The organism is Burkholderia sp. BCC0398, assembly GCF_902833245.1.
GTDB classification, from domain to species: Bacteria; Pseudomonadota; Gammaproteobacteria; order Burkholderiales; family Burkholderiaceae; genus Burkholderia; species Burkholderia sola.
Genome location: NZ_CADFEM010000001.1, coordinates 400161 through 457831, shown reverse-complemented (window position 1 = coordinate 457831; position 57671 = coordinate 400161). Strand labels below are relative to the sequence as shown.

Annotated in this window: 50 protein-coding genes, 1 tRNA gene and 1 pseudogene (2 of these 52 cut by a window edge); 41 read left to right on the top strand and 11 right to left on the bottom strand. The window is 63.8% G+C overall.

Annotation, left to right across the window (positions count from 1 at the left end):
- On the bottom strand, positions 1-984 hold the 5' portion of the coding sequence (locus HWX76_RS02025; RefSeq protein WP_124554022.1) for an acyltransferase. It extends 192 nt beyond the left edge of the window; the window shows 984 of its 1176 coding nt (coding positions 1-984); it begins with the start codon at positions 982-984; the stop codon falls past the left edge of the window.
- Between the two features lie 216 nt (positions 985-1200).
- On the opposite strand from HWX76_RS02025, the gene HWX76_RS02020 reads away from it, so the two are divergent.
- Both HWX76_RS02020 and galU read left to right on the top strand, forming a co-directional pair.
- Positions 1201-1344, top strand: a complete 144-nt coding sequence (locus HWX76_RS02020; RefSeq protein ID WP_006479318.1) for a hypothetical protein — start codon at positions 1201-1203, stop codon at positions 1342-1344.
- Positions 1345-1574: 230 nt separating this feature from the next.
- Complete coding sequence (gene galU, locus HWX76_RS02015) at positions 1575-2462, top strand: UTP--glucose-1-phosphate uridylyltransferase GalU (RefSeq protein ID WP_027782643.1); 888 nt, start codon at positions 1575-1577, stop codon at positions 2460-2462.
- Between the two features lie 365 nt (positions 2463-2827).
- Here the strand turns inward: galU and HWX76_RS02010 are convergent, their stop codons facing one another.
- On the bottom strand, positions 2828-3946 hold the full coding sequence (locus HWX76_RS02010; RefSeq protein WP_050011260.1) for an acyltransferase: 1119 nt from the start codon (positions 3944-3946) through the stop codon (positions 2828-2830).
- Between the two features lie 257 nt (positions 3947-4203).
- On the opposite strand from HWX76_RS02010, the gene HWX76_RS02005 reads away from it, so the two are divergent.
- The 3 genes and pseudogenes from HWX76_RS02005 to HWX76_RS01995 all read left to right on the top strand — a co-directional run bounded on the left by HWX76_RS02005 (position 4204) and on the right by HWX76_RS01995 (position 5803).
- Positions 4204-4653 carry an HU family DNA-binding protein gene (locus tag HWX76_RS02005; RefSeq protein WP_011548077.1) on the top strand — a complete coding sequence of 150 codons (450 nt, stop codon included), beginning with the start codon at positions 4204-4206 and terminating at the stop codon, positions 4651-4653.
- 220 nt (positions 4654-4873) lie between these two features.
- Positions 4874-4969: pseudogene (locus HWX76_RS02000) on the top strand (ATP-binding cassette domain-containing protein); the annotation flags it as partial.
- A 42-nt stretch (positions 4970-5011) separates the two neighbouring features.
- Positions 5012-5803, top strand: a complete 792-nt coding sequence (locus HWX76_RS01995) for an AadA family aminoglycoside 3''-O-nucleotidyltransferase (protein ID WP_176015417.1) — start codon at positions 5012-5014, stop codon at positions 5801-5803.
- Between the two features lie 202 nt (positions 5804-6005).
- On the opposite strand, the gene HWX76_RS01990 is transcribed toward HWX76_RS01995, so the two are convergent.
- The 3 genes from HWX76_RS01990 to HWX76_RS01980 form a co-directional block, all read right to left on the bottom strand.
- A complete protein-coding gene (locus HWX76_RS01990) occupies positions 6006-6479 on the bottom strand; it encodes a VOC family protein (protein ID WP_050011259.1) in 474 nt (157 codons plus the stop codon).
- A gap of 393 nt (positions 6480-6872) precedes the next feature.
- Positions 6873-8030 (bottom strand): porin, encoded by a 1158-nt coding sequence (locus tag HWX76_RS01985; protein WP_089489176.1) that lies wholly within the window; start codon positions 8028-8030, stop codon positions 6873-6875.
- A 419-nt stretch (positions 8031-8449) separates the two neighbouring features.
- Complete coding sequence (locus HWX76_RS01980; protein WP_176015416.1) at positions 8450-9394, bottom strand: YihY/virulence factor BrkB family protein; 945 nt, start codon at positions 9392-9394, stop codon at positions 8450-8452.
- Positions 9395-9548: 154 nt separating this feature from the next.
- Between HWX76_RS01980 and fdnG the strand changes: the two genes are divergently transcribed.
- The 8 genes from fdnG to HWX76_RS36615 all read left to right on the top strand — a co-directional run bounded on the left by fdnG (position 9549) and on the right by HWX76_RS36615 (position 19512).
- Positions 9549-12620, top strand: a complete 3072-nt coding sequence (gene fdnG, locus HWX76_RS01975) for a formate dehydrogenase-N subunit alpha (RefSeq protein ID WP_143328897.1) — start codon at positions 9549-9551, stop codon at positions 12618-12620.
- 10 nt (positions 12621-12630) lie between these two features.
- Positions 12631-13545 carry a formate dehydrogenase subunit beta gene (gene fdxH, locus HWX76_RS01970; protein ID WP_050011255.1) on the top strand — a complete coding sequence of 305 codons (915 nt, stop codon included), beginning with the start codon at positions 12631-12633 and terminating at the stop codon, positions 13543-13545.
- Positions 13542-14168: a formate dehydrogenase subunit gamma gene (locus HWX76_RS01965; protein WP_089489179.1), complete on the top strand. Its 627-nt coding sequence runs from the start codon at positions 13542-13544 to the stop codon at positions 14166-14168. Before fdxH ends, HWX76_RS01965 begins: the two co-directional genes overlap by 4 nt.
- Before the next feature lie 391 nt (positions 14169-14559).
- The gene (gene fdhE, locus HWX76_RS01960; RefSeq protein ID WP_176015415.1) at positions 14560-15495 is read left to right on the top strand and encodes a formate dehydrogenase accessory protein FdhE; all 936 of its coding nucleotides are present in this window, start codon (positions 14560-14562) and stop codon (positions 15493-15495) included.
- A gap of 72 nt (positions 15496-15567) precedes the next feature.
- Positions 15568-17007: an L-seryl-tRNA(Sec) selenium transferase gene (selA, locus tag HWX76_RS01955; RefSeq protein ID WP_050011252.1), complete on the top strand. Its 1440-nt coding sequence runs from the start codon at positions 15568-15570 to the stop codon at positions 17005-17007.
- Positions 17004-18929, top strand: a complete 1926-nt coding sequence (gene selB, locus HWX76_RS01950; RefSeq protein ID WP_176015414.1) for a selenocysteine-specific translation elongation factor — start codon at positions 17004-17006, stop codon at positions 18927-18929. The genes selA and selB overlap by 4 nt, the downstream gene beginning before the upstream one ends.
- 32 nt (positions 18930-18961) lie before the next feature.
- Positions 18962-19057 (top strand) — tRNA-Sec (locus HWX76_RS01945).
- Positions 19058-19263: 206 nt separating this feature from the next.
- Entirely contained in the window at positions 19264-19512 is a 249-nt protein-coding gene (locus HWX76_RS36615) for a hypothetical protein (RefSeq protein ID WP_235356133.1), read from the top strand.
- A 470-nt stretch (positions 19513-19982) separates the two neighbouring features.
- Here HWX76_RS36615 and HWX76_RS01935 read toward each other — a convergent pair whose 3' ends face one another.
- The 4 genes from HWX76_RS01935 to HWX76_RS01920 all read right to left on the bottom strand — a co-directional run bounded on the left by HWX76_RS01935 (position 19983) and on the right by HWX76_RS01920 (position 23877).
- A complete protein-coding gene (locus tag HWX76_RS01935) occupies positions 19983-21230 on the bottom strand; it encodes a citrate synthase family protein (protein WP_124630516.1) in 1248 nt (415 codons plus the stop codon).
- A gap of 59 nt (positions 21231-21289) precedes the next feature.
- Positions 21290-21682, bottom strand: a complete 393-nt coding sequence (locus HWX76_RS01930; protein WP_124630560.1) for a VOC family protein — start codon at positions 21680-21682, stop codon at positions 21290-21292.
- Positions 21683-21742: 60 nt separating this feature from the next.
- Positions 21743-23029: an MFS transporter gene (locus HWX76_RS01925; protein WP_124630559.1), complete on the bottom strand. Its 1287-nt coding sequence runs from the start codon at positions 23027-23029 to the stop codon at positions 21743-21745.
- An 89-nt stretch (positions 23030-23118) separates the two neighbouring features.
- The gene (locus HWX76_RS01920; RefSeq protein WP_050011248.1) at positions 23119-23877 is read right to left on the bottom strand and encodes an SDR family oxidoreductase; all 759 of its coding nucleotides are present in this window, start codon (positions 23875-23877) and stop codon (positions 23119-23121) included.
- A 313-nt stretch (positions 23878-24190) separates the two neighbouring features.
- On the opposite strand from HWX76_RS01920, the gene HWX76_RS01915 reads away from it, so the two are divergent.
- From HWX76_RS01915 to HWX76_RS01830, 17 genes are all read left to right on the top strand, one after another.
- Positions 24191-25153: a D-glycerate dehydrogenase gene (locus HWX76_RS01915; RefSeq protein ID WP_050011247.1), complete on the top strand. Its 963-nt coding sequence runs from the start codon at positions 24191-24193 to the stop codon at positions 25151-25153.
- Positions 25154-25700: 547 nt separating this feature from the next.
- Positions 25701-26846 carry a mandelate racemase/muconate lactonizing enzyme family protein gene (locus HWX76_RS01910; protein WP_050011397.1) on the top strand — a complete coding sequence of 382 codons (1146 nt, stop codon included), beginning with the start codon at positions 25701-25703 and terminating at the stop codon, positions 26844-26846.
- Between the two features lie 118 nt (positions 26847-26964).
- A complete protein-coding gene (locus HWX76_RS01905) occupies positions 26965-28251 on the top strand; it encodes an MFS transporter (protein WP_089489185.1) in 1287 nt (428 codons plus the stop codon).
- A gap of 543 nt (positions 28252-28794) precedes the next feature.
- Entirely contained in the window at positions 28795-29793 is a 999-nt protein-coding gene (locus HWX76_RS01900; protein ID WP_089489186.1) for an XdhC family protein, read from the top strand.
- Between the two features lie 57 nt (positions 29794-29850).
- Entirely contained in the window at positions 29851-30858 is a 1008-nt protein-coding gene (locus tag HWX76_RS37000) for a helix-turn-helix domain-containing protein (protein WP_089489187.1), read from the top strand.
- A gap of 590 nt (positions 30859-31448) precedes the next feature.
- A complete protein-coding gene (locus HWX76_RS01890) occupies positions 31449-32600 on the top strand; it encodes an iron-containing alcohol dehydrogenase (RefSeq protein WP_124638257.1) in 1152 nt (383 codons plus the stop codon).
- 11 nt (positions 32601-32611) lie between these two features.
- A complete protein-coding gene (locus tag HWX76_RS01885) occupies positions 32612-33034 on the top strand; it encodes a thioesterase family protein (RefSeq protein WP_050011242.1) in 423 nt (140 codons plus the stop codon).
- A 38-nt stretch (positions 33035-33072) separates the two neighbouring features.
- On the top strand, positions 33073-34614 hold the full coding sequence (locus tag HWX76_RS36520) for an enoyl-CoA hydratase-related protein (protein ID WP_208458924.1): 1542 nt from the start codon (positions 33073-33075) through the stop codon (positions 34612-34614).
- 11 nt (positions 34615-34625) lie between these two features.
- Entirely contained in the window at positions 34626-35504 is an 879-nt protein-coding gene (locus tag HWX76_RS01870) for a xanthine dehydrogenase family protein subunit M (protein WP_176015413.1), read from the top strand.
- Positions 35501-36034, top strand: a complete 534-nt coding sequence (locus tag HWX76_RS01865; RefSeq protein WP_050011240.1) for a (2Fe-2S)-binding protein — start codon at positions 35501-35503, stop codon at positions 36032-36034. Before HWX76_RS01870 ends, HWX76_RS01865 begins: the two co-directional genes overlap by 4 nt.
- Positions 36031-36792, top strand: coding sequence for an N-acyl homoserine lactonase family protein (locus HWX76_RS01860; RefSeq protein ID WP_050011239.1), 762 nt, complete (start codon positions 36031-36033; stop codon positions 36790-36792). The genes HWX76_RS01865 and HWX76_RS01860 overlap by 4 nt, the downstream gene beginning before the upstream one ends.
- Positions 36785-39229, top strand: coding sequence for a xanthine dehydrogenase family protein molybdopterin-binding subunit (locus HWX76_RS01855; protein ID WP_176015412.1), 2445 nt, complete (start codon positions 36785-36787; stop codon positions 39227-39229). The genes HWX76_RS01860 and HWX76_RS01855 overlap by 8 nt, the downstream gene beginning before the upstream one ends.
- Complete coding sequence (locus tag HWX76_RS01850) at positions 39213-39965, top strand: SDR family oxidoreductase (protein ID WP_089489190.1); 753 nt, start codon at positions 39213-39215, stop codon at positions 39963-39965. The genes HWX76_RS01855 and HWX76_RS01850 overlap by 17 nt, the downstream gene beginning before the upstream one ends.
- Positions 39966-40048: 83 nt before the next feature.
- Positions 40049-41614 (top strand): class I adenylate-forming enzyme family protein, encoded by a 1566-nt coding sequence (locus HWX76_RS01845; protein ID WP_089489191.1) that lies wholly within the window; start codon positions 40049-40051, stop codon positions 41612-41614.
- Positions 41615-41649: 35 nt separating this feature from the next.
- Positions 41650-43131, top strand: a complete 1482-nt coding sequence (gene gabD / locus HWX76_RS01840) for an NADP-dependent succinate-semialdehyde dehydrogenase (RefSeq protein WP_089489192.1) — start codon at positions 41650-41652, stop codon at positions 43129-43131.
- Between the two features lie 140 nt (positions 43132-43271).
- Positions 43272-44927, top strand: a complete 1656-nt coding sequence (locus tag HWX76_RS01835) for an MFS transporter (RefSeq protein WP_050011234.1) — start codon at positions 43272-43274, stop codon at positions 44925-44927.
- Between the two features lie 34 nt (positions 44928-44961).
- The gene (locus tag HWX76_RS01830; protein ID WP_050011233.1) at positions 44962-45501 is read left to right on the top strand and encodes a carnitine operon protein CaiE; all 540 of its coding nucleotides are present in this window, start codon (positions 44962-44964) and stop codon (positions 45499-45501) included.
- Between the two features lie 177 nt (positions 45502-45678).
- Here HWX76_RS01830 and HWX76_RS01825 read toward each other — a convergent pair whose 3' ends face one another.
- Together HWX76_RS01825 and HWX76_RS01820 are read right to left on the bottom strand one after the other, a co-directional pair.
- Positions 45679-46266 (bottom strand): hypothetical protein, encoded by a 588-nt coding sequence (locus HWX76_RS01825; RefSeq protein ID WP_124630514.1) that lies wholly within the window; start codon positions 46264-46266, stop codon positions 45679-45681.
- Positions 46267-46289: 23 nt separating this feature from the next.
- Complete coding sequence (locus tag HWX76_RS01820) at positions 46290-47135, bottom strand: hypothetical protein (RefSeq protein WP_124630513.1); 846 nt, start codon at positions 47133-47135, stop codon at positions 46290-46292.
- Positions 47136-47320: 185 nt separating this feature from the next.
- On the opposite strand from HWX76_RS01820, the gene HWX76_RS01815 reads away from it, so the two are divergent.
- From HWX76_RS01815 to ptsP, 11 genes are all read left to right on the top strand, one after another.
- Complete coding sequence (locus HWX76_RS01815; RefSeq protein WP_226238130.1) at positions 47321-48202, top strand: sugar-binding transcriptional regulator; 882 nt, start codon at positions 47321-47323, stop codon at positions 48200-48202.
- Positions 48203-48590: 388 nt separating this feature from the next.
- The gene (locus HWX76_RS01810; RefSeq protein ID WP_176015411.1) at positions 48591-49919 is read left to right on the top strand and encodes a homoserine dehydrogenase; all 1329 of its coding nucleotides are present in this window, start codon (positions 48591-48593) and stop codon (positions 49917-49919) included.
- Between the two features lie 10 nt (positions 49920-49929).
- A complete protein-coding gene (locus HWX76_RS01805) occupies positions 49930-50958 on the top strand; it encodes a thiamine pyrophosphate-dependent dehydrogenase E1 component subunit alpha (protein ID WP_235356132.1) in 1029 nt (342 codons plus the stop codon).
- On the top strand, positions 50951-51946 hold the full coding sequence (locus HWX76_RS01800; RefSeq protein ID WP_062886104.1) for an alpha-ketoacid dehydrogenase subunit beta: 996 nt from the start codon (positions 50951-50953) through the stop codon (positions 51944-51946). Before HWX76_RS01805 ends, HWX76_RS01800 begins: the two co-directional genes overlap by 8 nt.
- A 1-nt stretch (position 51947) precedes the next feature.
- Positions 51948-53258, top strand: a complete 1311-nt coding sequence (locus tag HWX76_RS01795) for an acetoin dehydrogenase dihydrolipoyllysine-residue acetyltransferase subunit (RefSeq protein WP_176015410.1) — start codon at positions 51948-51950, stop codon at positions 53256-53258.
- Between the two features lie 12 nt (positions 53259-53270).
- The gene (locus tag HWX76_RS01790; RefSeq protein WP_060733613.1) at positions 53271-54014 is read left to right on the top strand and encodes an SDR family NAD(P)-dependent oxidoreductase; all 744 of its coding nucleotides are present in this window, start codon (positions 53271-53273) and stop codon (positions 54012-54014) included.
- A 160-nt stretch (positions 54015-54174) separates the two neighbouring features.
- Complete coding sequence (locus HWX76_RS01785) at positions 54175-54591, top strand: transcriptional regulator GutM (protein WP_050011227.1); 417 nt, start codon at positions 54175-54177, stop codon at positions 54589-54591.
- Positions 54592-54674: 83 nt separating this feature from the next.
- Positions 54675-55229, top strand: a complete 555-nt coding sequence (locus HWX76_RS01780; RefSeq protein ID WP_062885851.1) for a PTS glucitol/sorbitol transporter subunit IIC — start codon at positions 54675-54677, stop codon at positions 55227-55229.
- 44 nt (positions 55230-55273) lie between these two features.
- Complete coding sequence (locus HWX76_RS01775) at positions 55274-56290, top strand: PTS glucitol/sorbitol transporter subunit IIB (RefSeq protein ID WP_050011226.1); 1017 nt, start codon at positions 55274-55276, stop codon at positions 56288-56290.
- A 19-nt stretch (positions 56291-56309) separates the two neighbouring features.
- Positions 56310-56687: a PTS glucitol/sorbitol transporter subunit IIA gene (locus HWX76_RS01770; RefSeq protein WP_089489194.1), complete on the top strand. Its 378-nt coding sequence runs from the start codon at positions 56310-56312 to the stop codon at positions 56685-56687.
- 48 nt (positions 56688-56735) lie between these two features.
- Positions 56736-57671: the 5' end (the start) of a phosphoenolpyruvate--protein phosphotransferase gene (gene ptsP, locus HWX76_RS01765; RefSeq protein ID WP_080334128.1), read on the top strand. Its footprint extends 1041 nt past the window's final position; only the first 936 of its 1977 coding nucleotides appear in the window; its start codon is at positions 56736-56738; the stop codon falls past the right edge of the window.

Genomic DNA, 57671 nt, shown 5'->3' with positions numbered 1-57671 from the left:
GCAGACGAACAGCGGCAGGTGGATCAGGTACAGCGAGTAGCTGAAGTCGCCGAACCAGCTCAGCACGCGCAGCGGCGGCGTCGTGCGCGGCGGCCGGGCGAGCGCGCGGTACAGGAAGCATGCGAAGCCGGCCGACCACAGCTGGAACGCGCCGTACTGGCCGAAATGGAATGCGCCGCAGCCGGCGGCCAGCAGCACGGCGGCCGCGACGTACCACGCGCGCGACGGCACGACGGCCGTGCCGCGCGACTGCTGCGCGCGCACGTCGGCGATCCATGCGCCGATCGTCCAGGACAGCCAGTACGACGTGAAGAACTGCAGGTCGTGCCGTTCGAGCAGCCACGCCGACGCGACGTTGACGAGCGCCACCGCGGCGACGACGGCCGGCATGCCGATGCGCCGGCGCAGCGCGAACAGCAGCGGGTAGATCGCGTAGAACTGCACTTCGAGCGACAGCGTCCACAGCGCGCCGTTCGACCCGTACGTGTAGCCGGCGACGCCCTGCAGCGAGAACAGGTTCACGAGGAACGCGACGAGGCCGACGTCGCGGATCTTGTGGCTGACGGGCTCGATCTGCAGACTGACCGCATCGAGCGCGAGCGTGAACAGCAGCGCGGCGAGCAGCACCGGGTAGATGCGCGCGAAGCGGCGCACCCAGAAGTTCGGCGCGTCGAGCCGGTACGCGGGATTGGCCGCGAGCTTGAGCGCCGCGTTGCGGTGGATGCAGTAGCCGCTGATCACGAAGAAGATCGGGACGCCGGCCGAGCCCCACGCGAACGGGAAGGTCAGGTAGCCGGCGATCGCGCCCGGGCTGAGCGCATGACCGTAAGCCTGATGGAAGCTCTGCATGCCGACCCAGACGACCTGGCGGCAGTGGAAATAGGCGACGAGCAGCGCCGCGAAGCCGCGCATCGCGTCGATCACGTGTTCCTTGTGGTCGGCGACGGGCGGCGCGGCCAGAGACGATCCGCTGAAAGCTTGCATGCGATTCGATTCCTTGCGACGGATGGACGGGAAGTTCATCCAATCGTAATGCGCAAGAATTCGGTCAATGAATAAAAAAATCTCGTCCGGAAATATCGGTATTCCGCATCATGGGTTTATCGCTGCCTGAAAGCGGTTCCGCGACGGGCACGAATTATTTGCCGATTTTTTTCTGATAGTTTGAAGCTCCAGTTGATTGATGCAAGGAGCGGCAAGATGGACATGCATTGGATCGCGAGCGCTGCAGTACTGCTGGTCATGGCCGTGCTGTCGGCGTACCGCGAGGCGCTGAAGAACGAACCGATCCGCCCGGGCCTCGAGCGGGGCGGCGTGCCCTATATCGAGGAATTCGAATCGTAAGAATTTGTATCCGGAAAATCGGTAATTTGTTTCTGCTCCGGCAATCGGTTCGGCAATATCGACCGGGTTGAAGCGATTATATTTTTTCCGGAATAATCGGGCAATCAGTTCATATCGAAAATGAGCGGAGCGGAATTGGCAGTACCGTCGATTCTCGATATGCCGTTCGGAACACAATCGCGCCGGGTCGCAGGTCGACGCGGCGCAGTCAACGCTATCAGGATGCGAACATGTTGAAAGTCACCAGGGCCGTGTTTCCCGTTGCCGGTCTCGGCACGCGGTTCCTCCCGGCAACGAAGGCGAGCCCGAAGGAAATGTTGCCCGTCGTCGACAAGCCGCTGATCCAGTACGCGGTCGAGGAAGCGATCAACGCCGGTATCACCGAGATGATCTTCGTCACCGGGCGCAGCAAGCGCGCGATCGAGGATCATTTCGACAAGTCGTACGAGATCGAGGCCGAGCTCGAGGCGCGCGGCAAGGAAAAGCTGCTCGAGCTCGTGCGCGGCATCAAGCCGAGTCACGTCAACTGCTTCTACGTGCGCCAGCCGGAAGCGCTCGGCCTCGGCCATGCGGTGCTGTGCGCGGAGAAGCTCGTGCACGGCGAGCCGTTCGCGGTGATCCTCGCCGACGACCTGCTGCACGGCGAACAGCCGGTGCTCAAGCAGCTCGTCGACGTGTTCGACCACTATCACAGCTCGGTGATCGGCGTGGAGACGATCCCGCGCGAAGACAGCCGCTCGTATGGCGTCGTCGAAGGCCGGGAGTGGGAAGAGGACATCATCAAGCTGTCGGGCATCATCGAGAAGCCGGCACCCGAGGATGCGCCGTCGAACCTCGGCGTGGTCGGCCGCTACGTGTTCATGCCGACGATCTTCGATCATCTGCGCAAGCTCAAGCCGGGTGCGGGCGGCGAACTGCAGCTCACCGACGCCGTCCAGTCGCTGCTCGCGAACGAACAGGTGCTCGCGTATCGCTACTACGGCACGCGTTTCGACTGCGGCAGCAAGATCGGTTATCTGAAGGCCACTGTCGAGCTCGCGCTCCAGCATCCGGAAGTGAGCCGCGAATTCGAGGCGTACCTGCGTACCTGCTTGCCCGCGCTGGCTGCCGTCGCTTAAGCGGCCGCGCGCTCCGTCGTTTCAGGTGGTGGTTGTTCCGTTGGCCCCGGCCGCTCGCGCGCCGGGGCTTTTTTGTTTTTGGCGGGCGCACGAGCGTGGTGCGTGACGTCTGGATGCCGCACCTCGGACGGGCGGAGGTTGGTGGCCCGCGACGCGAGGAGTAGGCCGATGAGGTGGGACGTCGCGCGTGAAACCGGTGCCGACGCATTCGTCGCGTGACCGGATCGGTGGATGGGTTGCGCGGGTTGCACGACGCGCGCTGGGGTGTCGCGCGATGACGCGGCATCGGCCGCCAAGCAGCTGGCCGCCGGCCGCCGGGCGTCACCGGTATCGACGCATTCCGATCCGTTGCCGCCGCCCACCGCTCAGCGCGGCGACGTGCTCGGTTGCGCGGCGAAGTGTCGGGCCAGCATCGCGGCGATCGGCTTCTTGAAGTCGAGCAGCCGTTTTTCGAGATAACGCCAGGACAGGTGCGCAAGCAGCACGGCGAGCGCGAATTGCAGCATTTCCGGCAGCGCGTCGCGGACGATTTCCGGCATCGGCACGTGCGCGAACGACGCGGGCAGCGCGCCGAAGCGCGCCGGAATCAGGTTGTGGAACAGGTAGAAGCCGTAGCTGATCGTGCCGAGATACGCGAGCGGCGCCCAGTCGAGCAGCGCGACGACGGGATGCTCGGGCGCGCTGACGATCCACAGCATCAGCGCGCCGAGCGACACCGACAGGCCGAGATCCGCGAGCCCCGCGACCGCATCGGGCAATGCCGTGCAGGCGGGCAGTACGAGGAAGAAGACGACGCCGGCCGCGCCGAGCCAGCCGGGCGGCACGCGGCGCGCGGCGGCCGCGCCGCGATCGGCGAGCGCCATCGCGCCGACGCCGCCGAGCGCGATCAACGCGAAATTCCACGGGGAAAACGCGTAGATCAGCACCGGCGACGCGTCGGACAGGTAGAGCGCGAGATGCGCGAGCGCGCACAGCGCGACGGCCGCGATGCCGAGCGCGACGTGTCGCGCGGCGGGCACCGCGAGCAGCGCGAGCGGGGCGATCAGATAGAACTGCTGTTCAACGGCGAGGCTCCAGAAGTGCGACGTGGAGCCCGGCCAGCCGTCCTTGACGACGCCGATCCAGTAATTCGACAGGAACACCGCGTGCCATGCGAGCCCGAGGTTGACGCCGCGCTGGTAGAACAGCGCGTGCGCGATCGCGAGCGCGGCGAGCAGCAGGTAGTAGACGGGGAAGATCCGCAGCGCGCGCTTCGCGAGGAACAGCGCGAGCGCGTGGCGACGCGTCATGGCGCCGCGCTCGACCGCCTGGCGGTTGCGATGCAGCTCGCCGACGATCAGGAATCCGCTGATGAGGAAAAACGTCCACACGCCAAGCTTGCCGACGTCGACGGCAAGGACATGGCCCTTGTGGGACAGGAAAACGAGGATGACGGCGAGGGCTCGCAGGCCGTCGAGTCCTTTGACGTATCTGACTTCGCGCATGGAGGCATCCGGGCATTGAGCACGCCCAGTATAGGTGCGCAAATATCGAACGTAATTCGCGTTCGGGCCCATACGTGAAGGTGTTTTTTCACGCTCGGGCGTCGATGAAGTCGGTCGCACGCAACAAAACCTGCGGGAAACCCCGCGAAAACGCATAAAAGTACTGCACGAAGCGTCAAGGCGCTTGTAGAATCCGGCGTTGAAGCGCGCGCGTTGCACGCTTCGTGTATCCAACGACCACACCTGGTAGGAGAAACATGGCGACTTCCGCAAAAAAGGTGGCCAAGAAGGCTGCCGCACCGGCCACCAAGAAAGTGGCTGCCAAAAAGGCTGCGCCCGCGAAGAAAGTAGTGGCCAAGAAGGCTGTCGCAAAGGCAGCACCGGCTGCTCCGACGCCGCTGAAGGACAAGTTCACGAAGGCATCGCTCGCAACGCACATCGCTGAGCGCGCAGCTGTCGAAGTGAAGGCGGTCAAGGCAGTGCTCGTCGCACTCGAGAACGTCGTGCTGGGCTCGGTTCACAAGAAGGGCGCGGGCGAGTTCACGCTGCCGGGCCTGCTGAAGATCACGGCACAAGTCGTGCCGGCGAAGAAGAAGCGCTTCGGCAAGGATCCGTTCACGGGCGAAGAGCGTTGGTTCCCGGCGAAGCCGGCCAGCGTGCGCGTGAAGGCACGTGCGCTGAAGAAGCTGAAGGACGCGGCAGCGTAATGCCGCGCAACGACTGCCGAATGCATGTCGGCAGCCGTTGCGATGTCCCGAGATCCCCGTACGCGAAAGCGTGCGGGGATTTTTATTGGGCCGCGCAACGCGCGCGGCGGCGAACAGGCGGCATGGCGATCACCGGTTGCCCGGCACATGACGCGCGGCGGATCGTATGTCGCGCATCTGCATCCCCATCGCCGAGCGGCGAGCTTCGTTCGCGCGACGCGTGTCGGTGTCGCTGCGGCAGGGAGAAACGCTCGGCATCGTCGGCGAATCGCGATCGGGGAAGTCGACGCTCGCAGTGGCGCTGCCCGGGTGTCGTTTCTTCGCGTTCCATTGAGCGCGCGTCGTCAGGTTTGCCGTCGTGACCGACTTCATTCCGCATGAGATCGCCGCACAGCTCGCCGCCGCACGCGTCGCGATCGAACGGCATCTCGGCGCGACGCTGCAAGCGATCCACCTGTTCGGATCGGCGCTCGACAGCGGCCTGAAACCGCGCAGCGACATCGATTTGCTGGTGACGGTAGCGGTACGCCCGGACGAAGCGCTGCGGCGCGCGCTGATGTCGGACCTGCTCGGCGCGTCGGCGCCGCCGGGTTGCAGCAGCGGCATGCGTGCGCTGGAGGTCACCGTCATCGCGCACGGCGACGTGGTGCCGTGGCGTCATCCCGCGCGACGCGAGTTGCAGTTCGGCGAGTGGCTGCGCGGCGATCTGGAAGCCGGCACCGTCGAGCCGCCGCTGATCGATCACGATCTGGCCATCCTGTTGACGAAGGCGCGACAGCACAGTGTCGCGCTGGTCGGGTCGCCCGCGAACGTATTGTTCGAGCCGGTGCCGGTGCGCGACTTCGTCGCCGCGCTGCTCGCGACCGTTGCGCAGTGGAAGGCCGAACCGGACTGGCATGGCGACGAGTGCAACATCGTGCTCGCGCTCGCGCGCATCTGGTACAGCGCCGCGACCGGCGGGATCGCACCGAAGGACGTCGCCGCGACGTGGGTGCTGGCGCGTTTGCCGGACGCGCACCGGCCCGTTGTTGCGGCTGCGCGTGCTGCCTATGTCGATGGCGAGGCGGGCGCGGCGATTCTGTCGGGCGAGCCGCTGGCCGAATTCATCGGCTACGCGCGGCGAGCGATCGAGTCGATGTTGTCGGCGTAGCGGCGTAGCGGCGTAGCGGCGTAGCGGCGTAGCGGCGTAGCGGCGTAGCGGCGGGCGCCGGCGAAGCACGTCAACGGCTTACGGCCCGCCTGCCACGGATAGCGAACCCGTTCGAGCCGGGTGCATGCGCGACCCGTCGAGCCGGGTGCGTGCAGACGGCGATCCGGCGCGGCATCGCGCATCCGCAGCCGGCCGCCTGTAGTCAGCCCGCGGTGCCCGCAAAGGCGGCCTTCAGCGCGGCGTCGTCGAACTTCGTCATCTGCATCATCGCGGCGGCCACGCGGCCCGCCTTGACCGTGTCGCGGTCGGCCATCATCGGGATGAGCGCTTCCGGAACGATCTGCCATGACACGCCGTAGCGATCCCTCAGCCAGCCGCAGCCGTCGGCCGTGCCGCCGTTGTCGAGCAGGGCGCTCCAGTAGCGGTCGAGTTCCGCCTGGTCCGCGCAGCTGACGAGCAGCGAGATTGCGTGGTTGAACGCCTCCGTGCGCGGGTGGCTCATCGCAAAGAATGGCTGCCCGAACAGCTCGAATTCGACCATCCGCGTGCCGTCGGTGCCGGGCACGGCCGTGACGCGCACGATGCGCGAATCCGGAAAGATGCCGGCATAGAAGGCCGCGGCTTCTTCGGCTTCCGTCGAATACCAGAGGAAAGGCGTGATCTTCTGAATCGTCATGACGAGTCTCCTGTCTGCATGGGTGCGGGGCAACCGTATGCCGCCATCGATACGACGGACGACGCCCGCCGAAATCGACACGCGGCGCAAACAAATCCTGCGTCGGTTAACCCGGTCGGCGCCGGCTGTGCGGATGATAGGCGCTCAACGGAGAAACGGCGACCTCTCCGGCCATCGGAAACGGGGTTGCGGGTGCATTGCAGCCGCCAGGCGCCGTTGCCGGCGCGCCGACCTGTGTCGGGTCCCGGCTCGGGGCGAGGCGGCCCTGCGGGCGATGTCGGCTCCGCCTGCCGGAGATGGACGAAAAAAAGCCAGCCGCGGCCGAAACCGGGGCTGGCTTTCCAGGTCGGCGGCAAGGCGTCGGAGACGCCATGCACGCCGGATACTTCGTTTTTAGAACTTGTGACGCAGGCCGAGTGCGACCATTTCCTGGGACTTCGTGCCGGCGTAGCCGTACGAGCCGATCGACGCTTGCGCAGCTTGCGTCGTATTCGCGTCGACGCGTTGCGTGCCGCTTGCGTGCTGGTATGCGCCGACCAGGTAGACGTCCGTGCGCTTCGACAGCGAGTAATCCGCGCCGAGCGAAACCTGATGGTACTTCGCGTCCGTGTCGCCGCTCGCCTTCGTGTACGAGTAACCCAGACCCAGCAGCAGCGGCGGCGTGACCTGGTACGTCACGAACGCGCGACCCGTATTGTACTTCTCGGTCGAACCGAAGCCCGACGATGCGTCCGGCTTGTACTGTGCGTTGCTGTAGCCGAGGCCGAGCGTGACCGGGCCGATTGCGTACTGGCCTGCGACTTGTGCGATGCCGATCGACTTCGCCGTCACGTAACCCGAGTTGATCGGGCCGTCGACGATGTTGTCGGCCGTCGTCGACGTCCAATTGGTGCGCGAGCCTGCTGCCGGCGTCGGGTTGTTTGCGTAGAAGTAGCCAGCTGCAACACCAATCGGGCCGTTGTTGTAAGCGGCTGCGACCGACCACGTCTGACCCGAACCCGGCTTGCCAGCGACGCCGCTGAGACCGTACAGGCCTTCGAACTGGAAGCCACCCCAAACCGGCGAAGCGTATTTGATCGCGTTGCTGACGCGCAGGCTGTTGTCGTTGTTGTCGACGTCGCCCGGCGTTGCGAAGAAGCTGCCGAAGTAGTTGTCAGCCGTGACTGCTTGGACCAGGTCAACCACCGGGTCGTACTGGCGGCCCAGCGTCAGCGTGCCGTACTGGTTGCTTTCCAGGCCGACGTAAGCCTGGCGGTTGAAAATCGTGTTCGATGCGCTCAGCTTGCCCGTGCCCGGGTTGAAGCCGTTTTCAATCTGGAAGATTGCCTTCAGGCCACCGCCCAGATCTTCCGCACCCTTCAGGCCCCAACGGCTGCCTTGCAGGTTGCCCGACAGCATCTGCCACATGTTGTTGCCCGTGCCGTCATTGCCGTGAACGTAGGCAATCGACGTGTCGATCACGCCGTACAGCGTCACGCTCGACTGAGCCTGAGCAGCACCAGCGGCGCCCAGCAGGGCGAGCGAGAGGGTCGAGAGAGCAAGTTTCTTCATCGTTGAGTTTCTCCACGCAAGTGATTCATCGTTATTTGTTGCGGATTGGAGAATAGCTCAGTGCCATACACGCAAGAAAGCTCAAAAAATAAAGTGTCTCGAAAAGGTAACAGCGCCAAAAAGTCCATATAGATCAAGCACATCAGCAACTGTTCCTGTTTATGAAACAGTTGACAATTGCTGCGCCGCGATTGTTTCAATAGTTGATGCTGATGGCCGCAGATCCCTTGTTTTAGCCCGTTGCAGTAACGAAACGAGGGTGTGCAAACGTTTGCAGTTGCAGCTGGATGCATGTCGGCGTGCAACGCATGCGTCGACGCCGCGCGCATGCGCGGCGGGACGACGGGGTTGCAAAGGGGAGAGGCGTGTGCCGGGCCCGCGCGAGACCGATGCGCGGCCGCTTGCAGAGGGCGGGTGAATCAGTCGTCGCGCGGGCGAACGTCGGCGTGACCGGGTTGAACTGCCTGAGCGGACGCGGCCGGCGCCGGATGCTCGGCCGGCCGATGCGCGTCGCCGCGGGCCGCCGCGAATTCCGCGCCGAGCAGCAGCACGATCGCGGAGAAGTACAGCCACATCAGCAGGACCGCGAACGATCCGGCCGCGCCGAACGCACTCGCGGTGCCCGCATGCGCGAGATACAGCGCGAACAGCTTCTTGCCGCCGGAGAACAGGATCGCGGACACGATGCCGCCGATCGCGGCGTCGCGCCACGCGACGCGCGCATCCGGCAGGAATTTCATCAGCGACGCGAACGCGGCCGCGAGCACCGCGATGCCGACGAAGAACTGGATGAGGTTCGTGACGACCACGTATGGCGAATCGCCGAGCAGCCAGGTGCCGACGAAGGTGATCGCGGTGTCGAGCACGAGCGACACGATCAGCAGGAATGCCACGCCCAGCACGAGCCCGAACGAAATCAGCCGCACGCGCACGAGGCCGAGCATGCTCGACCAGCGGCTTTCGGTGGCCGGCCAGATCACGCTGAGCGCGGCGCTGAGCGACGCGAACGTGGCCGACGCGCCGATCGCGAGCGCGGCGAACGAGATCAGCGTGGCGAGGCCGCCGCGTTGGCCCGCGCGGTGCGCGTTCTGCACGATCGTCTGGATGCTGGCCGCCGCGTCGTCGCCGATCAACTGGTGCGCCTGTTCGAACACCTGGCCGCGCGCGGCGTCGTCGCCGTAGAACCAGCCGGCCACCGCGATCACCATCACGAGGGTCGGCGCGAGCGAGAACGCGGAGAAAAACGCGATGCCCGCGGCCATCGCGGAGCAGCGGTCGGACGAAAAGCGCTTGAACGCGGTGAGGGCCCAGTTGGCCTGCTGCTGGGCGAGACGGGTGGCTTCGGAAGTGATCTGTCGTTTCATGACGGTTCGGTTGCGCGCGGAACGCGGATCATCGCGGGTTGGTCGCAGGTTGGTCGGACAAATCGGTATTGATCCGAGGATTCGATCAGAGTTGCCTGAACTGTCTATAATTCCTTTCAGTCGTACCCCACCCCACAATAACGCCGAGACCGCCATGCTACAAATGTCCCGGCGCCAGTTCCTGAAGGTGACCGCCACGTCGCTTGCCGGATCGAGTCTTGCCCTGATGGGCTTTTCTCCGTCCGAAGCGCTGGCCGAAGTCCGACAGTACAAACTGGCGCGCACCGTCGAAACGCGCAACACCTGTCCTTACTGTTCAGTAGGTTGCGGCATCCTGATGTACAGCCTCGGAGACGGCGCGAAGAACGCACAGCCGAGCATCATCCATATCGAAGGCGATCCCGACCACCCGGTCAATCGCGGCACGCTGTGCCCGAAGGGCGCGAGCCTGATCGACTTCATCCACAGCCCGAACCGCCTGACGCACCCCGAGTATCGTGCGCCCGGCTCGGACAAGTGGGAACCCATCTCGTGGAACGACGCGCTCGACCGCATCGCGAAGCTGATGAAGGCCGACCGCGACGCGAACTTCGTCGAGACGGCCGAAGACGGCGCGAAGGTCAACCGCTGGCTCACGACGGGCATGCTGGCCGCGTCGGCGGGCAGCAACGAGGTCGGCTACCTGACGCACAAGACCATCCGCAGTCTCGGGATGCTCGCATTCGACAATCAGGCGCGTGTCTGACATGGCCCGACGGTGGCAGGTCTTGCCCCGACGTTTGGCCGTGGAGCGATGACGAACCATTGGGTCGACATCAAGAACGCGGACGTGATTCTCGTGATGGGCGGCAATGCAGCCGAGGCCCATCCGTGCGGTTTCAAGTGGGTAACGGAGGCGAAGGCGCACCGCAAGGCGCGGCTGATCGTCGTCGACCCGCGCTTCACGCGTACGGCCTCGGTGGCCGACTACTACGCGCCGATCCGCACCGGCACCGACATCGTCTTCCTGGGCGGCGTCATCAACTATCTGCTGACGAACGACAAGATCCAGCATGAGTACGTGAAGAACTACACGGACTTCTCGTTCATCGTGCGCGAGGATTTCGCGTTCAACGACGGCATCTATTCCGGCTACGACGCCGAGAAGCACGCGTACCCGGACAAATCGAGCTGGGACTACGAGCGCGGCGACGACGGTTTCGTCAAGGTCGACCCGACGCTGCAGCATCCGCGCTGCGTCTACAACCTGCTGAAGCAGCACTACGCGCGCTATACGGCGGAGAGGGTCCAGCAGGTCTGCGGCACGCCGAAGGACAAATTCCTGAAGGTGTGCGAGATGCTCGCGACCACGGCCGTTCCCGGCCGCGCCGGCACGGTGCTGTACGCGCTCGGCTGGACGCACCACTCGATCGGCGCGCAGATCATCCGCACCGGCGCGATGGTGCAGCTGCTGCTCGGCAACATCGGCATCGCCGGCGGCGGGATGAACGCGCTGCGCGGTCACTCGAACATCCAGGGGCTGACCGACCTCGGGCTGATGTCGAACCTGCTGCCGGGCTACATGACGCTGCCGATGCAGGCCGAGCAGGACTTCGACGCGTACATCAAGAAGCGCGTGCAGGAACCGCTGCGGCCGAACCAGCTCAGCTACTGGAAGAACTACAAGGCATTCCACGTCAGCTTCATGAAGTCGTGGTGGGGCGATGCGGCCACCGCCGAGAACAACTGGGCGTACGACTACCTGCCGAAGCTGGACAAGCAGTACGACCTGCTGCAGGCGATCGAGCTGATGAATGCCGGCAAGATGAACGGCTACATCTGCCAGGGCTTCAATCCGCTCGCGGCGGCGCCGTCGAAGGTGAAGACGGCGGCGGGCCTCGCGAAGCTGAAGTGGCTCGTGATCATGGATCCGCTCGCGACCGAGACGTCCGAGTTCTGGAAGCATCACGGCGACTACAACGACGTCGATGCGTCGAAGATCCAGACCGAGGTGTTCCGCCTGCCGACCACCTGCTTCGCGGAGGAAAACGGCTCGCTCGTCAGTTCGAGCCGCGTGCTGCAGTGGCACTGGAAGGGCGCGGAGCCGCCGGGCGAAGCGAGGAGCGACCTCGAGATCATGTCGGGGCTGTTCCTGCGCATGCGCAAGCTGTACCAGAAGGACGGCGGCAAGTACCCGGACCCGATCGTGAACCTGACCTGGCCGTACGCGAACCCGGAAAGCCCGACGCCCGAAGAACTGGCGATGGAGTTCAACGGGAAGGCGCTCGCCGATCTGCCCGATCCGAAGGACCCGGCGAAGACGCTCGTGAAGAAGGGCGAGCAGCTCGCCGCGTTCGCGCAACTGAAGGACGACGGCACGACCGCGAGCGGCTGCTGGATCTTCTGCGGCGCGTGGACGCAGGCCGGCAACCAGATGGGGCGGCGCGACAACTCGGACCCGACCGGCATCGGCCAGACGCTGAACTGGGCGTGGGCATGGCCCGCGAACCGGCGGATCCTGTACAACCGCGCGTCGTGCGACGTCGCCGGCAAGCCGTTCGACCCGACCCGCAAGCTGATCGGCTGGAACGGCAGCGCGTGGAAGGGCGCCGACGTGCCGGACTTCAAGGCCGACGAACCGCCCGAAAACGGGATGGCGCCGTTCATCATGAACCCGGAAGGCGTCGCGCGCTTCTTCGCCCGCGCGGGGATGAACGAAGGTCCGTTCCCCGAGCACTACGAGCCGTTCGAGACGCCGCTCGCGGCGAACCCGCTGCACCCGAACAACCCGCTGGCGCTGAACAACCCGGCCGCCCGCGTGTTCCCGGACGATCGTGCGTCGTTCGGCAAGGTGGCGGACTTCCCGCACGTGGCGACCACGTACCGGCTGACCGAGCATTTCCACTACTGGACCAAGCATGCGCGGCTGAACTCGATCATCCAGCCCGAGCAATTCGTCGAGATTGGCGAAGACCTCGCGAAGGAAGTCGGCGTCGCGCATGGCGAGCGCGTGAAGGTGTCGTCCAAGCGCGGCTACATCATCGCGGTCGCCCTCGTCACGAAGCGGATCAAGCCGCTGACGGTCGACGGCAAGAAGGTCCAGACGGTCGGCGTCCCGTTGCACTGGGGCTTCAAGGGCCTGACGAAGCCCGGCTATCTCGCCAATACCCTGACTCCGTCCGTGGGCGACGGCAACTCCTATACACCGGAATTCAAGTCGTTCCTGGTGAAGGTCGAAAAGGCGTAAGGGGAAAGAGATGGCATTGCAATCGCTGGATATCAAGCGGGTCTCGGCCACCACGACGCCACCGCCCACGGTGCGCGAACCGGTGACCGGGAGCGTCGCGAAGCTGATCGACGTATCGAAGTGCATCGGCTGCAAGGCATGCCAGACGGCATGCATGGAGTGGAACGACCTGCGCGACGAGGTCGGCACCAACGTCGGCGTGTACGACAACCCGGCCGACCTGACCGAGCATTCGTGGACGGTCATGCGGTTCTCCGAATACGAGAACCCGGCGGGCGACCTCGAGTGGCTGATCCGCAAGGACGGCTGCATGCACTGCGAGGATCCGGGCTGCCTGAAGGCGTGTCCGTCGCCGGGCGCGATCGTGCAGTACAACAACGGGATCGTCGATTTCCACGAGGAGAACTGCATCGGTTGCGGCTACTGCGTGACCGGTTGCCCGTTCAACGTGCCGCGGATCTCGAAGAAGGATCATCGCGCATACAAGTGCACGCTCTGTTCCGACCGCGTCGCGGTCGGCCAGGAACCGGCCTGCGTGAAGACCTGCCCGACGGGCGCGATCGTGTTCGGCACCAAGGAGGACATGAAGCAGCACGCGGCCGAGCGGATCGAGGACCTGAAGGAGCGCGGCTTCGAGCATGCGGGGCTGTACGACCCGCAAGGCGTGGGCGGCACGCACGTGATGTACGTGCTGCACCATGCGGACAAACCGTCGCTGTATCACGGGCTGCCCGACAACCCGTCGATCAGCCCGATGGTGAAGCTGTGGAAGGGCATCGCGAAGCCGCTGGCGGTCGCCGGCCTCGCGCTGACCGCGCTGGCCGGCTTCTTCCACTACACGCGGGTCGGTCCGAACGAGGTCGCCGACGACGAGGAAGCCGCCGCTCGCGACGAAGCGCGACGCATCAAGGAGGACGCGAAATGAACCACGACGACCCCAACCTGATCGTCCGCTACACGCCGAACGAGCGCACGAACCACTGGATCACCGCGATCACGTTCGTGCTGCTCGCGTTGTCCGGGCTCGCGCTGTTCCATCCGTCGATGTTCTGGCTGACCGCGCTGTTCGGCGGCGGCCAGTGGACGCGGATCCTGCATCCGTTCGTCGGCCTCGTGATGTTCGTGTCGTTCGCGATTCTCGTGGTGCGCTTCTGGCACCACAATGCGCTCGACGCGGACGACCGGCAGTGGCTCAGGCAGATCGGCGACGTGCTGACCAACCAGGAAGACAAGCTGCCGCCGGTCGGGCGCTATAACGCCGGACAGAAGCTGCTATTCTTCACGCTGGTGGCCTGCCTGCTGCTGCTCCTGCTGTCGGGCATCGTGATCTGGCGGCGTTACTTCTCGTTCTACTTCCCGATCGGGGTGATCCGCGCGGCCGCTGTCGTGCATGCCGTGGCGGCCTTCGTGCTGATCGCGAGCATCATCGTGCACATTTACGCGGCGTTGTGGGTGAAGGGTTCGATCGGCGCGATGGTGCGCGGCACCGTCACGCTGGGCTGGGCCCGCAAGCATCACCCGAAGTGGTTCCGTGAAAGCGTGAAGTAACGCAGCGGAGCGGGGCGGTACGCCGATTGCGGCGTGCTGTTCCGCCAACCGTCGGAATCGCCTGAGAGCGCCGATTCGTCGGCGCTTAGTTTGGGGGCTGTTTGCGCATGGAACGCGCATGCGAATGCCCGAAATCGCTCGCAGGGCAAGGAGCGAGGAGCGCCGTTTGGCCGAGCCAGACAAGTGACGAGCGACGCCGCCCTGTGGGCGATTTCGGGCATTCCCCTAAAATGGATAATTAGACACGGGTTGCCACGAGAAGGGCCGCTCGCCACGTTGCGCTCCTTGCGAATACGCCAGTATTCGCTGCGTCGCGCGCCTCGCGAGCGGCCCTTCTCGTGGCAACGCATGCGCGTTCCATGCGCAAACAGCCCCCTTGGAAGAGATTTTCGTGACACAACGCATTCTGGAGCCGACCGAGATCTCGGCACTCGATCATTCGGCCATTCCGCGCTTTCGTCTGCCGGAGCGCGCGACGGCGTTCGCGGCGCGCGCCGCGCGGCTGCGCAAGCTTGCCGACCTGAACCCGATCAGCGGCTACCTGCGGCTGATGGCCACCGTCGCCGATGCGCAGCACGCGACGCTGCAGACGCTGGAGCTGCCGCTGCCGTCGAAGGAAGCGATCGCACGCGCGCAGGAACATTCGATGCCGCTCGTGCCGGCGCTCCACGGCGAGCGCGATTCGCGCTGGCGCGCCGTGCTGTATGAACTGCTCGACCGCGTCGAAAGCGCCGGGCTCGTCAATCCGCAGTTGGCGAAGCTGCTCGACCGGCTGCGGCTGATGGCGCCGGCCGAGCTCGACGCGCAGGCCGACGCGATCCTCGCGCTGCGCTTCGCCGAAGTCGATCCGGCCACCGCGCCGTTCCTGATGGCCGCGCTGCAGGTCGTGTGGACGGACCTCGCGAGCCGCGTGACGCCGACCGACGTTCCGTATCTCGACCAGCCGGGGCTGTGCCCGGTGTGCGGCACGCATCCGGTTGCGAGCGTCGTGCGGGTCGGCGGCCAGTATCAGGGCTACCGTTTCCTGCAGTGCGGGCTGTGCACGACCGAGTGGCACATGGTGCGCACCAAGTGCTCGCACTGCGATTCGACGAAGGGCATCGCGTATCACGGGATCGAAGGCGGCAGCGAAGCCGTCAAGGCTGAATCGTGCGACGAATGCAAGACCTATCGCAAGATCGGCTATCAGGAGAAGGACTACGAGTTCGAGCCGCTGGCGGACGATCTCGCGAGCCTCACGCTCGACCTGCTGATGAACGAGGCCGGCTACCAGCGCAGTTCGCCGAACCCGCTGCTGTGGCCGGACGTGTCGCGGGAAGCGGACTGAAGGCACGGGCCGGGGCGGTGCGCGAGCGTCGGCCCGGCCGACTGCGAAGCATGAGACTGGAGTGATAACGACGTGACCGAACCGGGTGTGAATGAATTGAATGCCGTGCTGGCGCGTGTGCCGTCGGTCGAGCGCGTGCTGTCGTCGGCGCCGCTGCAGCCGCTCGTCGCCGACTATGGCCGCACGCGCGTGCTGAATGCCGTGCGGGCCGAACTGGCACGCTGGCGCACGGCCGCGCAGCACGACCCCGCCGCGGCCGAGCCGCTCGACGAGCCGCGCATCGCCGCTGCCGTTGCGCATACGCTGGCCGCGCAGAGCGCGGGCGCGGTGCGGACCGTGTTCAATCTGACAGGCACCGTGCTGCACACGAACCTCGGGCGCGCGCTGCTGCCCGACGACGCGGTGCGCGCGGTGGTCGACGTGCTCACGCGGCCCGTCAACCTCGAATTCGATCTCGCCACCGGCCGCCGCGGCGATCGCGACGACCTGATCGACGCTCTGCTGTGCGAACTGACGGGCGCGGAAGCCGCGACCGTCGTCAACAACAACGCGGCGGCCGTGCTGCTGACGCTGTCGGCGCTCGCGACGAAGCGGGAAGTCGTCGTGTCGCGCGGCGAGCTGGTCGAGATCGGCGGGGCATTCCGCATTCCCGACATCATGAGCCGCGCCGGTGCGAAGCTGCGCGAAGTCGGCACGACCAATCGCACGCATCTGCGCGACTACGCGGACGCGATCGGCCCGCGCACGGCGCTGTTGATGAAGGTGCACTGCAGCAACTACGCAATCAGCGGCTTCACGAAGGAGGCGACGCTCGCCGAACTCGCGCCGCTCGCGCGCGAGCACGGCGTGCCGGTCGCCGTCGATCTCGGCAGCGGCACGCTGGCCGACCTGTCGCAATGGGGCCTGCCGCACGAGACGACCGTGCAGGAAACCGTCGCCGCCGGCGCAAACGTTGTCACGTTCAGCGGCGACAAGCTGCTCGGCGGCCCGCAGGCCGGCCTGATCGTCGGCGATCGCGCGCTCATCGCGAAGATCAAGAAGCATCCGCTCAAGCGTGCGCTGCGCGTCGGCAAGCTGACGCTCGCGGCGCTCGAACCGGTGCTGCGCCTGTATCAGTCGCCCGAATTCCTGCGCGACCGGCTCACGACGCTGCGCCTGCTGACGCGCCCGCAGTGCGAGATAGCCGACGCTGCCGAACGCGTGCGCCCCGCGTTGCAGGCTGCGTTCGGCAGCGGTTTCGACGTGACCGTCGAGCCGATGTTCAGCCAGATCGGCAGCGGCGCGCTGCCGGTCGACCAGTTGCCGAGCGCCGGGCTCGTGGTGCGCTCGGCGGACGGCAAGCGCAGCGGCCGCGCGCTCGCGCAGCTCGAGAAGCGGCTGCGCGAATGGCCGCGCCCGGTGATCGGCCGCATCGCCGACAATGCGCTGCGGCTCGACCTGCGCTGCCTCGAAGCGGCCGACGAAGCGGCGTTCGTCGCGCAATGCGTGCCGCTCGCGGGGCCCGCCGCATGATCGTCGGGACCGCGGGGCACATCGACCACGGCAAGACCACGCTCGTGCGTGCGCTGACGGGCGTCGACACCGATCGCCTGAAGGAAGAGAAGGCGCGCGGCATTTCGATCGAACTCGGCTACGCGTATACGCCGCTCGACAACGGCGACGTGCTTGGCCTGATCGACGTGCCGGGCCACGAGAAACTGATTCATACGATGGCGGCCGGCGCGTGCGGGATCGACTTCGCGCTGCTCGTGATTGCCGCCGACGACGGCGTGATGCCGCAGACGCGCGAGCATCTCGCGATCCTGCAACTGCTCGCCGTCACGCATGGCGCTGTCGCGCTGACGAAATGCGATCGCGTCGATGCCGCGCGCGTCGCCGAGGTGCGCGACGAGATCGCCGCGTGGCTGCACGACTCGACATTGGCCGGCGCGCCGATCTTCGAAACGCGTGCGACCGTGGCCGACGATCCGGGCGTCGCCGCGTTGAAGCAGCACCTCGCCGACGCGGCGATCGCGTGGCGCGCGCGTCGCGACGACGGGCTGTTCCGGCTCGCGGTCGATCGCGTGTTTACGCTTGCCGGGCAGGGCACCGTCGTGACGGGTACCGCGTTCGCGGGCCGCGTCGCGACGGGCGACACGCTCGCGATCGTGCGCACGGGCGGCGCGGCCCGCGTGCGCAGCATCCATGCGCAGAACCGGCCGGTCGAGGCCGGTCGGGCGGGCGAGCGTTGCGCGCTGAACCTGGCCGGCGTCGACAAGGCCGACGTCGAGCGTGGCGACACCGTCGCCGACGCGCGGTTCGTCGTGACGTCGCCGCGCCTGGACGTCGAGCTGACGCTGCTCGCGGACGCCGGGCTGACGCTGACCCACTGGGCGCCGCTGCATGTGCATCTCGGCACGCTGCATCGCGTGGCCCACGTCGCGCTGCTCGACGGCGACACGCTCGCGGCCGGCCAGCGGATGCGCGTGCAACTGGTGTTCGACGAGCCGGTGTTCGCGCTGCCGGGCGACCGCTTCATCGTCCGCAATCCGCAGGCGACGCGCACCGTCGGCGGCGGCCGGGTGCTCGATCCGTTCGGGCCGGCCCGCAAGCGCCGCACGCCTGCGCGTCGCGCGTGGCTCGATGCGCTCGCGGCGTGGCTCGACGAAGGGCGCGTCGATGCGCTGCTCGCGCAGGCGCCGCTCGGCATCGCGCGCGCGACGCTCACGCATCTGACGGGGTTCGCGCCGAATGTGCTGGCGTTGCCCGGCGATGCGCTGGCGATCGGGCAACGCGATGCCGCGCCGAACGAAGGCGCGGTGATTTCGCATGCGCACTGGCGTGCGTTGCAGACGCGGGCGGTCGAGACGCTGCGTGCGTACCACGAGCGCATGCCCGACGAGCAGGGGCTCGACGCCGCACGCCTGCGGCGGATGGCCGCGCCGCTCGCGAGCGATGCGCTGTGGCGCGCGCTCGTCGACGCCCTGGTGTCCGGCGGCGAAGTCGTGCGCAGCGGGCCGTGGCTGCATCTGCCGTCGCATTCGGTGAGCCTCGAGCCGCGCGAGGAAGCGCTGGCGCGGCAACTGCTGCCGCTGATTCACGCGGGGCGCTTCGATCCGCCGTGGGTGCGCGACCTGGCGCGCGACACGGGCGCGGCCGAGGACGCGGTGCGCGCGCTGTTGCGCAAGCTCGCACGCCGCGGCGACGTGCAGCAGGTCGTGCGCGACCTGTTCTATCATGCCGACGTCGCGCGCGAACTGGCGGAACTGGTCGCGCATCTCGCGCCGTCGCGCGGCGGCGGGCTCGATGCGGCGACGTTCCGCGATGCGACGGGGCTCGGTCGCAAGCGCGCGATCCAGATTCTCGAGTTCTTCGATCGGGTTGGGTATACTCGCTTCCACCGCGATCTTCACTACCTGCGGCCTGACAGCGGTTGGGTGGGTATTCAGGCGTAGGCGCTCGTCGTTCTTCGGTTTCTTTTTCCCACGGAAGGCATTCGTATCCGGTGGTACGGCTGGACTTCAAATCCAGTTGGGGGTGTCAGACACTCCTGGGTAGGTTCGACTCCTGCTGCCTTCCGCCATGCCGGGCTTCCGCGGCGTTCCTTGAGCTTCCTCTGAAAGTCCGCAAGCTGAGGGTTCGTACTGTGTCGAGCATGACCAGTCCAAGAACCTCCTGACTTACCATGACCTGATTCAGCAGTACATCAACCATGAGGAAGCCATCGAGTTCAGGCAGTCGGAGATCGCAAGTCTGAAGTTCCCGCTCAAACTCACGTCGGTGACGCAGGTGGACTCGAAGGTGAGCCCCGCGGTGCAGTTGGCAGACGTAATAATTGGAGCGACTATTGAGGCGGCCAACACGTTGAGAGGGCGTAAGGTAATCGGGCTGGATGCCGAGACGGTGATGGCGCTATATAGCGACGAGCAGATCATCCACCTATTGCCATCGCTGGACTTTGAAGAGCAAAAGCGTTTCAGGCAAGGCTCGCAAGGAGCTGAGCTGATCGATTGCATGGCGACTCATTTTCACCGATGATGGCGTCGACGGGGGTGTCAGGATTTCCGTGTTCAAGGCGGGTTGAGATTCACACGGATGGTCGAACGAATCGATCCTCGTAGAGGATCGCGAACTGGTTCATAGCCGTGTTCGAGTCACGTAGAGCAAATTAATTCTGTCACTCTAGAATCCATATGGTTCAAGGCGTCTGCCTCAAGCGAATCTGTCTTGTCGCGGGGGTTGTGCTGCCATTCGAAAAGCTTCATTGCAAGCGTCTGCAGATAACTTCTGTAATCTGCCTGTCTGTTTGCATTAAACGCCCCTGCGAAGGGCTCGGGTAAGCGGCCGCTGTGGAGCATGCCCGTTCAAACTCAGGTTTCGCACAACGCGTGATTGCCGCTGCCGGCGTCGCAGGGGAGTTGACACCGGTCTTCGCAGGCCGCGGCAAATGACAACTTTGCCTCGCAAACGGTGACACGTTCAATTTGGTGTGCGGCGCGTCACGCGGGTTACTCCACCACCTTGAACACGCGATTCTTATCGATCACGCCGGCTTTCGGTAATTTGCCATCGTCGTCAGCGGCGGGCCGCAGATGCCGATCGTCGAGCGCCGGCCCGGTATAACGGCTGCGCGGCCGGATCACCTTGCCGACGCGCAACTGCTCGATGCAGTGGGCGAGCAGCCCGACGCTGCGCGCGATCGAGAACAGCCCAAACGCCGCATCGCGGGGCAACCGAAGCTGCACCGACAACATCGCAAGCGCTACGTCGATGGTCGGCCGCAGGCCGGTGAGCGCCGTAACCTTGTCCACGAAGTGCGCGATCTCGGCCGGCGGGTCGAGTCGCGCAAGCAGCGCGGCCGCGCGCGGATCGCCGTCGGGGTACAGATGATGACCGAAGCCGGGAAGCGGGATCGCGGACCTCAGGTGATGATCGACGACGCGCTCGGCCCCCAATCGTTGCACGTCGTCGAACATCGCCCGCACGCGTCCCGACGCGTCGCCGTGCAGCGGGCCCGATAGCGTGGCGAGCCCTGTCAGCAGGCAGCCGGCCAGGGACGCACCGGTCGATGCCGTGATGCGCGCGGCGAATGCCGAACTCGTAATCTCGTGATCTGCGACCAGCACCATCGCGCAGCGCAGCAGGTCGGCGCCACGGCTGTCGAGCGCCCAGCCGGCCGCGAGCCGCTGATGGGTGCAGAGCGGGCCTGCGCTGGCATCGTCATGTGCGCCGAACGCGCGAGACACGATCGCGACGAGCTGCCCGGCCTCGGTGTGAAGCGCGCTGTCGAGGCGGCCGAGCGTCGAATGGCCGTTTGCGGCCAGCGTCGCGAGCATCGTGAACGCGCATTGCCGATCGGGCTCGCCGGGCGGCAGTGCGAGCGCCGGCGCATCGAACGACACGGGCGCGGTAGCCTGCCAAAGCAGCGCAGCCGTTTCCTCGAGCGTCGCGCTCTCGGCGAGTTGAATGCTGTCGCGGCCGCGATACCACGCGCGGCCCTTCGAGAACGTGGTGATGCCGCTATAGATGCACGGCTCGGCGCCGAAGATCGTGCCGGCCGCCAGCGCCGCCCGTTTGCGGCCGACTTGCTTCTTGCGGCACAGTGCGACCACGTCCTCGGCGCGATACAGGCTCCTGCGCGGATCGTCTGGATCCTGAATCACCGCGATGGTGCCGCGGCTCGCGTACGCATAGACGGTCTGCGCCCGCACACCGAGCCGCCGCGCCGCTTCTGTCAGGGTGATCCAGTTCTGCATGGGAGTCTTGATAAGGATGCGGCCGGTGCGTGGCCGCGTGCGCCGACTATAGACCGGGTTCAGTTGAATGTCATCTCGGCCGGACGCCGCTCGAGCACTTCGACGAGGATGTCGCCAGGCGCGCGCACGAAACAGCAGCGCACGCCGGCGCGGACCCGCGCGATGGGCTGGACGATCTCGGCGCCGTTGTCGACCAGGTGCGGGTAAGCCGCGTCGAGATCATCGACCAGCACGCCGAAGTGATCGATTCCCTGCACGCGCGCGCCGTCCGGCGTGATTGCCGAATGCGCGTGCGGCAGCGCCGTGGTGAACAGGTTGATGTCACCGATCCGCAGGTCGACGCGACCGGGGCGTCGCACGATTTCGGCGTTCAGGCAGCGCGCGAACCAGGCGGCGGTGGCTTCGGCATCGGCCGAGCAGAGTTGCAGGTGATCCCATTTGAATTCAATCATGATGGTGGAGGGTCGAGTTGGGGAGTCAGCGCAAGGGCAGGTGGGCGGCACGAGCGCGGGTCAGAGTTCGATACGCGACAGCTTGCCGAGCAGCACCGAATACGACAGTGTGCCGACGAGACAGATCGCGCCCATCAGGTTCAGCGCCCAGAAGAAGCTGCCGGTGTGCTGCGTCACATAGCCGATCATCAGCGGCGTGGTCACGGCGGCGATATTCGCGGCGAGGCTCGTGATGCTGCTGGTAAGCCCGACATAGCGTTTGGGCGCGATCTCGGACACCGCCGCCCAGGACATCGAGCCGATGCCCTGCGCAAAGAACGCGACGGTCAGGATCGCGATTACCAGCGTGTTCGAATGCACGAAGTTGACCAGCACGATCGATGCGCCGAGGAAAGTGCCGATGACGAGCGGCGCCTTGCGCGATGACGACATCGACACACCGCGCCGGATGCAAAGATCGGACAAATAGCCGGCGATAAGGATGCCCAGCGTCGCGCCGATAAACGGCATCGCCTGGAACACGCCGACCTTGATCATCGACATGTGTCGCTCCTCGACCAGATAGGTCATGAACCAGGTCGTGAAGAACACGAGCAGCGTGTTGTTGCAGAACTTGCCGAGACAGATCGCGAGGACCTGCCGATAGCCGAGCAGACGCAGCGCCATGCGCCAGTCGAATGGATCGCGCGCCGTCACCACCGGGCGACCTTCGGTGATGTAATCCAACTCGGCTGCATTGACGCCGCGATGGCGCGACGGGTCGCGATAAAGCCGATACCAGACGACGCTGAACAGGACGCCGAACGTGCCTGTCGCGAAGAACACGGCGCGCCAGCCAAATGCCGACGAGATCCACAGCAGCAGGCCGGTGAAAAGCGGCGTGCCGATGTACTGGCCCATCACGTACACGCTCGTTGCGAAGCCGCGCTCCTGGACCGGAAACCACATCGTCACCGCACGCGCGTTCGACGGGAATGCGGGTGCCTCGAGCGCACCCATCGCAAGCCGCGAGCCGAGCAACATGTGGTAGCCGTGCGCAAGCCCCTGCGTCAGCGTCGCCAGCGACCAGCCGACGAGCGACAGCGCGTAGGCCACGCGCGAGCCCAGCCAGTCGGTGAGCACGCCCGCCGGCAGTAGCGCGATGGAGTAGGCGAGGCCGAACACGGCGAACAGCTCGCCCATCTGCACGCGCGTGAGCGCGAGATCCTTCGACAGTGCGGGCGCGACGATGCCGAGCGCGGAGCGGTCGACGTAGTTGAGAATCGTTGCCACGAGCAACATCGACAGTACGCCGTAGCGTACCCTCGAGCGTCTTGCGGCGCCTGCATGTGTGTCGAGCCGGCGTATGGCCGAAACGTGCTCTTCTGCGGTTTTCAATGTCGTCTCCAATTTTTATGTGGGGTGCGCCGGCGCACTTGCCGTGTGCGCGCGTGCGGTCAGCCGCGTCCGACGAAGGGCATCGCGCTCGCCATGATCGTCATGTTCAGAATGTTGGCTTTGAGCGGCAGGTTGGCCATCTGCACGATCGCACTCGCGACATGCGCAACGTCGACCCGCGGCTCGGGCGCGATGCGGCCGTCGGCCTGCAGCACGCCGCTGTCCATGCGTTCGGTGAGCGAGGTCGCGGCGTTGCCGATATCGATCTGGCCGCACGCGATGTTGAATGGGCGGCCATCCAGGGCAAGCGAGCGCGTGATGCCGAGGACGGCGTGCTTCGTGGCCGTGTACGCGATCGTGTTCGGGCGCGGACTGTGGGCGGAGATCGAGCCGTTGTTGATGATGCGCCCGCCTTGCGGCGTCTGACGCTTCATCTGGCGCCACGCGGCGCGGGCGCACAGGAACACGCCGGTCAGGTTGGTCGCGACCACGTCGTTCCAGAATTGCAGCGTGTAATCGTCGATCGGCACGGCGCCGGCGTTGCGGCCCGCGTTGTTGAACAGCACGTCAAGGCGCCCGAACGTGTGTACGATCTGTGCGAAGCTCGCGTCGACCGATGCTTCGTCGGACACGTCGGTTGGAATTGCCGCTGCCACGCCCCCGGCCCGCTCGATGATCTCTTGCGTCCCGAGGAGCGGATCGATGCGCCGACCGAGCAGCGCGACGCTGAAACCTGCTTGCGCGAGCGCTACCGCAGCGGCCTGTCCGATGCCGGTGCCGGCGCCCGTCACCGCCGCGATCTTTTTTCCTGTCTGCATTTTCACGACCTCGTGTTCGGTTCGTTGAGCATGAGAAAAGGATTGCGCGGCGGCGACGCCGCAGCAATCTTGATTCGTTCAATCAACATCAACTGCCCCGTCCTGACGGGCGCAAATCAGGGTTTTCCTGAGTTCGTGGCGGTGACGCGCGCGCGCTGCCGCTGCCTCGCACGACGGGGAAATGCCCGGAGGCGTTCGGGCCATCCGGCGGCGCGCACGGCCGTGCGGACATGTTGATCGAATCAATCAAGATTGACCCGCGCCGACCGCGATTCGTAGGCTGTGCTCCGTTATCCGAACCAAGGACGAGACCATGCCTGACAACAATCGCACCCAGCTGCTGGTTGCGCGACGCGTTCCCGCTACGGTGGCCGCGCGCGCGGCAGCCGAATTCAACGCCTATGTGACGGACGCCGACATGGACGCGCCATCCGTCGTCGAGTTCTGCAACCGCTATCAGACGCCGGCGGTGCTGATCGGCAAGAAATCAGGACTGCAGGCCGAGCACATTGCGGCATTGCCGTCGAGCGTGAAGATCATCGCGAACGCGAGCGCCGGCTACGACCACATGGATGTCGCCGCCGCACGCGCACGCGGAATCGTGGTCAGCAACGCACCCGACGCGCTGACCGACTGCACGGCCGATTTCACGATGCTGCTCGTTCTGGCCGCGTGCCGGCGTGCATCGGAATACGAGCGCATCGTGCGCGCGGGGTGGGGCAAGTCGTTCGGCATGACCGACATGCTCGGCACGCGCGTGAACGGCAAGACGCTCGGGATCGTCGGTTTCGGCCGGATCGGCCGCGCGGTCGCCCAGCGCGCACGCGGGTTCGGGATGAAAATCGTCTATACCGATCGGCGGCCGGCACCGCTGGAGATCGAGGCCGGCGCGCGCTATTGCGCGGATCTCGACACGCTGCTGTCGCAGTGCGACATCCTCACGTTGCACGTGCCGGGCGGCGGCACGCCGTTGATGACGCGCCGCGAGTTCGGTTTGATGCGCGACGGTGCGGTGTTCGTCAACGCGGCGCGTGGAAGTCTCGTCGACGAGGATGCGCTTTACGACGCGTTGACCTCGCATCGGCTGTTCGCCGCGGGCCTTGATGTTTATTGGAACGAGCCCAACATCGATCCGCGCTTTGCCACACTCGACAATGTGTTTCTGTCGCCGCACATGGCGAGTGCGACCATCGAGACGCGCGACCAGATGGGGCTTACCGCGCTCGACAATGTCGCGGCCGTGCTTGACGGGAGGAGAGCACCGAACGCGCTGTGATGATGGCGGCCGCACGCTGGTCCATGCCGGGGTATCCGATCGCGGGACCACCGGCAGTCGGCGCGTCGTTACTTCAACAACCGCTGCGCCATCAGCACGTCGTACGCGGCCTTGAACGGGCGGACGCCCTGCGGAATGCCCGAATAAGCAGCCGGATGCACGAGCGTCGCTTTTGTCTCGTCAAGGGAGGAGGGACATCGGACGCCCTGATGTCGATGGTTGCAGTGTTTTCTCCTAGAACTCGCCTGATGCGACTACTCCACGCCTCCGCTTCTGGGTTCCATGAAACATTGAATTCCGCCTTCTCCGTTCGATTTGTGTCATAAGATGTCGCATAACACGTGGATGTGAGCCATCCTTGTAAACACGCGGAAAGTAGTTGGAGATAGGTTGCACAACGACGACACTCGTTATACGATGACTGACTAATTTGGCGGCCGACGGCATGCAGCCGAACGGTCTCGCACTGCTGCCGTCGTCCGTCACATCGCATTTTCCGCCGTCGGCCGCATCCATGCCCCCGACCCTCCGCACCGGGAATACGTTCGTGAAAATCGTCGCCATCGAAGTCATTCGCCTTTCGCTCGCATTCGATGCGGGCCGCCGTCCCGTCGCCGCAGTTGAACCGGCCGCCGCGGACTCGTATAACGCCGCAGACCGCTCGCTGCGCCGCATGGAGTCGCTGCTGGTCAGGCTAACCGATGACGCAGGGCGCGTCGGCTGGGGCGAAGCATTCGGTCATATGGTCAATCCCGTCACGTTCGCCGCGCTCGAAGGCCCGGTCGGCCGCTGGTTCAAGGGCGCCGAATTCGAGCCTACACGGCACGGGATCGCCGCATTGCGTGACGCGGCCGATCGCGCGTTGCATGCGTTCGGGCGCACCGGACCGGTGCTGTACGCGTTGTCCGCGATCGACACGGCGCTGCACGACCTCGCCGCGCAGGCGGCCGGCGTGCCGCTGTATCGCTGGCTCGGCGGCCATCGCAACGAGATCGATGTGTATGCGAGCCTGGTCAGCTACGACAACGACCCCGATGAAGTCGCGCGCCACGTGCGGCGGGCGTCGGACGAGGGGTTCCGGCGCATCAAGCTGCACGAGACGCAACGTGCGGCCATCGCTGCCGCGCGCGCGGCACTGCCGGCCGGCAGCGAACTGATGGTCGACGTGAACTGCCCGTGGGCGGCGAGCGACGCGCTGCGGCATGTGAGCGAGCTGGCCGACCTGCGGCTCGGCTGGATCGAGGAACCGGTGTGGCCTTGCGACGACGCGGGCGGCATCGCGCGCGTGCGCGGCGCCGGCGTGCCAGTCGCGGCGGGCGAGAACGCGTCGGGTGTCGCGGGCTTTCGCGACCTGTTCGAACACGGGGCGCTCGACGTCGCGCAGCCAAGCATCGCGAAGATCGGCGGACCGACCGGTATCGCGGAAGTGATCGCGCTTGCGGCGGAGCACGGCGTGCGCGTCGTGCCGCACTGTTTCTACTACGGAGCGGGGCTGCTGGCGACCGCGCACGTGGTCGCGGCGCTGCCCGACGATGTCGCGCTAGAAATTCCCTATCTCGACTGGCCCGAGCGGTTGCATGACGCGCAGCGGCCCGGGGCGCGGGTGCGCTTGCCCGATGTGCCCGGGCTTGGCTTCTTGCCAGACGAAGCGGTGCTGGAGCGCAACACGATTGCGCACGCGACCATCGGTTGAACGCAGGAGGCGTGCGCATGGCGCACGCATCTGAAGCCGTCGCCGATGTGGCGGCGCAATCGGAAACCATGAAGCCGGGCGGATGCGCAGGCACTTGCCCGGCTCGACAGGAGACAACATGAAAACGCGTTACCGCTGGTGGATCGGCGCGCTGCTGTTCGGCGCCGGTATGCTGAATTATCTCGATCGCGCGGCGCTGTCCGTCGTCGCGCCGATCATCAAGCGTGAACTCGGCATCGACGACGCGCAGATGGGCATCCTGTTCAGCAGCTTCTTCATCGGCTACTGTGTGTTCTGCTTTGTCGGCGGCTGGGCCGCGGACCGGTTTGGGCCCCGGCGCGTGTTCGCGTGCGCGGCCGGCGTGTGGTCGCTGTTCTGCGGCGCGACCGCGCTGGCCGGATCGTTCGCGCATCTACTCGTGGTGCGTGTCGCGTTCGGGATCGGCGAAGGGCCGATGGGGACGACCACCAACAAAGCGATCTCGAGCTGGTTTCCGCGCCGCGAGGCGGGACGCGCGGTCGGCTGGACCAATGCCGGGCAGCCGCTCGGCGCGGCGATCGCGGCGCCGATCGTCGGTCTCGTCGCGCTGCAGTTCGGCTGGCGCGTGTCGTTCGTCGTGATCGCCGCGCTCGGCTTCGTGTGGCTCGCCGCGTGGTGGGCGTTGTTCCGCGACGATCCGGCCAGCCATCCGCGCGTGTCGCCGGAAGAGGCGCGCGAGATCGCATCCGACCGGACGATCGACGTCGCACCCGATGCGCATGCGGACGATCGTGCCGTGCGTCCGCTACTGCGCGATCTGTTGTCGCGGCCGGTGCTCGGCGTCGCGCTCGCGTTCTTCAGTTTTAACTACGTGCTGTACTTCTTCCTGTCGTGGTTGCCGAGCTACCTGACCGACTACCAGCATCTGAATATCAAGCAGATGAGTGTCGTCGGAATCCTTCCGTGGCTCGGCGCGACCGTCGGGTTCGTGGCCGGCGGCACCGTGTCGGATCGCATCTACCGCCGCACCGGCGACGTGCTGTTCGCGCGCAAGATCGTGATCGTCGTTGGGCTCGCGGTCGCGGCGGCCTGCGTGCTGCTGGCGTCGCGCGTGAGCTCGCTCGGCGCGGCCGTCACGCTGATCGCGATCGCGAGCCTGTTCGCGTTCATGGCGCCGCAGGCTTGCTGGTCGCTGCTGCAGGAAATCGTGCCGCGCGAACGTGTCGGCTCGGCGGGCGGGTTCGTTCACCTGCTTGCAAATCTGGCGGGCATCCTGTCGCCAAGCGTGACCGGCTGGCTCGTTCAGTATGGCGGTGGGTATGCGAGCGCGTTCGTGCTCGCGGGTGCATCGGCGCTGGCCGGTGCGGTGATCCTGACGTTCACGGTGCGCGCGCGGGCCGTTGTGCAGATGCGCGGGGCTGCCTGACGATGTACTCCGTTGAACTAGCAACGCGGGAGTGGGTGAGACCTGATTTAATCATCATCGGTTGATGAAACCGCTCGGCTATACCCAGGCCGCCAAAACCGGGACAAACTGCCATCGCCAACTTGGAACAGCCACCGCTGAATCGGCATCAAGTTAAACCAACCAGCCTCCCCGGTTTCCCGGGGCGGTTCAGGCCGTGTGGAACATCCTGGAAAATAAAGACACCTACCAGAGCCGCACGACTTTATTCGAGCTGCAGGCGCGAACTTCATTGAGGCGGGGGGGCGGTCCTTAAAACGACGCTGGATAGAGCAGGGCAAGCCAACATGGCATCAACCTTCAGGGGTTGTAAAACTGGGGCGGACCATAGATTTATTTTCGCTTACGGTTGCCCGAACTGTCGCAGCAACTCGAAGCCTGTCCCTCCGCCCCAAGGGCTATCAAGGTCGAATCCAGTGGCAAACTTTCTAACGTCTGTCGGTTCATAACTTGCATAAATGAACTGATTGGCGTACTGTGGAAGGGCCGTTGAGGGAAACTGCGTTGGACAGCACGGATCGAGACGTACAGGAAACTGCCATCATGTGGCATTGCGCTGGGCCCGCGGTGATGCTCGGCACGGTTCTGAAGACGTGGGGCTCGGCGCCTCGCCCGATCGGCGCGATGGTCGCGCTGCGTGACGACGGTGCAGTGAAGGGTTCCGTATCGGGCGGGTGTCTCGAGGACGATCTGATCGAGCGCGTGTGGCGCGTCGGATTTTCGGGCTCGACGCCGACTGTCGTAACCTACGGCCTCTCGGCGGACGACGCCCATCGCTTCGGCCTTCCGTGCGGCGGCACGCTGATGATTCTCGTGGAACCGGTCCGGGTATCGTCGCGCCTTGACGAGGCGCTGGAATGGGTCAGGCGTGGCCGGGTAGTGATCCGCAACGTGAATGCCAATACCGGCGAAGCCGACGTGAGGCCGACCGATTCGGCGGCCCCGACCTCGTTCGACGGCGTGTCGTTGCGCGCATGTTACGGACCGAGCCATCGCCTGCTGATCATCGGTGCAGGGCAACTGTCCGAATATGTTGCGCGGGTGGCGGTGGCGCTGGGCTATCGCGTCATCGTTTACGACCCGCGTGAAGAGTACCTCGGGGAATGGTCTGTGGCTCATACCGAAGTATTTCGCGAAATGCCCGACGACCTGATCGAGCGAGTCGGCCTGGATCCGAACACGGCCGTGGTTGCGCTGACGCATGATCCGAAGATCGACGACCTGGCGTTGATAGAGGCGCTCAAATCCCCGGCATTCTATGTGGGAGCGGTCGGCTCGCGTGCGAATAACGCGAAGCGTCGGGAACGGCTCAAGCTGTTTGACTTGACCGACACACAGGTTGCAGCGCTTCATGGTCCGATCGGGCTTCACGTCGGTGCCAGAACGCCGCCGGAGATCGCGGTGGCTATCATGGCGGAGATGACTTCGCACCGGGACGGTGTGCTGGTCGTGCAGGCGCACGCGCTGCGCGATGCGCCGTCGGTGCCGCAACGGAGCGAATAGGCACGCGCGTACCTGTGTGGCGTTGTGTGAATGGCAGATAAAATTTTCGATGAACTTATGGCTAAACCCACCATGCTCGAATCGTCGAGCCACAGTGCGTCGGATGCACGTTTTGCATCGATCGAGCGCTATTCATCAGTTGCGAGAACAGTCGAGATACTGTCGGATGCGTGGGGATTTCTGGTTCTGCGGGAGTGTTTTTTCGGCGTCAGGCGATTCGAGCAGTTCCAGAGCATCCTGCAGGTGCCGCGTACCACGCTGGTGGAGCGGCTCAAGAAATTCACGACCCTGGGCATCCTGAAGAAACAGCTTCCGTCGACCGGCGGTGCCCGCTACGAGTACCGTTTCACGGAGCAGGGCCGCGACTTGTACGCGACGATGATCGCGCTGCTCGCCTTCGGCGACCGTTGGCTTGCGGGCGGCGCGCAGCCGCCGTTGAAACTGATTCACAAGACCTGCCAATGCGATTGCGCACCGCGCGTCGTGTGCTCGCACTGCCGCGCCGGCATTGACCCGAGGTCCGTCCACTATCGCGACGGGCCGGGAGCGGGCGGCGAGGAGCGTAGCATCGAACGCAAGCGCTCGCGCCGGAGTTCGGACGTGCGTGTCCTCGAGCGTATTCGGCCATGCTCGGTCGCGCGAACGTTGCAGATCATCGGTGACCGCTGGAGCTTCCTCGTGATCCGGGAATTCTTTTACGGTGTTCGACGCTTCGACGAGTTTCAGTCGCGCCTGGGTATCGCCACCAACATCCTGTCGGACCGACTGCAGCGACTCGTGGAGCAGGGTATCGCGGAGAAGCGGCTGTATCAGGAGAAGCCGAAGCGTTACGAGTACCGGCTGACCGAAATGGGCCGCGACTTGTATGGGCCGCTGCTGGTGATGATGGCCTGGGGTGACAAGTGGCTTTCGGGTGGCAAAGCACCGTTGAAACTTCGGCACCGGGAGTGCGACCACGATTTTCATGCAATCGTCGCATGCGACAAATGCGGTGCCGAACTCGATCCGCGTGAAATGTCATATGTGCTGCGATATGCGTTGCCGGTAGAGCTCGACGTCGCCTGACTCGCGCTTCTCGATGCCGCGTGGCGCCGGGGCGCGCGTACCGCGGCAGATCGATTCAACAGCATCGCGGTGGCTGTCTTCTTAGCCGGCCGGCCTGGCAGCCGGCTATGCGTCTCGTTCAAATCGCGCCGGGGGACCGCGCGCGTGGCGATTTGCCTCGTCATCTCCTTTTTCCCTTCGTCATGGTTTGGTGCGACTGGTCGACCGCACGTGTCGCCGGACGCATCCGGTCGCGCGCGGACTTGCCGCGTCCCGATTCGACCTTGCAGCAGACGTTAACCGTGTAAGCGTGCCCGGTACACAACCAAGAAGGTATCGGAAATGCAAGCGATATCTGCGCTGATGAATCCCTATTGGCACGGCCGCTCCTCCATGCGAAAGAGACGGCTGCATCCGCGCGGAATGCTTCAATACATCAGCCAATAACGGCTGGATAGCCGCGCGGCGTCATACATGACAGGTTGTCGAACAAGGGACTTGCAAATCAGAATTTCGCTCACTATAGTCCACTTATGCAAGTTAGTTTGTCGTCACGACATCGTTGTCGATTTCGTGATTCCGTGATTCCGTGATCGGGTGGAGGAGCAAAATTGAACGCATTTGAGTTTCAGTCGAACAGGTCTACGATCGTCGAGGCCGGCGCTTCGGCCCGCCTTGGGGAAATCGTCGGCCGGCTGGGCTGTCGCGCGGTCTTTCTCGTGACCGACCGCGGCATCGTCGATAACGGTCTGCTGAAACCGGCGCTTGATAGCCTCGAGGCAGCCGGCACGGCCGTTACGGTGTATGCGGACGTGCAGGCCGATCCGCCGGCTCACGTTGTGAATAGTGCGGCCGATGCGGCGGTGTCCGCCCGGGCCGACTGCGTGGTCGGTATCGGCGGCGGTAGCTCGCTCGACGTCGCGAAACTGGTGGCGCTTCTCGCGCGACGGACGGAAAAGCTCGACGCCGTTTACGGCGTGGGCGTCGCGAAAGGGCCGCGGCTGCCGCTGGTGTTGCTCCCCACGACTGCGGGAACTGGATCCGAGGTCACGCCGATTTCGATCGTGACAACCGGAGACGGAGAAAAGAAGGGTGTTGTCTCGCCGATACTGCTGCCGGACATCGCGGTGCTCGACGCGGATTTGACGTTGAGCTTGCCGCCCGCGGTCACGGCGGCGACGGGCATCGACGCAATGGTTCATGCGATCGAGGCATACACCAGCAAGCGCCTGAAGAATCCGGTCTCCGATTGCCTCGCGAAGGAAGCGCTTCGCTTGCTCGGCGCAAACATCGGCGAGGCTTGTGCCAACGGCACCAATCGCGACGCACGCCAGGCAATGCTGCTCGGCGCAATGCTGGCCGGCCTGGCGTTTGCTAATGCGCCCGTAGCAGGGGTGCACGCGCTGGCCTATCCGGTGGGTGCACGCTTTCATGTTCCGCACGGGCTGTCGAACTCGCTCGTTCTGCCGGCGGTCATGCGTTTCAACCTCGATGCCGCGGCCGACTGGTATGCGGAGCTTGCCGCCGTTCTGATGCCCGACGTCACGGGAAATACCGGTGCGCGTGCGAACGCACTGGTCGAGCGGCTGACTGCACTGCCGAAGGCGCTCGGCTTGCCGACGCGGCTGTCTGACGTCGGTATCAGCCGCGGCGATATCGCGACACTGGCGGAAGACGCGATGCGTCAAACCCGTCTGCTCGTGAACAACCCGCGCGAGATTTCCCTTCAGGATGCGGCTGCGCTCTACGAGGAGGTTCTGTGACCCAGAAAAAAATGCCGTCGCGTCGCGCCCAATATCCGCACTTCAGCGCCATTCAGACGCGCTGGTCCGACAACGATTCCTACGGGCACGTGAACAACGTCGTCTATTACGCGTACTTCGATACGGCGGTCAATCGGCATTTGATTGAACGTGGCGTGCTCGATATTGCAACCAGCCCGATCATCGGGCTCGTGGTCGACACGCGTTGCACGTACTTCTCGTCGATCGGCTTTCCCGACGTCGTCCATGTCGGCATGAAGGTCGTGCATCTCGGCAACAGTAGCGTGCGCTACGAGATCGCGCTGTTTCGCAACGATGCCGACATGGCTTCGGCGATCGGCGAGTTCGTACACGTCTATGTCGATCGGGCAACGAACGGTCCGGTGCCGATTCCGAACGATGTCCGGCAAGTCTTGCGGTCGTTGATGGCCTGACGCGCCGGTCACAACAGGTGTCCTGGAGGAGAGAACAAATGGAAATGGCAGGAGAGGCACGGTTGCAGGCATCCCGCGAGACCGTGTGGAACGCGCTCAACGATCCGGCGGTGCTGCAGGCCAGCATCCCGGGGTGCGAAGTGCTCGAGAAGAGTGCCGACAATGAATTTACCGCGACGGTGGTGTCGAAGGTCGGGCCGATCAAGGCGCGGTTCGCCGGCAAGGTGACTTTGTCTAATATCGCCGCCCCCGTCAGTTACACGCTGACGGGTGAAGGGTCCGGCGGCGCGGCAGGCTTCGCGCGTGCTGACATCGACGTGGCGCTCGAAGCGCTGGAGCAGGATGTCACGCTGCTTCGATACGGCGTCAAGGCGAACGTCGGCGGCAAGCTGGCGCAGTTGGGCTCGCGAATGATCGATGCGGCGGCGCGCAAGTCGGCCGATGATTTCTTCGATCTGTTCGCGAGGCAGGTCGGCACGAAAGTGGCCAATGGCGAACAGGAGGCGTCGTCATCGACGATGGGCGTCGATGCACTGATGGCGGCTGTGTCGATCGAGCGTCCGCTCGTTGCGCCGGCTCACGCGGAATTGGCCATCGCCGCCGAACCCGCGGCGCCGCGGCAACGCGTGGAATCCGTCGGCAGCGCTGCGCCGCAGGCTCGCTCCTCCGGGGCGGACGGCGCACCCGCGGTCCCGTTGGCCGATCTTCAGTCGGAGGTGACGGATGCGTTGATGACCGAGAAGATCAAGGTGTGGATCTCCGATCAGATCGCGGTCGTCACCTTGAACCGACCGCGCAGCCGCAACGCGATGACATACGGGATGTGGCTCGCGATGCCATCGATTATGGCCGCGCTCGAACGAAATCCCGAGGTGCGGGCCGTGTTGCTGACAGGCGCGGGCGACGACTTCTGTGCAGGCGCCGACATCTCCGAGTTCGAGAAAGTGCGCGCCGACGCTGGCCAGGCGAACGCGTACGAGATTGCGGTGGATGCGTGCTGCGATGCGATCGCGAACATCTCGAAGCCGACCATTGCCGTATTGCGGGGCTACTGCCTGGGCGGAGGCGCGCATCTGGCGATGTCGTGCGACTTCCGCTTCGCGGCACCAGACGCCACGTTCGGCATTCCTGCGGCGCGCCTTTCCATCATCTACGGCGTGCGTGGGACGCGCAAGCTGTTGTCGCTGGTGGGGCTGTCGCAAGCGAAGAAGATCCTCTACGGCGCAGAGCGATTCGATGCGCGTGCGGCGCGCGACATCGGATTCGTGGACCGGATCGCCGGAGACGACGCGCAGGTCGCGCCGCTCTCATGGTGGCAGCGTGTGAGCGGCGCTAAGCCGCGCGCAAGGACGAGCGATCCGATGGCCGATGCGCGCGCGTTTGCGAGAACGATGGCGGCGAACGCGCCGCTGAGCCTGGCGGGTGCGAAATACCAGCTGAACGGGATGGCGATGGGCACCGGCGCGCTCGATCTCGATCGAGCCGAGGCGATGATCGCGGCGGCAGCCAGCAGCGACGACTATCGGGAAGGCCGGGCCGCGTTCGCGGAAAAGCGCTCGGCGAAATTCCAGGGACGTTGACGGAGGAACCGATGAAACCGGCACCGTTTGACTATTGTTGCCCGGACTCCGTCGACGAGGCGATCGCCGCGCTGGCGGCCTGCCGCGGCGATGCGAAATTGATGGCCGGCGGCCAAAGCCTGATGCCGATGCTGAATTTTCGGGTGGTGCGTCCCGCGCTGATCGTCGACATCCGCAAACTGGTCGAGCTCGACTACGTGCGCGAGCGTGAGGACGGCGGACTCGCGGTGGGTGCGCTGACGCGTCACCGCGTGCTCGAGACGTCGCGCCAGGTTGCCCGACATTTTCCGATCATTCCTGACACGATGCGCCATGTCGCCCACCTCGCGATCCGGAATCGCGGCACGATCGGCGGAAGCCTGTCGCATGCCGATCCGGCCGCGGAGTTGCCGATGCTGGCGCGATTGCTGGATGCGACGATCGTCACGCGTTCGCCCCGCGGCGAGCGCAGGATTGCGGCGGCCGATTTCTTCATCGCGCCACTCACGACGATGCTCGACGATGACGAGATGGTCGTTCGCGTCGATTTTCCGGGCGTGAAGCGCGGGACCGGCTGGTGTTTCGAGGAATTCTCGCGTCGCGCAGGCGACTTTGCGCTGGCCGCCGTGGGCGTACTGCTGGATGTCCGCGACGGCGTGATCCACGATGCGCGCGTCGCGATGATGGGAGTAGGCGACACGCCGTTGCGGCGCAGTGACTCGGAAGCGATCCTGCTCGGCAAGCCGTTGTGCGACGCGCTCGTGGATGAGGCGGCGGAAATCGCGTGTGACGGACTGTCTCCCGCCATGGATCTGCATGCTTCGCCGGCGTACCGCCGCCATCTCGCGGGGGTGCTCGCGCGGCGCGCGATACGCAGCGCATGGCGCCGTGCTTCAGGAGTCGCGCAATGAACGAACATCACATTGCCCGCAAGCCCGTCTGGATGATCGTCAATGGCACGGTCGTCGAGCGCAGCATCGAACCGCGCCTGCTTCTGTCCGATTTCTTGCGACACGACCTGTCGCTGACCGGCACGCACGTCGGTTGCGAGCACGGCGTATGCGGGGCTTGCACGGTGATCGTCGACGGCGATAGCGTGCGGTCCTGCCTGATGCTGGCGATCTCGGCCGACGGTTGCGACGTGCGTACCGTGGAGAGCATGGGCACGCCCGATTCGCTGAGCCCGCTGCAGGAGGCGTTCCGTGAACATCATGGCCTTCAGTGCGGGTTCTGTACGCCCGGCATGCTGGCGACCTGCACCGATGCGTTGCAGAAATACCCGCTCGACAGCGATGACGAGATTCGCGATGCGCTGTCCGGAAATCTTTGCCGCTGTACCGGCTACCAGGGCATCGTCGAAGCCGTCCGTGTTTGCGTAACGGCGCGCGACGCATTGCGGCAGGCCGCCGGATCCGAGCCAACCGAGGATAACCAACGATGAAGATGCATGTTCTGAATGGCGGCCGGCTCCGGATGCGCAAGAGTGTCTATCTGCCGGAAGCCGAGCGAAGCGAAACGATCGATCTGCCGGTGGCATGCATGCTGTTTCGGCATGGTCAGGGAAACGTATTGTTCGACACCGGATGCCACCCGCAGGTCGTCGACGATGCCGCCGCTCGCTGGGGGGCGATGGCGAAGGCCATGACGCCGATCGCCGGACCGGAAGACAACGTCATCTCGGAGTTGAAAACGCTCGGGCTCGGGCCGGACGATGTCGATGTAGTCGTCAACTCCCATCTGCACTCCGATCATTGCGGCTGCAATGCGTTCTTCAAGAGAGCGACGTTCTTCTGTCATGCGAAGGAGCTGGCGGCCGCCCAGGGAGAGGAGGCACTGCAACGCGGCTACATTCCCGCCGACTGGCAGCATCCGATGCCGACCGAACTCATCGACGGGGAGCGCGACGTCTTCGGCGATGGAAAGATGCTGCTGGTCCCGTTGCCGGGGCACACGCCAGGGAGCATGGGCATGCTCGCGACACTGGAGCGTGACGGCGCCTTCCTGCTTGCTGCCGACGCCGTTGCGCTGCGCGAGAATCTGACGCGCGAAGTGATGCCGCGCAACACGTGGGACTCGGATGCCGCGTTGTCAACTCTCAACGAGGTCCGGAGGCTCGAACGAGATGGCGCGAGCGTGATCTTCGGCCACGATCCGCAGCAGTGGGAGACGCTTCGCAAGGGGGCTCACGCGTATGAGTAAGCCGCGTCGTGATCCTGGCGCGCCGCCGGACGCCGATGTCGGCATCGACGAACAGCCGCGCGGCGGTTTTGTCGGGCAGCCGGTGCGCCGATTCGAGGACGCGAGACTGCTCACCGGACTCGGACGTTATGTCGACGATCGGCCGGCCGGAAATGCACTTCATCTCGCGATCGTGCGCAGCGACCAGGCGCATGCGCGCATCCGCGCCGTGCGTGCCGACGCTGCACGCGGCATGGAAGGTGTATTCGGCATCTATGCGTGGGTCGATCTGGCTGGCCTCGTCAAGCCGGCTGTCGCGGTATCGCGCATGGCGGATTATCAGCCCACGCCGATTCATGCGCTGGCGGACGGTGTCGTGCACTTCGTCGGCGAACCGGTCATCTCGGTGCTCGCTGATAGCCGCTATCTGGCCGAGGATGCGCGGGATGCGATCGAGATCGAATACGAACCGCTGCCGGTCGAGACCGATGCCGAGGCGGCGGCACAGCCCGGCGCGCCACTGCTGCACGAAGGATTGACGAGCAACGTGCTGGTCGAACGTCGGTTCGTGCGTGGCCAGATCGACGAAGCGTTCGCGCACGCGCCTGTCACCGTTGGCGGCCGGTTCCGGTTTCACCGGAAGATGCCGACCGCGATGGAGCCGCGCACCTATATCGCGGAAGTGGATCCGGGCCGGGACGCCCTGACGCTCTACACGTCGAGCCAGATACCCGGCATCGTGCGCGACGCGATGGCGGATCTGCTCGACATGCCGGGCAACCGGCTGACGGTGATCGCGCCCGATGTCGGCGGGGGATTCGGCGGCAAGACCTCGGTCTATCAGGAGGAAGTGCTCGTATGCGTGCTCGCGCGCAAGGTCGGGCGTGCGGTGCGCTGGAGCGGCGATCGGCTCGAGGACATGCTGTCGACGAGCCAGGCCTTCGACGAACGGGTCGATGCCGAACTCGCACTGGATAGCGACGGCCGGATTCTGGGCCTGCGTGCCGAAGTGATCGGCGATGTGGGCGCGTATTCGATCTATCCGTGGACTGCCGGTATCGAGCCGGTTCAGGTCATCAGTTTTCTGCCCGGGCCGTACCGGGTCCCTGCCTATCACGGACACGTGCGTGGGGTGACGACACCCAAGGCGCCGACCGGGCCCTATCGCGGCGTCGGACGCCCGACGTCGACATTCGCGATGGAGCGCCTGATGGATCTGGCGGCAAAGCGGCTCGACATGGATCCGACGGAGTTGCGGTTACGCAACCTCGTGCGTCCGGAGGAGTTTCCGTATCGCACGCCGGTCGGCATCGTGTGGGATCAATCGGCGTTCATCGAAGGACTCGAGGCAGCGAAGGAACGGTTCGACTACACCGCCGCGAGGCAGGCCCAGGCGCACGCGCGTGCCGAAGGGCGCTGGGTCGGTATCGGCGTCGCCTGCTATGCGGAACTGTCCGGCATCGGCTCGCGCATTTCCGCGTCGCCAGGCATGCCGATCAACACCGGCACCGATACGTGCGTGATCCAGCTCGATTCGACCGGAGCGGTCACGGCATCGTTCGGCTGCGCATCGCATGGTCAGGGGCACGAGACGACACTCGCTCAGGTGTTGGCCGACGAACTCGGCGCGCGCATCGAAGATCTGCGCGTGATCACCGGCAATAGTGCCGCGGTACCGCACGGTACCGGCAGTTATGCCAGCCGGACGGCCGTCATCAGCAGCGGGGCGGGAATGCTGGCAGCGCGAGAGCTGCGTGCACGGATGCTGCGCGTCGCAGGCCACCTGCTCGACGTTTCGCCGGAGGATCTCGACGTGGTCGAGAGCGTCATTCGCGTGCGCTGGCGCGACGCCCGTCTCACGTTCGCTGAGCTGGCAAAGGCGCTCTATTCGCAAATGGGACGCGTACCGCTGGAGTTCCGGGAGGACCTTTGCGTCAGTCGGGTGTACGACCCGGTGGTAGGCACGACCAGTTCGTCGACGCATCTCGTTCAGGTGGAAATCGATCCCGACACGTATGGCGTTCATGTTCAGCGATATGTGATCGCGGAGGACTGCGGACGGGTGATCAATCCGTTGATCGTCGCGGGGCAGACGCGTGGCGCCGTGGCGCAGGGCATCGGTGCGGCACTGCTCGAAGAAGTCGTGTACGACGCCGACGGCCAACTGCTGACCGCGAGCCTGGTCGATTACCTGCTGCCTTCGGCACCGGAAGTCCCGACGTTGGATCTCGTGCACCTCGAGAAACTGGCACCCAACACGCTGGGCGGCTTTCGCGGCATGGGCGAGGGCGGGACGATCGGCTCGCCCGCGGCCATCGCGAATGCGATTGCCGATGCCCTGTCGCCGTTGAACGTCGACATATCGGAGCTGCCGGTGACGCCCGAACGTCTGTATCGCCTCATTCAGTCATCCCTCATTGAATCAATCAAGGAGCAACAAGATGGAATTCAGACTTGACGGAAAGGTCGCGCTCGTCACCGGCGGCGCCCGGGACGTGGGCCGTGAAATCGCACTGGGCCTGGCTGCCGAGGGTGCGAGTGTCGTCGTCAACTATCACGGATCGAAGGCCGCGGCGGAAGCGGTCGTGGACGAGATCCGCGCGCAAGGTGGGCGAGGGCGGGCGATCGGCTGCGACATCTCGGACCGTCGGGCCGTGGATCAGATGATCGACGAGACCGTCGAGGTCTTCGGCGGTCTCAACATCCTTGTCAACAATGCCGGGCTCGTCATCCGCAAGCGCTTTCTCGATTCCCACCCGGACGAATGGCGCAAGCAGATCGACGTCTGCCTGTACGGCACGCTGAACTGCACGCATGCGGCGTTGCCTCATCTGGAGCGTCAGAAAGGCAGCGGCCGAATCATCACGATCACGGGCGATTCGTCGCGGGTCGGCGAATCCGGCCTGGCGATCGGCGCGGCCGCGCGCGCGGCCAATATCGCACTGATGAAGTCGATCGCACGAGAAACGCGCTCGGGCACGACAGCCAATGCGCTGGCGCTCGGGTTGATCGAGACCGCACACGATCCGGAATTTCTCGAGGCGAATCTGGAACGGCTGGTCAAGCTCTATCCGCTTCGACGTCTCGGTCAGCCGAATGATGTTGCGCCCATGGCGGTCCTGCTTGCATCGGAAAAGGGAAGCTGGATTACCGGTCAGGTGATCAGCATCAGCGGCGGCTTCAGTATGGTCTGACGGCGCAACCCACGGCGTTCTTCCGACAACTGACACATCAGCGCCGCCGACCGAATCCGACGGCAGCGCTCCAGGAGACAAACGTGATTCATACCGAGCTTATTGTGCCTGTCCACGAATTGCTCAAGCGCCATAAGGAGCGCAATCCGGACAAGGCGGCATTCGAGGACGCACGGACGTCCGTCACTTATGCGGAACTGGACGCGATGACCGCACGCCTGGCGACGCACTTCCAGCGGGCGGGCGTGCAGGCCGGCGATCGTGTCGCCGTCGTGCTGCCGAACTCGGTCGAATGGGTGGTGAGCTGCCTCGCCTGCGTTCGTGCCGGTGCGATCGCCGTGCCAATCAACCACGAGGCCACTTCGCCGGAGATCGAGTATCGGCTGGATGATGCAAGCTGCACGGCACTCGTGACGAGCGACGTGCGCGAGCGGGAATTGCGCGCGGTCGGTGCTTCTGTCGGTACGGTCACGGAATACGTGACCGTGTCGTGGTCGTCGCAGCCCGTCGTCGGTACGCCATTTGCAGTCGCGACGGCGCGCGGCACCGCGAGTGAGCCGTTGGATCCGGACACGATCGACGATCCCGCATTCGTGATCTACACGTCGGGAACGACCGGCAAGCCCAAAGGCGTGCTACTGTCGACGCACGGCATGCTGTGGGTCGCCGCCGCATGCTGGGCCCCGATTGCCGGCCTGACGGGCAGCGATCGCGTGCTGAGCGCACTTCCGCTGTATCACTCGTATGCGCTGAACTTCTCCGTGCTGAGCGTGCTCGCAGTCGGTGCGACCGCGTATCTGATGGAGAAGTATTCGTCGAGCGAAATCCCGCGGCTGCTGTCGGACGGGCGCTTCACGGTCATGCCGGGCGTGCCGACGATGTTCCACTACCTGCTCGAATCCGCGCGGGCGAACGGGCGCGGCTCGCTGCCCGGGCTGCGATTATGCGTGTCGGCCGGCGCGATACTGCCGGGCACGACGAATCGCGAATTCGAAAACATGTTCGGCCTGAAGCTGCTCGATGGCTACGGCATTACCGAAACCTCGACGATGGTCACGATGAACTGGCCGACCGGTGCGCGCGTATTCGGCTCGTGCGGCCTGCCGCTGCCGGGCGTAGCGACGCGCGTCGTCGATCCTGTTGCGTTGCGCGATGTCCGTGTCGGGGAAGAAGGCGAGTTACTCGTCCGCGGTCCCAATGTGATGAAGGGATACCTGAACAAGCCAACGGAAACCGATGCGGCATTGAGCAACGGCTGGTATCGCACGGGCGACCTGGCTCGCTTTGATGCGAACGGCTATATCACCATCACGGGGCGCCTCAAGGAAGTAATCATTCGGGGCGGCCAGAACATCTCACCGGCCGAGATCGAAGAGGTGGTCTGCGAGTACGACGGCGTTCACGATTGCGCGGTCGTCGGCATGCCACATGCGCATCTCGGCGAGGTGCCGGTGGTGTTCGTCGTCGAGCGAGCCGAGGGCGCTGTGGATGTCGCGGCGCTGCTTGCGCACTGCAGTCTCCATCTGTCGGCTTACAAGGTGCCGTCCGCGATTCATGTGACGACGGAAATTCCGCGGACCGGATCGGGGAAGGTCATGCGGTTCAAATTGCGCGAAGCCGTACAACCGGCCGAGCACGGTGACGTCTGACACGTTACGCCTATCCTCTGACTGGAGAAGTATTGATGTCGACAATTTCATTGAACGGACAAATAACACTTCGGAATCCTGAACTGATAAGGAATGTGTGCCTGATCGCAGGTGAATGGGTTCACGCTGACCAAGGCGGCACGATCGACGTGCGCAATCCGTCGACGGGGCAGTCGCTCGGGACGGTGCCGCGCATGGGGAGAGATGAGACATTGCGCGCGATCGACGGCGCCAATGCCGTGCTGGCCGAATGGCGCTCGCGTACGGGCAAGGAGCGTGCGGCAGTTTTGCGTCGCTGGTATGAGCTGATGATCGAGAATCAGGATGATCTGGCGGCGATCATGACGGCTGAGCAGGGCAAGCCGCTTGCGGAAAGCCGCGCGGAGATCGGCTATGCCGCGTCGTTTCTGGAATGGTTCGGCGAGGAGGCCAAGCGTGCCTATGGCGATACGATACCAGGGCATGCGCGCGACAAGCGCATCGTCGTGCTGAAGCAACCCATCGGCGTGTGCGCTGCGATCACGCCGTGGAATTTCCCGGCGGCGATGCTGACGCGCAAGATCGGGCCGGCACTCGCCGCTGGTTGCACGATGGTATTGAAACCGGCGAGCCAGACGCCATTCTCCGCGCTTGCGCTCTGCGTGCTGGCGGAGCGTGCCGGCGTACCAAAGGGGGTGATCTCGTGCGTGACTGGCGCGGCGGCGGAGATCGGCGAAACGTTGACGGCCAGCCCGATCGTCCGCAAGGTCTCGTTCACCGGATCGACGGAAATCGGCAAGATTCTGCTGACGCAATGCGCGTCGACCGTCAAGAAGGCATCGATGGAACTGGGCGGCAACGCGCCGTTCATCGTATTCGACGATGCCGATCTCGACGCGGCAGTGAAAGGTGCCATCGCGTCGAAGTATCGCAATGCGGGGCAGACCTGCGTATGCGCGAACCGTCTGCTGGTTCAGGACGGTGTGTATGACGCGTTCATCGAAAAACTGTCGGTGGCCGTGCAATCCATGCGTGTCGGCGACGGATTCGAGGAAGGTGTCGCGATCGGTCCTTTGATCGACGAGCATGCCGTCGCGAAGGTTGTGGAGCACGTCGACGACGCGATATCGAAGGGCGCGCGTGTCGTAGTCGGCGGAAGGCCGCACCAGAAGGGCGGCAACTACTACGCGCCGACGATTCTTGCCGATGTGACGCCGTCGATGCGGATCTTTCGCGAGGAGACGTTCGGTCCCGTCGCCCCCATTTTCCGGTTCAGTACCGACGACGAGGCGATCGCGCTCGCGAACGACACCGAATTCGGTCTTGCTTCCTATTTCTACAGCCGGGATATCGGCCGCGTGCTGAAAGTGGCCGAAGCGCTCGAGTACGGCATCGTAGGCATCAACGAAGGGCTGATTTCGACCGAAGTCGCACCGTTCGGCGGTGTCAAGGAGAGCGGGCTCGGACGCGAGGGATCGAAGTACGGCATCGAGGACTACCTCGAGCTCAAGTATCTGTGCGTGGGCGGAATCGCCTGACGCTCGGGGCGGCACCTGGGTGCATCGACGCTTCGGTGCCGGTTCATCGCGAATGCTTCGATGGAGGTATCTCGCACAATAAAGTCCAGTAATGAAAGTTAAACAACAAAGATGAATCCATTGGTTTGGAGGAGCTAGACATGTCAACGGTCAATGTGGCAGTGCCTGCGTCGCGGATGTCCCGTGACGAAAAACGGGTAGTTTTCGCGTCTTCGTTAGGTACGGTATTCGAGTGGTACGACTTCTTTCTGGCGGGCTCGCTGGCGACGTTCATTGGCAAGCATATTTTCTCCGGTGTCAACCCGACCGCGGGATTCATCTTTACGCTGCTGAGCTTTGCTGCGGGTTTCGCGGTGCGACCTCTCGGGGCGATCGTATTTGGACGTCTGGGCGACCTGGTAGGCCGCAAGTACACGTTTCTCGTGACGATCGTCCTGATGGGCGGCTCGACGTTTCTCATCGGGTTGTTGCCGGGCTTTGCCACTATCGGGATCGCTTCGCCTATCCTGTTTGTCGCGATGCGGATGATTCAAGGGCTTGCGCTTGGCGGCGAATATGGCGGCGCGGCGACCTATGTCGCGGAGCATGCGCCGAATGACCGGCGCGGTGCATGGACCGCCTGGATTCAGATGACCGCGACGCTCGGGCTGTTCCTGTCGCTGGTGGTCATTCTGGGTGTGCGAACCACGACAGGCGAAGGTCCGTTCGCATCGTGGGGATGGCGAGTGCCATTCCTGATGTCCATCGTCCTGCTCGGGATATCGGTGTGGATCCGTCTTCAGTTGCACGAGTCGCCGGCATTCGAGCGCATGAAGGCGGAGGGCAGTCGCTCGAAGGCACCCGTAGCCGAGGCATTCGGGCAATGGAAGAACCTCAAACTGGTGTTGGTCGTGTTGTTCGGGCTGACGGCGGGGCAGGCAGTCGTCTGGTATACGGGGCAGTTCTACACGCTGTTCTTTCTGACGCAGACGCTCAAGCTCGAGGGCTCGACGTCGAATGTGATCCTTGCCATCGCACTCGTGATCTCGGCGCCGTTCTATGTCGTGTTCGGTTCATTGTCCGACCGAATCGGACGCAAGCCGATCATCCTGATCGGTTTCGCGCTGGCGGCCGCCACGTATTTTCCGCTGTTCAAGGGGCTCACGCACTTTATCAATCCCGCGCTGGAGACGGCACAACGGAATGCGCCGATTGTGGTGAAGGCATTTCCTCGCGAGTGTTCGTTCCAGTTTAATCCGGTCGGTACGGCGACCTTTACCAGTTCATGCGATATTGCCAAGAGTGCGCTCTCGAAAGCTGGGCTGAGCTACCGTAACGAACCGGCGGCGCCGGGCGAGAGGGCAGCGATCGTCGTCGGCGGCAGCATCATTTCGTCATACGATGGAAAATCCGCCGACGCAGCCATGCAAGGGCGTGATTTCGATCGGGCGCTGCAGCGTGCGCTGCATGATAACGGCTATCCGGCGAAGGCCGATCCGGGCAAGATCAATTGGCCGATGGCGATCCTTCTGCTGGCGATCCTGATGATCTACGGCACGATGGTCTACGGTCCGATAGCGGCCATGCTCGTCGAGTATTTTCCGACACGGATCCGCTACACGTCGATGTCGTTGCCATATCACATCGGCAACGGATGGTTCGGTGGATTCCTGCCGGCTTCCGCATTCGCGATCGTCGCGGCAAACGGGAACATCTATTCCGGCCTCTGGTATCCGATCGTCATTGCGACCGCTTCGCTGATCGTCGGGATCTTGTGCGTGCGCGAGACGCGCGGCACCGATATCTGCGCAAACTGACCAGACAACATATCGATACGGAGTCGAGCGGATCATGGCGTTATACGAATATCGAGGCGTGGCCCCGCGCGTTCATGCGTCCGCTTACGTACACCCGAGTGCGAGCATCATCGGTGACGTGATCGTCGGCGCCGGTTGCTATATTGGGCCCGGAGCCTCGCTACGTGGGGATTTTGGCGCTATTCGTGTCGGCGAGGACAGCAACGTACAGGACAACTGTACGTTGCATGTCGGGCACGGAATGACATGTTTGCTTGGCGAACGGTCTCATGTCGGCCACGGCGCCGTGGTACACGGCGCACGTCTGGAGCGCAACGCGCTGATCGGGATGAACGCCATCGTGATGGACGACGCGATAGTCGGAGGTTCCGCCATCGTGGCGGCGTGCGCGTTCGTCAAGTCAGGGATGCAAGTGCCGGCACAAACGCTGGTCATGGGCGTGCCGGCCCGTATCGTCCGCGTACTGACCGACGCGGAACTGCGTGAGAAGGTCGAAGCGACGAACCGATACTGCGAACTCGCGGCAGCGAGTTTGGCAACGATACGCCGGATCGATATGTCGATCGGTGGCTGAGCCGAGTGATATTGCCGGAATTCGACAGACCCCGACCGTCGCGAATGGAATACGGCGATCGACGATTGTCGCGATCGGCTTTTGCGGCGGAGCGCCGCAATCGTTCGTTGTCGGCACTACCGACGTAGCCGTGCAGTGCGCCGTAGACGTGCGCGCACTGCACGATTCACAAACGAATCAATCGATCCCTGCCGTGCGGTGACCAGCATAGTACGGGGTGCGCCAGTTTGGCGTTATGCCCATGAAGTCGTCGAAATATGCAATGGCCAGCATCGGCTCTTCGAGCAAATTCTCGCGATACGATTGCCAGATCTTGAGCTGTCCGATTTTTTCGGACGGTTCGACGACTTTTCCACATTCCTGCCGTGATACTTTTTTGACGAGCTCAACGCAAAAATGAGTCAGTGCGAATCCGGTCGGCCACCAGTCTGCAATTTCGCTGCTCGGTTTCTTATGTGGAATGATGGTCACCGATGTGTCTCGGACGGCTTTGAATTTCAATAGTTCGGCGAGCAGCGCGCCGATGCAGAACTGGAAATAGTCAGCCGCGTTCTTGTGTAGGTAAAACTCACTGTCTTCGAGGATTTGAGTCCACGCGACGAACGCTTGTGTGAACTGTCGATCATCGAGCTCGAGCAACACGCCGGAATTTTTTGAGTAGTCGTCGCAATACTGCTGAAGAAGCAGTCTGCAAGATGACAGTTTGGCGAGAGCCGGCCATACGCGATGTATGGACCTTGCGATCGGTTCGTGTTCGTCTACCAAGATGCTTCTCCGGCGCATTGACTTCACAGGTAGCTGACAATTCGGGAAAACTCGCGCTGCATCGCGTCGTCCGGATTTTTCGATCGCAATGCCGCTCGAATTCGCGACTCGGACGCGCCTACGAGATCGGCCGCGAAACGAAGCAGCGTGTCGGGATCGGACGGAAGCGCTGCAGGCTGAACAATTCTTGCGCACCCGGTGATACCGAGTAATAGAAAAACATATACGTTCGGCTCGGATACCAGCCACCACGGCGCGACGACATCCGGCAATTCATCGAATCGTGCGCTTCGAATCGGATGGCGGTCGATGAGCGATAACGTGAGCCGGGAATACGCGCGGCAGATATCGTCGGAAAATTCATCCAGCGACGCCTCGGCCTGGATTTCCGCTATGCCTTTCAACACGTTGTGCGCGCCGCGCAGGCTGCTGAATGCGTCATTGATGCGGTGTTCAAATATAAGGACGTCCGTCGCACCCGCGTGCAGGATGAATCGCTTCGCGGCTGCGTAATAAAGTGCCGAGCAGTGGCGGATCAGCTTTGTATCCGCGGATTCGCGAATGATGCGTTCCAGGCCGCCGTCGAAGCTGACAGGCGCTTTCCAATGATCCTGCAGTGGGGGAATCGCATGACCTGCATACGTTTCGGCCGTTTCGAGCAGTGTGTCCGCGATATGGCCGACGGAGCCAAGAAATTGCGGCAACGGCGGCAAGTTCGCGCGGCGGGCAGCGGTTCGCTGAGAATCGGACCCAGAGCCGGGGACGTTTCGCGCCGCGTATCGAAGTTGCCGCGCACAATCCATCAATGCAAGGCGAACCTGACTGAGATCCTGGACGATGTGCGATGGCGTCAATGACTTGGGTTCCATGGCTGCCTCGAGACTGAAACATTTGAAGTTAAGATAGCACATTTGTTCAGTGTCATTGATCACGTTAATTTAGGGGAGGAAGCGTGCCGAGAGCCCGAACCAAGCACCGAGAAGAGGCCATCGACGAACAAAGCCCAGCGCGCAGACTGCGGCTGCGCGCGGCGTGGATGTACTTCGTGGAGGAGATGACGCAACACGAGATCGCGCAGAAACTCGGCATCGGTCGGGTGACGGTCGTGCGCCTGCTGGCGGCTGCGCGCGAGAGAAACGAGGTAAAAATTTCGATTGGGGATCGCCTGGTCGAATGCGTGGATCTCGAACGGCAACTCGAGGAGCGATTCGGGATCGCGGAAGCGATCGTCGTACCGCTGTCAGCGCGAGACGCGGATGCCACCGCGCCAGTGAGCGCGGCTGCTGGCGAATATGTGTCGTCGATGGTGCGGTCGAACATGAAAATCGGCGTCGGTTGGGGGCGCACCCTTGTCAGTTCGCTGTCGTACATGGGTGAGCGTCCCGTCGAAAACGTCTCGGTGGTTTCACTGCTGGGCGGCATCATGAAAGCCCGACATTTCAACCCGGCGGAGTTCGCTTGGCGTTTCGCGACGTTGTATCAGGCGGACTGCTACCTGATGACCGCGCCGTTGGTGGTCGATAGCCCGGAGACCCGGCGCACGCTCATCGAGCGCTGCGGCCTCCGGGATATTTTCGATCTGGCGAGATCCCTGGATGCGGTCGTGCTCGGCGCTGCGGGCACTGGCCCGGAGGCAACGGCGCACCGATCGCGGTTCATCAGCGATGCTGATCGCGAATCAGTGATCAAGGCGGGTGCCGTGGGCGATCTGCTCTTCAACTTTTTCGACGCCAACGGACAACTGGTTGACCATCCCATCAACGAGCGTGTGATGTCCGTGCCGCTCGACATCGTCAAGCAAGTACCGGTGCGCGTGCTTGCAGCGGGCGGCGTTAGCAAGGTGCCGGCGCTTGGGGGCGCTCTGAGGTTATTGCGACCGTCCGTATTGATCACCGATCAATACGCCGCAGCGGACTTGCTGAAACTAGCGGACTGACCTTCGCGCGGAAAGGTCCCCGTCACCTTTCCGTACTCCGCGCTCGTCCCCACTGCCGAGAGAAGCGCGCTCTCGCACCTCCCCCCATTCGCAGCGACGGCAGTGATGCTGCGCCGCATCAATTTCTGTATCAGTGCCCGCCGCTGGGTTGTCGCTCGCGTCAACGAGCCCTTGGCGCGGCTCCTCCTTTTTCCGTCCCCAAATTTCCATGCGCTAGGAATAACCCTAGATGCGCTCTTTTTGCCGCTCGGTTGCTTGTACCTTTAGTGAACAAAGTGATATTGTAAAAAACAAATGTGCACTGAACGTCGCGGCGATCCAGGTTGCAGACGCGGGTTAAGGGCACATGCCTGCGCAAGCGCGCGTCACTACCCAGGAGACATCGTCGATGCTCAACATCATTCCCAGCGGCCTGGCGGCCGACCTCAAAGCCCGCGCCCAATCGGGCAGACCTATCCGAATCGGCTTGATCGGCTCCGGCGAAATGGGCACGGACATCGTGACCCAGGTCCGGCAAATGGAAGGTCTCGAGATCGGCGCGATCGCGGACCTCCGTGTCGACGCCGCATGCGAAGCGGTTCGAGTCGCCAATCAGGCGGACGACGGCTATCGCGTCGTCGAGACTGGCTCGGGGATTTCGCAGGCGATCGAGGCCGGATCGATCGCCATCACGCAAGACTCGAATGCGATCTGTACCAACGATCAAATCGACGTGGTTATCGATGCGACCGGCAAACCGGCGGTGGGCGCGCAGATCGGGCTGCTTGCCATGGAGCATGGCAAGCATCTCGTGATGATGAACGTCGAAGCCGATGTGACCATCGGCGCATACCTGCGTCGTGAAGCGGAGCGGCTGGGCGTGGTGTACACGCTCGGCGCCGGCGACGAGCCGAGCTCGACGATCGAGTTGATCGATTTCGTCAGCGCGCTCGGTTATCCGATCGTCGCCGCGGGTAAGGGCAAGAACAACCCGCTGAATATCGACGCGACACCGGACGACTACATGGCGGAAGCCAAGGCGCGCAACATGAATCCGCGCATGCTGGTGGAGTTTGTCGACGGTTCGAAGACCGCGGTCGAAATGGCGGCGATCGGAAATGCGACCGGGCTGATTCCGGATGTGGCAGGCATGCACGGTCCCGCGGCCACGCTCGACCAACTGCATGAGGTGCTTTGTCCGGTGGCGGACGGCGGGATCCTCACCCAAAAGGGCGTAGTCGATTACACCATCGGAAAGGGCGTCGCGCCCGGGGTGTTCGTCGTTGCCGAACTTGCACATTCTCGCCTGCGCGAGCGCATGGCAGACCTCAAGCTCGGCAAGGGGCCGTATTACACGTTCTATCGGCCGTATCACCTGACGAGCCTCGAAGTACCGCTCAGCTGCGCGCGCGCTGTCCTGTACGGCAAAGCCGACATGCGGCCGCTCCCCGTTCCGGTGGTCGAGGTTTGCGCGGTGGCGAAGCGAGACCTGAAAGTCGGTGACCGCCTCGACGCGATCGGCGAATTCACGTACCGCGCGTGGGCCATCGCGGCGGACGACGCGCTTGCGGAGCGCGCGGTTCCATGCGGCTTGCTGGAAGGCGGCATCGTCACCCAAGCAATCCGAAAGGGCGAATTGCTGACGTACCAGAACGCCGCGGTCGACGCGAACGCACCGATTGTCAAACTGCGCCAGCGTCAGGACGAGATGGTCCGTGGCGCGCGTGCCGCCGCTTGAGGAGAGGATGATGGGATTCGTTGCAGAGAAGATCGAAGGAATGCCCGAAGTCTATCGGCACGTCTCCGCGCAAGCGTTGCGTGACGCGCTGAAAAAGATGCAACTCGTGCGTCGATTCGAGGAGAGTGCGGAACAGGCGTACATGCGCGGCCTGATTCACGGCACGATGCACCTGTCCATCGGGCAGGAAGCCTCCGCGATCGCGATGACGATGCTTCTCACCGATGAGGACTACATCACGTCGACGCATCGGGGACACGGCCACTGTATCGGCAAAGGTGCGGATCCGAAACGCATGTTCGCCGAATTCTTCGGTAAGGAGACGGGGTATTGCCGGGGGCGGGGCGGTTCGATGCACATCGCGGATGTGAGCCGCGGAAATCTCGGCGCCAACGGTATCGTGGGCGGGGGCTTGCCTATCGCGGTCGGCGCGGCGCTTTCGATCAAGAAGCGGCGCAAGGACTCGGTTGTCGTGTGTTTTTTCGGCGATGGCGCGAACAATGAAGGTGCGTTCCATGAATCGCTGAATTTCGCCGCGATCTGGAAGCTGCCGGTGATTTTCGTCTGTGAAAATAACCGGTACGGCATGTCGATGTCGGTCGAACGTTCGACGGCCGTCAGTCGGATTTCGCAGCGCGCGGCTGCGTATGACATGCCCGGCGTAACTGTCGACGGCAACAGCTTCGGCGACGTGCTGACGGCGGCTGAAGGCGCGATCGAGCGTGCGCGAAAAGGCGAGGGGCCGACACTCATCGAGTGCGAGACATACCGCATTCGCGGCCACTCCAAGAGCGACCGGAACCGCTATCGCACCCGCGAAGAGATCGAGTCCTGGGGCGCAAGGGATCCCATTGCGAAATTCGAGCGGCAGTTGGTGGAGCTTGGACTGATCGACGCCGCAGCGGTGCAAGCAATCCACGCGGAAGTCGAGGAAGAAATCAAGGCGGGGCTGGACTACGCGCAGAACAGCCCGGCACCGGACATCGCCGAGTTGACGCGCTATGTATATACGGAGAACGGGGGGAATGACCATGAGTGACCAGCGCGAACTGACTTATGCTCAGGCGATTCATGAGGCAATGGGCATCGCAATGGAGCGAGACGAGCGCGTGTTCCTGATGGGCGAGGATATCGGAGTCTACGGCGGTGCGTTCCAGGTGACCGGTGACCTGTTTCAGCGCTTTGGTGCGGAACGTGTCATGGACACGCCCATCGCGGAGCTGGCAGGCGCCGGCATTGCGGTCGGCGCGGCCATGACCGGCTGCCGGCCGATCTACGAATTCCAGTTTTCGGACTTCGCAACGCTTGCGATGGAACAAATCGTGAACCAGGCCGCGAAGATGCGTTACATGCTGGGCGGAGAAGTCTCGGTGCCGGTTGTTATGCGCTTTCCGGCCGGTTCGGGGACAGGTGCTGCAGCCCAGCACAGCCAGAGCCTCGAGGCTTGGTTCGCGCACGTTCCTGGGTTGAAGGTGGTGCAACCCAGTACGCCCCATGACGCGAAGGGATTACTGCTTGCTGCGCTCGAGGATCCCGATCCGGTGATGATCTTCGAACACAAGCTCCTGTACAAGAGCAAGGGCATCGTGCCGGAGGGATACTATGTCGAGCCGATCGGCAAGGCCGTCGTTCGCCGCGAGGGGCGGGATGTCACGATCGTCGCGACTTCGATCATGACCGTGCGTTCGCTGGAAGCGGCAGACGCGCTGCAGCAGGAAGGCATCGACGTGGAAGTGATCGATCTGCGCAGCATCCGGCCAATCGACCGCGAGGCGATCATCGCCAGCGTACGCAAGACTTCGCGTCTGGTATGTGTGTACGAAGGTGTTCAGCAACTGGGCATAGGCGCCGAGATCGCGTCGATCGTATGCGAAAGCGACGCCTTCGATTATCTGGACGCACCGATCGTCCGGCTGGGCGGCTCGGATTGTCCGCTGCCTTACAACCCGCAGCTCGAGAAGGCTGCCGTGCCGCAGGTGCCCGACATCGTCGAGGCGGTTCGGCATATTGTCGGTCGGAGGGGCTGAGATGGCGACCGAAGTGATCCTTCCCCGCGTCGACATGGACATGACCGAGGGCACGATTACCGCCTGGTATGTCAAGGATGGCGACACGATCAGGCAGGGCGAGCCGATCTTCGACATCGAGACCAGCAAGGCCACGATGGAAGTGGAGGCCCCGGCGAGTGGCACGGTGCGGCAGATTACCGCCAGCGTCGGCGATACGGTCCCCGTCGGAACGGTCATCGCATGGATCTATGCCAATGGCGAGACCGTCATTGAGCAGGACGCCGGCACAACAGCATCAGGCGTTGCCGAGCTTGACGCCGCGGCTGGACCCTCGGTCCATCGTCGCGCGGACGTCGCAGCCGCGGCATCGTCGGACGATATCGGCGATAGCCGGATTCGCGCAACACCCGCCGCTCGTCGGGCTGCTCGCGAAAGCGAAATCGACCTGGGCAGCCTGCAAGGATCCGGTCCGCATGGCCGGATCGTCGAAAATGACGTGCGCGCCGTCGCCGTCGGCAACGGTGGTTCACGTGAAGTGCCGGCCGGCGCGAGCCAGCAAGGCGCGCTCAATCGGGTCTGGCTGCAGCGAGGCGGTCCGGCGACGCTGGTGCTTCTGCATGGATTCGGGGCCGAGGCGAACAGCTGGCGCCCGTTCTTCAATGCATTGCGCGACGCCGGCCTTGCCAAGAATCTCGGTGTCCTGTCGATCGATTTGCCCGGACATGGAAAATCGCCGGCTGACGCTGCCGCATCACTGGAGAAAATCGTCGACGCGATCGGCGCTACGCTGGCGGCCGAAGATGTCGCAAACTGCCATCTCGTCGGGCATTCTTTCGGCGCGGCTGTCGCGATCGCATTGAGCGCGTCGCGCCAGGTGCGTGTGTCGTCGTTGACGCTGGCCGCACCGGCCGGGCTGGGTACCGAATGCAACGGTGCGTTCTTGCGCGGGCTGACGCAAGCTGCTGATCGAACCAGTCTTACGCCATGGCTGCGGGAATTGGTCGCGCGTCCCGGTGTGATCGACGAAGCGTTCATCGCGACGGCGGAGCAGCAATTGTCGAGTGAGGCAAAACGTGTGACGCTTGCGTCAATCGCGGAGACGTTTTTTCCGGGCGGCCGGCAGAAGATCGATCTGCGAGAAGCCATCGCGTCGCTGACGATGCCTGTTCGCGTCGTCTGGGGGGCGTCGGATAAGATCATTTCGATTACGCACGCGAACGGCCTGCCTGGCCGGATTGCGCAGCACCGCTTCGCAGACGTCGGTCATTTGCCGCACGTCGAAGCGCTGGCTGATGTGGTCGGTATCGTCGGCGAGCAACTGTCACGGTAGGCGGAGCCATACATGAACCTGGAGCTTGACGGCAAGATCGCGCTGGTAACGGGGCTATCATCCCCCATCGGCGACGAGGTGGTCCGTGCGTTGCGTACCGCCGGCGCAACGGTACTTACGCAGCGGACACGCGTTCTCGAACTGGTGGGTGATACGGGAGACTGTCAAGCGAATGTCGACAGTACGCCGGCGGAAATCTTCACGGCGCGGCGTGCGGTCGATCTGGTTGAACGGACCGTGCTTGAATTCGGGAGACTCGATATCGTCGTCCATAACGGCTGCGCGCGCCTGGATGCGGGAAACGATCTCGAGATTCACGAACGAGAGGTCGATCACGCGTACGCCGAGTGCGTCAAGGCTGCATTTTACATCGCCCATGCCGCATCTTTGCAGTATCGGCGAGTCAAGCGAGGCGTGATCGTCAATATCGCGCCAACTGCCGAAGCGGATTCCTGGTGCGTGGCGTGGCAGAACGCCTGTGCCGCGGCACTCTGTCAGCTATCCCAAGCAATGGGGCAGCGATTGAAAGGTGACGGAATCCGTGTCAATGCCGTCTGTCCAACGGTACCCTCATATGACGAGTTTCGCCGCGCCTCACACGGTGTGCTGCTGCAGTCGACCCCGCTGCCGTCGATCCCGAGGCGAGATGACGGCATGTCCGCCGCAGTGCGTGCCGCTCTATTCCTGGCTTCGGAGGCGTCACACTACATTTCGGGTCTCGTGTTCCCGATCGAGGTCAATTCGGGTTTTTGTTAGAAGAATCGTTGCTGCGGGTTTCGTGTCGCGTTTTCCCGTATTTACCTGAAAGTGAACAATTGTATTATTGCTATAAACATTTGTTCAAAATGGCGGCGCGAAATAACCGCCGGATTCGTCTCGTTTGTTAAAGCAGTTCGTGCGAGGCAGGAGACATGCAATGGAACTCGTTCGGTTCGGTTTACTGGCCTTGGCTGTTACGTGGGCGCTGCAGCTCATCGCCGGGTGGGCCCATATGCGCTACTACCGGGACACGCTCAGAAAGACTGCGCGAACGTGGGGCGACGGCTTTCTCGGCGTGGGGACGTTCAAGCCGCGGATCGGGCGCGGCGCAGTTGCGATCGTCGTCATCGGTGACGATTGCATTGTCAGACAAGTATTGGCCATGTCTGGACTGACTGTGTTCGCTCGTTTCGAGGCGCTTTCCGGATTCAATGGCGGGTCGATCGGCGAGTTTCAACACAATTTGGAGTCCTTGGCGCTTGCACCTCGTCTTAGGCACGCGCTTCGCAACGCACTCGACATGGCTTGCAGAACCGCGAACGCGAACCGTCCTATCGGTGCCGTGATTGAGTAGACGAACGCCGTACAGCACGCAGGTCGCGGCACTGTTTTGATTGACGCATCTGTCGCACATCACAACTTCATCAGGAGACAACCATGAATCCGCTGGATTTTCTTACTCATGCCGCCGAGGCATTTATCGGTGTATTCAACGCAGGCGGAAAGACGTTCGTCGGCTTTGTTACAGGTATTTTGCCGACACTGATTGTGCTGCTCACCGCGGTCTACACGATCATCGCGCTAGTGGGCGAGCAGCGGATTCAGGGATTGGCTCGTTTCCTTTCGAAGAACATCGTGACGCGATATTCGCTGTTGCCGTTGCTCGCGATGTTCTTTCTGACCAATCCGATGGCCTACACGTTCGGCGTCTTCCTTGAAGAGCGTCACAAACCAGCGTTCTACGATTCCGCAGTGTCCTTGTGTCACCCCATTACGGGCTTGTTTCCGCACTGCAATCCGGGCGAGCTTTTCGTCTGGCTTGGTGTGGCAGCAGGTATCACGAAGCTCGCTGAAACCCATGCCGCACCGTTCTCATTGCCGAAACTCGCGCTCTTCTACCTGGGCGTCGGCCTTTTCGTCAATCTCCTGAAAGGGGTGCTGACCGAAGCGATCACCCGCATGATCGCGAAGCGCGAAGGCCTCACGCTTTGAACTCGACACGATAAAACACGAGAAATCACCTGGAGGAGAACGAAATGGATGCGCGTACGTACAAGGCGGTTGAGGTACGAAAGGGGGCCAACGGCTGGGGCGGCCCACTCGTCATCGCACCGACGGTGGAGCGCAACAAGATCGTAGCCGTGACCGGAGGAGATATTCCGAAGGTGGCACAGCGGTTGGCTGATCTGACCGGAGCAACGGTCGTGGACGGTTTTCGCAATCCGCCGCTCGAATCGGAAATCGCGGCTGTCGTGATCGATTGTGGGGGAACCGCGCGGTGCGGCGTATATCCGCGAAAGCGCATCCCTACCATCAATCTGAGTCCGGTTGGACAGTCGGGCCCGCTTGCGCAGTTCATTACCGAAGATATCTACGTGTCCGGCGTCGAATTGAACAGCTTGCGGTCCGTTGACGACGACGCGTCGAACGCCGACGCGCATTGCGCCGCCGTGACGAACGGCGACACCTCATCCGCCGCAACGTCGTCGCCGGCGGAACCGCGAACCGGGGCAAGCCATGGCGGCTTCGTCGGGATGATCACTTCGGTTGGCCGCGGCATGGGTGGCGTCGTGAACGTGCTGTTCACGAGCGGGCGCAAGTCGATCGATACCGTTATTCGCAACGTGCTGCCATTCATGGCGTTCGTGACGATGCTGATCGGCGTGATCAATTCAACCGGGGTGGGGACCGGGCTCGCTCATCTGCTTTCGCCGCTGGCCGGTAATATCGTCGGGCTCGTGATCCTGTCGGCGATCTGCGGTCTTCCGTTCCTGTCGCCCGTACTCGGACCGGGTGCCGTGATCGCGCAGGTCATCGGCGCGGCAATCATCGGGCCGGCCATCGGCAATGGCACGATTCCGCCGCATATGGCGCTGCCGGCGCTGTTCGCGTATGACACCCAGGTCGGTTGTGATTTCGTGCCGGTCGGGATGGCACTCGGCGAAGCGAAACCGGAGACGATTCGCGTCGGCGTGCCGGCCGTACTGATCAGCCGCCAGATCATGGGGCCGGTCTCGGTGTTGATCGCCTGGGTGGTCAGCTTTGCTCTCTAAAAACATCTTGAGGTCACGCATGCATTACTACAAGACAATCATTTCCAGTATCGGCGAAGAGGTGGAGTCCCTTCTCGAAGGTGGCGTGCTGATTTTGTATTCGGATGGCGCGCCTTCCGAACTGGCAGAGGTGTCGGTTCTTCACCGCGTAGAGCAGGCGCACAGCCACGCGCCGCGTATCGGTTCCGTGCTGCGCATCGGCGAAATTTCCGCGGTCGTGACCGCAGTGGGGCCGACGGCCTGGAACAAGGTGAGCGAACTGGGCCATGTCGTCATCACATTCAATGGAGCCCATTCGGCAGAGCGCCCAGGCGAGATCTGTGCGTCGATGGTCGATTGTGAACGGCTCTTCAAGAGCATGCAGAAAGGGGCCGTCATCGAGATCGTTGACGCCTGAATCGCGCCGACGTCAATCGTCATCCACGGAATACGAAAAGGCATCGTCATGTTGGAAACTCAGGTTGTTGTCAAGGTACACGAGGGTCTGCACGCACGCCCCGCGACGCAATTCGCCAAGCTCGCGAAGGAGTTCAATAGCGCGCTGAAAATCGGGAGAGGCGATGCATGGGCGGACGCGAAGAGCGCTGTGAAGCTCATGTTGCTAGGTGTGAAGCAGGACGAGCAGATACTTCTCCGAGCGGACGGCGAAGACGAATGCGAGGCGCTCGACAGGTTGACGCAATTTCTGTCGAATGTCAGCGCAATCGTGCAGGGCGCCACCGTGCCAGACGGCCATCGCGGGTCGGACGGCTCAGCGACGGCTCCGCGAGCGTTCGAACACACGGCTGTGGTGCGATCCGCCGACGATGCTGAATCTCCGGGCGCACTGAGAGGTGTTCCGGCGAGTGAAGGCTTGGCATTTGGCAGTGCGCTCGCGTATGTTCGTGACGAGCTCATGGTCGATCGCCAGTTCGTGTCGGAACACGAGGTAGCAGACGAGGTCATGCGATTCACCGCGACGCTCGAGTCCACTTTGGCTGCGATGCTCGAGCCGGGCGACGGGACGATGGGAAACGAGATCATCGAGGCGATCGCCGATGTCGCAAGGAGCGACGACTATGCGGGCACGATCCGCGAGCTCATCGCAACGCGGTGGAGCGCGGCAGCGGCTACGCTGAAATGCGGGCAGGATCTGGCGTTCGCGTTCGAATCGATGACGGACGAGTATCTTCGCAGCCGCGCCGACGACATTCGCGGCCTGACGCGCGAGATCGTGGCCGTGCTTCTTGGCAAGCAGCAGAAGTCGCTGCGAGAACTCGACGTACCGAGCATCATCCTTGCCGAAGAACTGTCCGCGCCGGATCTTGCGCGCGCGAACCTCGCCAATATCCTCGGGATCGTCTGCACATCCGGCAGTGCGACGTCTCATGTCGCGATCATC

What these genes read in the sequence shown, in the direction of transcription:
- HWX76_RS02020 (WP_006479318.1), top strand. Translation starts at nt 1,201, where the DNA reads ATGGACATGCATTGGATCGCGAGCGCTGCAGTACTGCTGGTCATGGCC.
- galU (WP_027782643.1), top strand. Translation starts at nt 1,575, where the DNA reads ATGTTGAAAGTCACCAGGGCCGTGTTTCCCGTTGCCGGTCTCGGCACG.
- HWX76_RS02010 (WP_050011260.1), bottom strand. Translation starts at nt 3,946, where the DNA reads ATGCGCGAAGTCAGATACGTCAAAGGACTCGACGGCCTGCGAGCCCTC.
- HWX76_RS02005 (WP_011548077.1), top strand. Translation starts at nt 4,204, where the DNA reads ATGGCGACTTCCGCAAAAAAGGTGGCCAAGAAGGCTGCCGCACCGGCC.
- HWX76_RS01990 (WP_050011259.1), bottom strand. Translation starts at nt 6,479, where the DNA reads ATGACGATTCAGAAGATCACGCCTTTCCTCTGGTATTCGACGGAAGCC.
- HWX76_RS01985 (WP_089489176.1), bottom strand. Translation starts at nt 8,030, where the DNA reads ATGAAGAAACTTGCTCTCTCGACCCTCTCGCTCGCCCTGCTGGGCGCC.
- HWX76_RS01980 (WP_176015416.1), bottom strand. Translation starts at nt 9,394, where the DNA reads ATGAAACGACAGATCACTTCCGAAGCCACCCGTCTCGCCCAGCAGCAG.
- fdxH (WP_050011255.1), top strand. Translation starts at nt 12,631, where the DNA reads ATGGCATTGCAATCGCTGGATATCAAGCGGGTCTCGGCCACCACGACG.
- HWX76_RS01965 (WP_089489179.1), top strand. Translation starts at nt 13,542, where the DNA reads ATGAACCACGACGACCCCAACCTGATCGTCCGCTACACGCCGAACGAG.
- selB (WP_176015414.1), top strand. Translation starts at nt 17,004, where the DNA reads ATGATCGTCGGGACCGCGGGGCACATCGACCACGGCAAGACCACGCTC.
- HWX76_RS01935 (WP_124630516.1), bottom strand. Translation starts at nt 21,230, where the DNA reads ATGCAGAACTGGATCACCCTGACAGAAGCGGCGCGGCGGCTCGGTGTG.
- HWX76_RS01930 (WP_124630560.1), bottom strand. Translation starts at nt 21,682, where the DNA reads ATGATTGAATTCAAATGGGATCACCTGCAACTCTGCTCGGCCGATGCC.
- HWX76_RS01920 (WP_050011248.1), bottom strand. Translation starts at nt 23,877, where the DNA reads ATGCAGACAGGAAAAAAGATCGCGGCGGTGACGGGCGCCGGCACCGGC.
- HWX76_RS01915 (WP_050011247.1), top strand. Translation starts at nt 24,191, where the DNA reads ATGCCTGACAACAATCGCACCCAGCTGCTGGTTGCGCGACGCGTTCCC.
- HWX76_RS01905 (WP_089489185.1), top strand. Translation starts at nt 26,965, where the DNA reads ATGAAAACGCGTTACCGCTGGTGGATCGGCGCGCTGCTGTTCGGCGCC.
- HWX76_RS37000 (WP_089489187.1), top strand. Translation starts at nt 29,851, where the DNA reads ATGGCTAAACCCACCATGCTCGAATCGTCGAGCCACAGTGCGTCGGAT.
- HWX76_RS01885 (WP_050011242.1), top strand. Translation starts at nt 32,612, where the DNA reads ATGCCGTCGCGTCGCGCCCAATATCCGCACTTCAGCGCCATTCAGACG.
- HWX76_RS36520 (WP_208458924.1), top strand. Translation starts at nt 33,073, where the DNA reads ATGGAAATGGCAGGAGAGGCACGGTTGCAGGCATCCCGCGAGACCGTG.
- HWX76_RS01870 (WP_176015413.1), top strand. Translation starts at nt 34,626, where the DNA reads ATGAAACCGGCACCGTTTGACTATTGTTGCCCGGACTCCGTCGACGAG.
- HWX76_RS01865 (WP_050011240.1), top strand. Translation starts at nt 35,501, where the DNA reads ATGAACGAACATCACATTGCCCGCAAGCCCGTCTGGATGATCGTCAAT.
- HWX76_RS01860 (WP_050011239.1), top strand. Translation starts at nt 36,031, where the DNA reads ATGAAGATGCATGTTCTGAATGGCGGCCGGCTCCGGATGCGCAAGAGT.
- HWX76_RS01855 (WP_176015412.1), top strand. Translation starts at nt 36,785, where the DNA reads ATGAGTAAGCCGCGTCGTGATCCTGGCGCGCCGCCGGACGCCGATGTC.
- HWX76_RS01850 (WP_089489190.1), top strand. Translation starts at nt 39,213, where the DNA reads ATGGAATTCAGACTTGACGGAAAGGTCGCGCTCGTCACCGGCGGCGCC.
- gabD (WP_089489192.1), top strand. Translation starts at nt 41,650, where the DNA reads ATGTCGACAATTTCATTGAACGGACAAATAACACTTCGGAATCCTGAA.
- HWX76_RS01835 (WP_050011234.1), top strand. Translation starts at nt 43,272, where the DNA reads ATGTCAACGGTCAATGTGGCAGTGCCTGCGTCGCGGATGTCCCGTGAC.
- HWX76_RS01830 (WP_050011233.1), top strand. Translation starts at nt 44,962, where the DNA reads ATGGCGTTATACGAATATCGAGGCGTGGCCCCGCGCGTTCATGCGTCC.
- HWX76_RS01820 (WP_124630513.1), bottom strand. Translation starts at nt 47,135, where the DNA reads ATGGAACCCAAGTCATTGACGCCATCGCACATCGTCCAGGATCTCAGT.
- HWX76_RS01815 (WP_226238130.1), top strand. Translation starts at nt 47,321, where the DNA reads ATGACGCAACACGAGATCGCGCAGAAACTCGGCATCGGTCGGGTGACG.
- HWX76_RS01810 (WP_176015411.1), top strand. Translation starts at nt 48,591, where the DNA reads ATGCTCAACATCATTCCCAGCGGCCTGGCGGCCGACCTCAAAGCCCGC.
- HWX76_RS01805 (WP_235356132.1), top strand. Translation starts at nt 49,930, where the DNA reads ATGGGATTCGTTGCAGAGAAGATCGAAGGAATGCCCGAAGTCTATCGG.
- HWX76_RS01800 (WP_062886104.1), top strand. Translation starts at nt 50,951, where the DNA reads ATGAGTGACCAGCGCGAACTGACTTATGCTCAGGCGATTCATGAGGCA.
- HWX76_RS01795 (WP_176015410.1), top strand. Translation starts at nt 51,948, where the DNA reads ATGGCGACCGAAGTGATCCTTCCCCGCGTCGACATGGACATGACCGAG.
- HWX76_RS01790 (WP_060733613.1), top strand. Translation starts at nt 53,271, where the DNA reads ATGAACCTGGAGCTTGACGGCAAGATCGCGCTGGTAACGGGGCTATCA.
- HWX76_RS01785 (WP_050011227.1), top strand. Translation starts at nt 54,175, where the DNA reads ATGGAACTCGTTCGGTTCGGTTTACTGGCCTTGGCTGTTACGTGGGCG.
- HWX76_RS01780 (WP_062885851.1), top strand. Translation starts at nt 54,675, where the DNA reads ATGAATCCGCTGGATTTTCTTACTCATGCCGCCGAGGCATTTATCGGT.
- HWX76_RS01775 (WP_050011226.1), top strand. Translation starts at nt 55,274, where the DNA reads ATGGATGCGCGTACGTACAAGGCGGTTGAGGTACGAAAGGGGGCCAAC.
- HWX76_RS01770 (WP_089489194.1), top strand. Translation starts at nt 56,310, where the DNA reads ATGCATTACTACAAGACAATCATTTCCAGTATCGGCGAAGAGGTGGAG.